We start from the raw sequence: 57671 nt of genomic DNA, 5'->3' as shown, positions 1-57671 counted from the left end.
TACCAACTGAGCTAATGTCGCATTCCTGAAGCACCTTCTAAGAAACAGTGTGTTCCCCAAAAGACGAGGTCGCATTATAGGGCTATTTTCTAATGACGCAAGCCTTTATTTCAAAGAAAGTGCTGTTTGGCTAAATTTTAAATACATTGGCGCGATAATAGACCAATTCAGCAATCGACTCCTGAATATCCTGCAATGCTTGGTGGGTATTTTGCTTTTTAAAGCCTTTTTGGATCTCAGGTTGCCAGCGGTTAACTAACTCTTTAATGGTACTGACATCAATATTGCGATAATGGAAGTAATCTTCTAACTCTGGCATGTATTTATTTAAAAAGCGACGATCTTGTCCAATACTGTTACCACACATCGGTGACTTGCCTGCTGGGACATATTGCTCTAGAAATTCAATGGTTTCTTTTATCGCTTGCGCCTCAGTATAAGTACTGGCTTTTACACGCTCTATTAATCCTGACTGACCATGATGGGTCTGATTCCACTCATCCATCGCATCAAGCACCTCATCACTTTGATGAATGGCAATCACTGGACCTTCGCCGATAATGTTGAGCTCTTTATCGGTAACCAAAGTCGCGATTTCGATAATGCGATCCGTTGCAGGCTCTAAACCTGTCATTTCAAGATCAATCCAAATTAAATTACTGTCATTTACCGACATTTATCCGCTCCAAGTGTTCTTTTGTTGCTGCCAACTAAAACAAACAACCAACGGCAGCGATAAAGGTGTATCATACTCATTTTTAACGCAACACAAAAACACCTTAGGTACGCAGTGAGTAAAAAGAAGCTCAGTAAAGGGCAATTACGTCGCATGCGCGCGAATCATCAAAAGCGCCTACAACGTAAAAATGAAGCACCTGAAGTTGAACTGGAAAACGACAGTTTAGGACCTGAACAAACGGGTCGTGTCATTTCGCGCTTCGGTCAACATGTGGATATCGAGATCGACTCTGGTGAAGTGATCCGTTGTAATATCCGTCGAACCATTCAGAGTTTGGTGACCGGTGACAACGTCATTGTTCGCATTGCACAAGAGCAAACCAGCACCATTGCAGGTGTTGTTGAAGCCGTTGAACCTAGAACCTCTAGCCTAACTCGTCCAGACTTATATGATGGCGTAAAAATTATTGCTGCCAACATCGATCAAATTTTGATTGTGACTTCTGTTGTGCCTGCATTCAGCACTCAGATCATTGACCGCTACTTAGTCGCCGCTGAAGACACTGGCATCAAGCCTGTCATCGTACTAAACAAAGTCGATTTACTAGACGAAGAAACCCGTGAATTATTAACCGAAGCCTTAGCCGTTTATCAGCAATTAGGCTATCAAGTGTTTGAAGTCAGTAGCCAAACGGCAGAAGGCGTTGACACGGTTAAACAACTACTCGATAACAAAACAAGCATATTTGTAGGGCAATCTGGAGTTGGTAAGTCCTCACTAATCAACGCATTAATGCCAGATGCGGACCTCCTCACTGGAGAAGTCTCTGAAAATTCTGGATTGGGTCAACACACCACCACTGCAGCGAAGCTATTGCACCTTAAAGGCAGTGGCGATTTAATTGATTCTCCCGGTGTACGCGAATTTGCCCTTTGGCATTTACCGCCTGAAAAGGTAGCATGGGGGTTTGTCGAATTTAGGGATTACCTCGGTACCTGTAAGTTCCGAGATTGTAAGCACTTAGACGATCCTGGCTGTGCCTTACAAGCCGCCTTTGAAGAAGGTAACATCGATGAAGAACGTTTCGAAAACTTTCATCGCATTATTGCCAGCCTTGATGAGCAACGACATGCTCGTCAATTTAGAAGTGGCTCAGACGAATAAACTTAACAACGAATAAGCCAAGATATACGCCAAGATATACGCCAAGCAGCAACAAGGAATTATAAACGTGGATAAAGTAAAGATTGCGATTCAGTATATGCTTCCAAAGCACTTTTTATCGCGTCTGGTGGGCAAGTTAGCCGCCGCTCAATTAGGAAAATTGACCACTTTCTTCATCAAGTGGTTTATCAAGCAATACAAAATCGACATGAGTGAGGCCAAAGACTCTAATCCTGAAGCTTACAAGACCTTTAACTTGTTCTTCACTCGTGAGCTTAAAGATGGTATTCGCCCAATTTGTGATGATGAGAAAATACTGGCACACCCAGTTGATGGTGCTGTAAGCCAACTTGGCCCCATTAAAGATGGTGAAATCTTCCAAGCCAAAGGTCATTCATATTCAACATTAGCGTTATTAGGTGACCAGCCACAAGATGCGGAGCGATTCAAAGACGGTGACTTTGCCACTATTTATCTGGCGCCAAAAGATTACCATCGTTTGCACATGCCGATCACAGGTACGCTGTCGAAAATGACTTATGTACCGGGCGAGCTGTTTTCTGTTAACCCATTAACCGCCGAAAACGTGCCGGGACTGTTTGCCCGTAACGAGCGTGTCGTGGCTATTTTCGAAACCGAAATTGGCCCTATCGCAATGGTGTTAGTTGGCGCGACGATTGTTGCTAGTATCGAAACCGTTTGGGCGGGTACAGTTACTCCGCCAGCGGGTAAGCAAGTGTTCACATGGGAATACCCTACTGAAGGTAAAGACGCCATTACTTTGCAAAAAGGTGAAGAAATGGGTCGTTTTAAACTCGGCAGTACGATTGTGATGTGTTTTGAGAAAGATGCGATTGAAAAGTTTGCCGATGGCGTAGAGCCCAAAGCGACCACTCGTATGGGTCAACCCTTTGCTCACATCAAGTAATAATTTTACTTACTCAATACTAAAAACGAGTCTTTATGACTCGTTTTTTTATGCTTACAAAAATCCAACTTTATCCAGTGCTCATTTATTAAACTTGCAACAAAAAAGTCATACCAAATCTTGCACTTATTCACTAAGATAAGGTGTACTTTTCTTAGTTTGAATCACTACCATGTGGCGTAACCTTAGTTTATTGATAATTATTAGCTTTTGTCTGAGTTCTTTCTCGAGTATTGCTAATAATCTGCTGCCTATTTCACCCAGAGCCTCGTTAACCCAAACGCAACAATCACAGGACTTGAAAGCACCTGAAGATATTCATCATCACATCCAATTGTTGGCGAAACAAACAGAAACCTACCAACAAGCTCTACTGGGTTATGAAAAAGAAAAGTTACAGATAAATCAGAAAATTATTCAGGAAAAAGAAAAGGTTTCAACGATTTCAGGCACAAATGTACCTGAACAAGCCATTTCTGCAAACTTACTAATGAGTCGCCTCAAAGAGCAAGAGAGTGTTCTTTCTCAAGATATCAATGAATTAATTACAAGACGAAACCATTTACCCAAAGAAATTAAGCAAGCACGTGAACGATTAAATCAACATAAAAAAATAACCAGCTCTCGCCTATCAAATAATAATACCTTCGCACAACTTCAGCGCCAGTTATACCAAAAGCAGATAGAAACGCTTGATTCTGAGCTTTCAAGTATTCCTAACCGGTTAAATTTGGCACAGCTACGTCTACAACTGCTGCAACTCAAGCAACACAACCAAGAGCAATTGATTGAATCACTTAATCAGTACATGATTTTGGCTAGGCAGAAACAAACAGCATTGACTATCGCCCAAAGTATTCAACAGCCAAATAACCATTCAAACCCGCTGTCATTAGAGCTCAATAAGCAAAACCAAAACCTTGCAAAGCAATTAGTCAGTTTGATTACTCAAATAAACCAAGTCGTCAAACAACAAGAACACGCTGAAAGCTTATATCAAAAGCAAGCTAAGCAAATCGCCGAAATTCAAGAACAATTGTCTTGGGGGAGACTCAACTCAGTGTTTGGTGAACATTTCATCCAAACGTTAGACAGTCTCCCTAAACCACCCGTTCTCAGCAAACTAGAGCAAACCATTGCCGATGTAAGACTCGAACATTATCAATTAGAGCAAAGGCTTAATGGCAACCAGCAGCGACTTGGGCAACAAAAACCTAGCTTAACAGTCATCAAGAATGGGATTTCAGCTCAACAATCCTTGCTCTCACAATTAGTCAAAGACTACGAACAATATTTACAAGAACTCGACAAACTCAGTGTCAGCTATCGTCAATTAGCAGAGCAACATACTCAATTAACCAATATGCTCAATGAGCAGCTATTTTGGCTACCCAATGCCAGTATTATCAACAAACAATGGTTAATTGATATCGGCCTGAGCATTCGGTGGTTAGTAGAACAAGATTATATTGGACAGCTGAGCCGAAACATCGAACATCAAAGCCAAGACTGGCTATGGTGGTTGATCGTTCTTACCGTTTGCTTGGCAGCACAGGATCTGATCCGCAATCGTTTTCGCAGTCTATTAAGGAAGAACTTAGGCAGCGTGGGTAATGTAACTCAAGACAGCTTTACCTATACCTTGCATACGCTTTTGATCACGGTGTTTTACAGCATGATCAAACCCACACCCATCATCTTAGCGGGCTACTTACTGCTGTCATCGTCCATCGCATTAATCCATGCAAGCGGTGCTGCCTTGCTGGCTATCGGGCTATTTTATTTGATTCATAGGATCATTTATGTCATCAGCTTACCGGAAGGACTATTAGTGGCTCACTTTAAACGTCCCGCCGAGATGGTCGCTCGTGGCTATGGATATTTCAAGCGCTTTTACTATCTCAATTTAGGCTTGATTGCCTGTATTGGTTTTAGCCAATACATACAACTCCCTTTGCTCAAAAACAGCATTGGCCGTGGCGCATTCATTCTTCTTTGCTTACAGCTTTTTTGTTTAGTACGTCACCAACACCGATTAATGGAGTATTACAAACAACAATCCGCAACCACCAATACCAGACTATTGCAACGCACTTTATGGCAACTCCTTAAATTATCGCCCTTAGCTGCGGCAGTACTCGCGTTTACTGGCTATTACTTTACCGCCTATGAAATGCTGTTCCAGTTGCTGTTTTCTGTGTTCATGGCACTGGGTGTTCTACTCGCTTATCAGTTGATCAAACGCTGGATGCTGATTGAACGACGCCGGATTGCCTTTGATCGCGCCAAAGCAAAACGGGCTGAAATTCTAGCTCAACGTGAACGAGGTGACACCTCACAAAACCCCGATAGTTCAGAATTTTACGAAGAGCCAGTCGTTGATTTAGAAACCATTTCTAGTCAGTCGCTTGGCTTAGTACGCTCCTTACTGATCCTTGGGTTATGTGCAGGCTTGATTGGCCTTTGGACTCAAACCCACTCTGCTTTATTTTCATTCTTTGATGGCATTACATTATGGCACTCTAACGTTGATGGACTGTCGGTGCCTGTGACCTTAAAAACCTTACTCTACGGCATCGTTGTGTTTGGCTTTTCAATGATGATTGCGGCTAATTTACCCGGCTTATTAGAGCTCACCATCCTTCAGCGGCTAGAGTTAACATCAGGTACAGGTTTTGCGATCACCACTGTCAGTCGTTATTTTGTATTACTGATTGGCATGCTGATTGGTTTTAATACGCTGGGTGTTGAATGGTCCAAACTGCAATGGCTGATAGCGGCCTTATCCGTTGGTTTAGGCTTTGGGTTACAAGAGATCTTTGCCAACTTTATCTCAGGCTTGATCATTTTGTTTGAAAAACCCGTGCGCATTGGTGATACCGTCACTATTCGAGACTTGACTGGCACCGTCAGTAAAATTCAAATCCGTGCTACCACCATTATCGATTGGGATCGCAAAGAGATCATTGTTCCCAATAAGGCCTTTATTACTGAGCAGTTAGTCAACTGGTCATTGTCCGATCCCATCACTCGTGTGACCATTAATGTTTCTACCGCAAGGGATTCCGATCCAGCTAAAGTGGAAGCAGCACTTTATCAAGCTGTACAAGAATGTAAGCATACTCTCAGCATACCCGAACCTGAAGTTTGGTTTGCTGGCTTTGGTGCTCATACCCAAGACTATGAGATCCGTGCGTTTGCCACCGATATGGCGAGCCGCTGGCCACTTCGCCATGAACTTCATAAACGTATCACTCAATCATTGAAAGATAACGATCTCGAGTTATCGTATCCACAATTGGAAATTCATTTGAACTCAATGAAAGAACCAGCGGGGATCATCAAATGACGTTAACTGTTTTTGCCCACAGAGGCGCCAGTGGCTATGAACCAGAAAACACCTTAAAGGCTTTTTCAAAAGCACTTGAACAAGGTGCCACTAGCTTTGAGTTAGACGTTTACAATGTCGAAGGGCACTTAATCGTATTCCACGATGAAAACTTAAAACGGCTCACCGGAATAGATAAAGCCATAGCTGATTGCAACTTAGATGAGTTAGCAGAGTTTGATATTCAAGGGGAACCCATCCCTACACTATTGGAAGTGTTACAGCTACTTAAACATTGTGAGATCAATATTGAGCTCAAAGGACCTAATACCGCTGAGCCCCTAATCGAAATGTACCCAACATTCCTCGATCTATTTGATCTCACTCCTTCACAATTATTGATTTCATCTTTTGATCATCAAGGGCTATTACAAGTTCGGCAAGCCTTGCCTAATGCTCGAATCGCACCGCTCTACCATGAATTTCCTGACACGTTTAATCAGGTGATTGAAACACTCCAACCAGATGCCATCCATGTTTCTTTAACTATGCTCAAACAAAACCCAAAAAAGCTTGAACAATTACAAGCGATTACCAAGGTCCATGTTTTCACCGTGAATGAAAAAGATGATATAAACACTGTCTTAGATCTTGGGTTAGCGGGGATTTTTTGTGATTACCCAGATAGGGCACTGAAATGGATAAGGGACTATGACAAATAAACTCCTATTACTAACTGTTGAAAACCAAGCTTATATAAATGAGCTCTCTCAATACGATCTCCCCGATCTTGAAGTTGTAGATGATGCGCCTCATCAAATCCGTCAGACCAATATTTGGGTCGCCGATCCACCGCTCGCCACTCCGCTAATTTCAGTCGCTAAACAATTACAGTGGCTGCAATCTACCTACGCTGGTGTTGATGCTTTAATACCAACATTCAATCGTTCTAACTACCAGTTAACCAATGTGCAAGGCACGTTTGGCCCTTTGATGAGCGAATATGTGTTTGGGTATTTATTATCGATATACCGTAATCATCAGCATTATACTGACAGTCAATCCAAGCAAATTTGGTCACCTGTTATTGATGATGGGATCGCAGGTAAACGCTTACTGATCATAGGTGCAGGAAGCATTGGTCAACATTTAGCTTCAACGGCTCAGCATTTTGGTATGAAGGTTATTGGCGTAAATCAATCAGGGCAAGATCGCCCTCACTTTGATAGCACCATACCATTAACAGAGTTAGAATCTGAATTAGTGCTAGCGGATGTCGTAGTAAGTGTTTTACCTAAAACTCCGCAAACCAAAAATCTACTCAATGAAACTCGATTGAGTTTACTTAAGTCCAACGCCATTTTATTTAATATCGGTCGCGGTGATGCCGTAGATATTGATGCTTTAGCCCAACAATTAATGGGGCAGCCTAAGCAAAAAGCCATTTTAGATGTATTTCCCCAAGAACCTCTATTAGCGTCACATCCGCTGTGGCAACTTGAAAACGCAATTATAACGCCGCACGTTGCAGCCCCAAGCTCCCCAAAAGACGTAATTAAGGTGTTTGCAGAAAATTACTTACGATGGATTGAGGGTAAACCACTTAACTACTCGATTGATTTTGAAAAGGGTTATTAAGTAAAAGTAACAAAAAAGGGGCATTAAGCCCCTTTTCGATTCGTAAAACTCACGAATGTTAAAAATCCACTTCTAAACCTAAAAACACACCTTTGGTTTTTAAGTTGGCATTAACACCAGAAAAACGACTCACATCGAAGTTATACTCGCGATAACCAAGGCGGAAACGGTAATCCAGCGCTAGTCCATCAATTTCATAACCAAGACCAACTTGCCCATCATAAACCTTAGATTCATCAATTCCGGCTTGTAAGTCTGCAAATGCAAAGAAATCGATACCCGGAAGGCTTACACTAGCACTACCATACCCCATCCATAGATGCTTATCTAAGTCGACTTTGCTCGTTGGTGAGAAACCAAATTCGCCATTAAATTTACGGAAAGTGATACCCGCATCTAAAGACACAATATCGTTATCCAATAATTCATAGTATGCCGTTGCATCAAGGCTACTCAAATCAGCGTCTATTGTATTGTTTCCTTGCTTACCGTCAGCTTTGATGCGATTGGCACTTAGCATTAGATTAGGAAGTAACGGAACTGGGTGCTCTAAAGCAGCCCAAATACGACCTTGAGTTTTATCATCAAATTTGTAATTGACTTCATTGCTATTTCTTGGAGCAACACTACCTGTGGTCTTTGCATTCCAGCCATCTACGCCAACTTTAGCGCCCAAAACCGTCGCTGCTTGGGCTGAAGTACAGGCCAATAATGTTGTAACTAACAATAACTTTTTCATAGCTATCCTTGTGATAAAAGATGTGTTAAATCAATAATTCCTGCATTGGCACGTGAAATGTAATTGGCCATCACTAATGAGTGATTGGCTAAAATTCCAAACCCACTACCATTTAAAATCATAGGGCTGTAAACCGTTTGTTGTGTGGCTTCCAACTCTCGAATAATTTGTCTTACACTTGCTTGAGCATTCTTTTTTGCCAATACATCAGCAAAATCCACTTCAATTGCACGCATAAAGTTTAGCAACGCCCAGCTACTACCGCGAGCTTCATAAAACACATCATCAATTTTCCACCAGCTGGTTTTGACGATTCGTGTTTCATGGGTAGGCGTGGTTTGAGTAGCCGCACTATCACCAGCAAGATCTGTATTTTCGCGTTCTGTTTCAACACTGGCCGATAGTCGTTGCGATAAACTGCCTAAGCGTTTTTGTACCTGTTTTAGCCACTCATTTAAATTATCCGCTCTGGCATAAAATTGAGCATCAGGGTTATTAGGATCACTGATTTTAGCTCGATACCACTCGATGTGTTTAACACCATCTTTATATTCAGTTTCAGGTCTTGGGATCAGCCAGCTAGTATGATCAATATTAAACTTGGCTTGTGCTTCGTTTAAGTCTTTATCTTCAATGGATTGGGACTGAGAGCGACTAAAATCGGTTCGTAAACTGCGCGCCAAATCGCGAATTTGCTCTAATGCGCCAAATTCAAATGCAGGCATATTATCCATAAATACCGACGGAGGTAGCGGATCGTTGGATATCCAACCTCCGGGCTTATCCAATAACGTATTTACAGTATCGATCAACGACGTTGTTGTAGCGTAGCCAACAATCAACTGCCCTGATGTTGTCTTTTTCACTTTGGGTTGAATTGGATCTGGCTCAACACTCCACCAAACACTCAGAATGACATTCAACAGTACAACTGCTGCTAACACCCAGCCGATTCGCTTAGCAAGTGTGCGATCCCAATTAATCGTCATTCAATTATCTCCAATTAATGGTGATGGTGGTGACTATGGTTCGAGTCTTCATCTGACACCTTCTGTACCGGTAAAGTTATGGTGTTAGAACTGCCATCACTAAAAGTTAATGTAAGTGGGACTTTATCCCCTATCGATAACGGTTTTTTTAAGCCTATGATCATAATATGATCACCCGAAGGCTTTAAAACGAGAGTCTGGTGAGTACCAATCTCATAATCGTTAACTTGACGCATTTTTACGACACCATTTTCAGTGAGCAGCGTGTGTAATTGCACTTCTTTAGCTACTGGAGTCGATGCTGAGACTAACTTTACTGCCTTGCCATGATTCATGATTTTTAAGTACGCCGCAGTATTAGGAACACTGGCTGGCATGGCTCTAATATGTCCTGATATTAAGTGAATATTTGCAGCCCAACTTGTACTAGAAATCCCAATGAACACGAGTGCTGTAACGGCTTGTTTTACAAATTTAATCAATGTATTACTCCGCTTTTCAATGTCTCAATTTAAGAGAACGATTTATCATTTCAATTTTTTCGAATTTTGTAACAGACAGAATACCTTATCCAAGGTAAATTCGACAATGATAATAGCGGTGATGATATAAGAAGTTCTTTAATCTAAAAAAGTGAGGAGTTACGAAAACAAACCCTTATTAAGCGCTTATTCGGCATAAGGCTATCCCGACCAGAATCAATAAAACAAAACCTAAGCCTATAGGGCTATACCCATAACCAAGGATTAACAATGTCAGCCCAATACTCACAATGATCATCGATTGCCAGAATTTAAGCCCTGATAACTCAAATAGCACCACAGCAAGGGCTAATGTCACTAACGAAAGTAAAATCCAAGGCGATAATCCAAACAATTGACTCGATTCAAGCGTAAACGTCCATTGCTCGATACTCATTTGCCAGTGTGCAAGATCTTGAGCATTGGGAAATATTAGCCAACCAAAAGCCAATACGAACGCAATGGTTCCACCAATTTCTGAAACACTATGGACTAAGAAAGGCCAAACTCGACGATTCATAAGGCTACCTTCGCTCCTTAGAAGGCAACCATACGGCAACAACTATGTATGACAGTAAAGCAAAAAACGGAGCAAATATTGCACACACTAACCATAACATTCGAGTCCACAGCACTGGCCAACAATAACGCTCAGATACTCTTGCGGCAGTACCAAAAATCAAGCGGTTGCTTTTTAAAAGCTCAATTATCTTATCTAACATTACTGCTGCCCTTTTAGATTTAAAGTATGTAATAGCAACATCACACTTGCGGCCAAGACAAAGCTCATTACAGGAGCCATCATTAATGTCGCTAAAGGAGAAGCAAATAATTCCATGATTATTGCTCCTCGAGATTCGCTACTTCAGTCTTGGTTTGCGTCGTTTCTTCAAAGTTGATGGAGGCCGTTTGCTTTTGTAACTCAGTCATCATCGCCGCCAGTTGTGCTTCAAACGACAACTGCATGTCTTGCTTGATGTTTTCAATCAGTTCAACTGTGTGCTTAGTAAAATCTATCTTCACTGATTTACTCAGTTCAGTAGAAAAATCATTAGCTTGTGCCGTTCCTAGCAAACCTAATGTCAAAACAGCTGCAGTAATTCCTTTTATCGTAACTGACGTTTTCATTGTGTATTCCCTTTAGATTGAATAAATGTAAAATTCACAATAGGAATAACAAATGTTGTGCCAACTTTTAAAAATTACGCATAACAAACTGATTTAAAACAAATTAAATAGATATTAGCAAAGAAGGTAGGAATGGATATTTTAATAGAAATGAAGGCAGTTAGTGAAAATAACCAGTCAATTTAGCTATTTTCACTAACAATAAAATTACAGCTCGATTTTAGACAATGCTTGCTCAACAACTTCAATACCTGAACCTGCTTTATGAGCGTTTTCACTTAAATGACGACGCCATTGACGTGAGCCTGGCAGCCCTTGAAATAAACCGATCATATGGCGAGTAATATGATTTAAACGCCCACCTTGCTTCACATGTGCTTCGATGTAAGGCAGCATCTGTTCTACTACTTGCTCGCGTGTCAGCACTTCATTAGTTTGGCCGCATAATTCGTTGTCGACACGGCTCAAAATATAAGGATTGTTATAAGCTTCACGACCCACCATCACCCCATCAAGATACTCAAGATGTTGCTGCATTTCATCTATCGTTAAAATGCCACCATTGATGCTTATGTGCAGATCAGGAAAGTCTTTTTTTAGTTGATAGACACGAGGATAATCCAAAGGAGGAATTTCTCGGTTTTCTTTTGGGCTTAATCCTTGAAGCCAAGCCTTACGAGCATGAATAATGAATTCTTCACAGCCTTTTGTTTTTACGGTTTCAACGAATGTGGTCAAAAACTCATAACTGTCTTGCTCATCAATACCAATACGCGTTTTCACCGTCACCGGAATATCCACCACTTGTTTCATGGCATCAACACAGTCAGCAACTAACTCTGGCTCAGCCATTAAGCAAGCACCAAAACGTCCATTTTGCACACGATCTGACGGACAACCTACATTTAGGTTAATTTCATCATAACCACGATCTTCAGCAATTTTGGCGCACTTTGCCAAATCAACAGGATTCGATCCACCAAGCTGTAATGCCAATGGATGCTCTTCATCGTTATAAGCTAAATAGTCACCCTTGCCGTGCAAAATTGCCCCTGTTGTTACCATTTCGGTATAGAGCAATGCCTGTTTAGACATAAGGCGTGCCATGTATCGGTAATGACGGTCGGTCCAATCCAGCATGGGCGCAATGCTGAATTTTCTATTGGTTGATGTTATTGAAGTTTTTGCCATTGAGCTTGTTCTATTAGAGCTAAGTGAGTCACTGAATTGGCCTATTTTCTCATACTTTAAGGTATTTTTGGTATTAAGCTCTTATATATTGATGCTCAGTTTCGTATTACAGCTTTAATTTTTTTAGAGCGTTTCTTTCTCTTCACCGACATACTCATCCATAAAAATAAAAGAAACTTTTTACACCAAGATCATTTTATTCCGAGTATTTAAAACACCCCATTTAAGAGCTTTTATTCTAAAAAATATAGGTTATTGATAGTAATAACAAATACTTGAGTATTTTAGTTGGTTATAACTTTTAGATCTTTATATATTCAAAAAACTTCTAAAAAAGCACGTAAATCTAACTGAGAACAGTTCGTATTAACACATTTAATTGTGATAACATCCGCGCAAATAATTTTACAAAATTTACATTCCTCTACGACACAAAGGTTTGATAAGCGCATGAAAAAGCAAAATCTAGCTCTAGCAGTATCCGCTGCATTAGTTCTATCGGCATGTGGCGGTAGTTCAAATAAAGACAAAAACACAGCACCGACTGACATTAGTGTTAGCGCAATGAAAGTTGACGAAAATATGCCGGGTGCAACCATTGGTACTTTGTCTGCAACCGATGCGAATTCAGGCGATTCTCATACCTTTAGTGTTGAAGGCGACATGTTTGTTGTTGAAGGCAACACACTAAAACTAGCGCCAAAGAAAAGCGCTAACTATGAAATGGCAAAAACGCTGAAAGTGAAAGTTACCGCTAAAGATAAAGCTGGTCTAAGCTTCAGCAAAGATTTAACCATTTCAGTGAATGACTTACTTGATACTTACACTTTTAAAAGTAAATTAGTTGAAGATAAATCAAGTGTTTCTTATTCAGGTCAAACGGCTCGTCATGTATTGATTGCAGAGCTCAATAAGTTCATTGGTACTGATTTAAAGCAGGCACTTAAAGATGGCGATCTTACAACCAAACAAGCAGTACTAGATCAGTTAAATAAGTTCTTCCGTACCACTGAAGAGCAGTACGACAACTTCCCGGTTACTTTCACTGACAAACCTCTTCAAGAAAACCTTGTTGCGATTTCAAGCAGCCACAAAAACCTTGTTGGCAAGTTAGCGGGCAATGATGCAACTGGTCAGCATAAAAATTGGAACAACGGCGACTTTGAAGGTTGGGGAGCTAAAGGGTCTAAAACACCTGAAACTCTAGTCGATATGTTCTTCGAGCAATTAGCAACCAATGCTGAGAAGCAAATTAAAGGTGAAGCTCGTGTTGCTAACGAAACTCAACAGCCAATTACTGAAATTTACATCAACGAAGACGGTACTGATCTTAAACAGTTGATCCAAAAATTCCTATTAATGGCAATCACCTACTCTCAAGCAACCGATGACTACTTAGGTCATGAGACCGATGGTAAAGGTCTAACTACAGATAACACTAAAGAGGCGAAAGCAGGTAAAGCTTACACTAACCTTGAGCACCAGTTTGACGAAGGCTTTGGTTACTTCGGTGCAGCTCGTGATTACCTTGAATACAACGATAACGAAATCGCTGGCAAAGTAAAAACTGCAGCTGATGGTCGTGCTGACTGGAACGGTAAACACGATACCAATAAAGACGGAAAAATCGATTTACTATCTGAAATCAACTATGGTCAATCGGTTAATGCGGCTAAACGTGACCGTGGCACAAAAGACAATGCCAAGCCTACTGATTTCACGAAAACCACAATGGAAGCTTTCCTTGCTGGACGTAAAATCATCAACGATAACGTGAAGTCAGCACTGACTACAGAGCAAATGACTAAGCTAAAAGCGCATCGTGATGTGGCTGTTGATGGCTGGGAAAGAGCAATTGCAGCAACGGTTGTTCACTACATCAATGACTCAATTGCGGATCTAGACAAGTTAGGCACTGATGATTTCAAGCACGCTGATTTAGCTAAGCACTGGTCAGAAATGAAAGGATTCGCATTAGGTCTACAGTTCAACCCATATTCGAAGATTAGCGATGAGCAATTTGCCATGATCCACGAGAAAATGGGCACTAAACCGGTTCTCACTGTAGCTGAAAGAGACGCTTACAAAGCTAAGCTTCTTGAAGCACGTAACATTATTCAGCAAGCACTAACGTTTGATGCTGACAATGTTAAAAACTGGTAATAAAAACAAAAATACTTAATAAAACAAAAGCTTGGCTATATGCCAAGCTTTGCTGTTTTTAAACGCTACAAAAGGTTACTCCAATGAATCGCAAACCTCTGTTATCCAAACTGATGCTCGCACTTGCAGCGACAACGCTCATTGGCTGTGGTGAAAGTACTTCTAGTTCTTCAGGAAAAGACTTTAATAAGCCTCCTACCAATAACACTGATTTCAACGAAAAAGCGTTAATTGCCAATTTAGTGGATAAAGTGATCACACCGACGTTCACTCAATTTAACGAGAAAGCCAAAGCACACTCTACAGATGTCGCGCAATTTTGTACTCAACAAAAAGCCCTGATTGCAGGCAGTATTGAGCAACCCGCTTTTGATAGTGCAAAACAAGCAGCTCAAAACAGTTGGGGAGCTGCCATGGGGGTATGGCAACAAGCAGAGTTAATGCAAATCGGTCCGATACTGGATAACGACAAGTTATTACGAGATCGCATCTATTCATGGCCTAATATCAATAGCTGTGCGGTAGATTATGATGTCACCTTCTTCCGCTCTGGAACCGTTAATGGCGCCCCTTACGATATCACTCGTCGATTACCATCAAGAAAGGGCTTAGGCGCACTCGAATATTTGCTGTTCAACGATAACCTCAATCACTCTTGTAAAACTGGCTCGCCGGATGGTTGGGCTAACTTAACCGACAATCAAAAGAAAATCGCCCGTTGTGAGTTTGCCACTGAGGTCGCTAAAGATCTGGCAAATAATGCCAGTAACTTAGTAACGGTATGGAATAATTACGTCCCCACCTTGAAAGAAGCAGGCTCGACGGGCAATCCGTTTAAAAACGAACATGAAGCAGTAAACCGCTTAAGTGATGCCATGTTTTACCTAGATAAAGCCACCAAAGATGGCAAGCTTGGCAAGCCCCTTGGGTTACAAGTCAATGCCTGTGGAGCTGAAGCTTGCCCAGAAGACGTTGAATCTAAGTTTGCTGAAAAATCATTGGCTCACATCATTAATAACTTGCGTGGTTTTGACCGCTTATTACAAGGTGAGTCAGGTATTGGTTTTACTGCTTATTTGAAAGACGTTGGTGCTAAAGATACCGCTGACGCCATGGTGGCGGATGTACAAAAAGCCATTGTTAATGCAGAAGCTTATCAAGTCAGCTTAAAGAAAGCATTACAAGACAATTCCGATCAAGTCACCGAAACTCATGGCAAAGTAAAAAACGTCACCGACAAACTTAAAACCGACTTTATTAATCGCTTGGCATTGGAATTACCAAAAACATCTGCTGGAGATAACGACTAATGAAACCTACTTTTAAACTTGGTTTAGTCGCTGCTGCCATTGCGACCTCTATCAGTCACAGTGCTTTCGCTGAAGATAAAGCCAAAAGTGATAAATACATTGAGCGTGTTCAAATCTTAGGTCACACCGATAAACTTAGAACCGAATCTGGCGCCGCCACACTCATTGGTGAAGAAGAACTAGAGAAATTTAAATTTGATGACATCAACCGCATTCTTTACAGCGTACCTGGCGTTAATATTCGTGAAGAAGACGGTTTTGGTCTGCGTCCGAATATTGGTTTTCGTGGTGTTACACCTGAGCGCAGCAAAAAAATCAACATCATGGAAGATGGGGTATTGATTGGTCCAGCTCCCTATTCGGCGCCAGCGGCTTATTATTTCCCAATGATGAACAAAATCAATGCAGTAGAAGTGTTCAAAGGTCCTGCTGCTATTAAATACGGCCCTAATACCGTAGCCGGCGCACTTAACCTGACTACTCGTCATGTTCCTGATGCGAAAGAAGGCTTAGTCGACGTTGCCCTTGGCAGTAATGGTTATAAAAAAGCGCACGGTTATTTTGGTGATACTCAAGGTAAGCTAGGCTATTTAGTTGAAGGAGTTCACCTTCAATCTGACGGCTTTAAAAAACTGGATGGCGGTGGTGATACTGGCTTTAAAAAGAATGACATTCAAGCCAAATTTAAATACGACTTATCATCAAAATCCTACACCCAACTTGTCGAATTGAAGCTCGATTATGCTGATGAAGTCTCCAATGAAACCTATTTAGGGTTAACCGATGCAGACTTCGCCAAAAGTCCTAATCGTCGATATCGTGCTAGCCAAAAAGATAAGATGGACTGGACGCATAAACAATTTATGTTAAGCCACTTTATCGGCAATGATGATTTTGATGTCACGACTCGAGTTTATCGCAATGACTTTGAGCGTTCATGGTTTAAAGTCAATGGTTTTGGTGGTGGTATAAAGCCAGATAGAGTGCTGGCAGACCCTACTGGGAATGATACCAATCAACGTTTATATCAAGTCCTTACAGGTGACAAAGACACTCAGGATTCATCCGAAGTAATTATTTTGGGTGATAATGCTCGTACCTTCTTCTCTCAAGGTGTTCAATCTGAACTCTACTGGTATACCGAGTTATTTGGATTAGATCACACCTTCAATGTTGGTGCTCGCTTTCATCAAGATCAAATTAAACGCCGCCATACTGAAGATGGCTTTTTAATGAAATCGGGGAATTTGGTTTCTGATGGTAACGAAACAAAAGCGACAACCTCCAATTTAGAAAAAACGGATGCGATTTCGGTCTTCTTTGTCGACACCGTAAAATACAATGACTTGTCATTAACCTTTGGTGTGCGTGGTGAATTTATTGATTCACTCTACCAAAACCAAGCACCAAATAAACAAGGCGATTGGCAGAAAAAAAGCACTCGAATTTGGCTACCAAGCTTTAGTGGCTTTTATGAGTTATCTAAACAGTCCGGTATTTTATTCGGTATTCATGAAGGGTTTGTGCCTACCAGTCCACGTCAAGAGCCAAACATTAAACCCGAAAGTAGTCTTAACTACGAGTTAGGCTACCGCTTTAATAATGGCAAAGTCGAAATCGAAGCGGTTGCTTTTTATCATGACTTCAAGCGTTTAATTGAAACCTGCAGCTTTTCTGCCTGTGGAAACGATTCGAATATCCAATTCAATAGTAGCAATGCTGAAGTTCGTGGTTTAGAACTACAAGGTAAATATACCTTAGCCATGACCGATAGCATCGACTTCCCTGTATCTGTAACTTATACCTATACCCATGGTGAATTTACCCAAGGTTTTGACTCAGCCTTTAACCAATGGGGTAACATCAAAAAGGGCGACCCATTGCCTTACCTACCCGAGAATCAACTCACGTTGAATTTAGGATTAGTGGCTAATGACTGGCAAGCCAATTTGATCACTCGCTATGTAGGCAAAATGCACGAAGCTTCAGGTACAGGAGTGACTCTGTCCGGCGTTGAAACGAAAGCACTAACTGTGGCAGACTTCTCAGCCAGTTACCAATTACATGAAAACGGCTCAGTGTACCTGAAAGTGGATAATGTATTTGGTAAGCAAGAGATTGTTAGTCGCCGTCCATACGGTGCAAGACCAAGTAAACCTCGTCAAGGGTTTGTGGGCTATCAATATCAGTTTTGATAAATAGAGTGGAGTACAGTGATGGAATTTCTAACCAGTAATTTTAAGGAACTATCACTGTACTTGTTTGACCCCAATAAGCGTATTTATTGGGGTTATATTGTTTCAGCCATCCTACTCGCGCTGCCCGTTTTCTTTTTCACACTAAAGCAAACAGCAGAAAAGGCATCTATTTTTGGTTTTTTACGTTTTCTGTTTCCAAAACACATCTATTTAGCCACGTCAGCCAAGCATGATTATGCCCTTCTGGTATTAAATAAACTACTTAAAGCGGCATTGTTTCCTGCCATTGTACTGACCATGGTGCCTGTGGCGCTTGGCGTATCTGACACTCTTGAATGGGTATTGGGTACGCATGAGCCACTAATGACTTCTGAAGTCGGTATTATGGTTGTCTTTACCTTGCTGCTGTTTATCTTCGACGACTTTACTCGATTTTATTTGCATTACTTGCTGCACCGAATTCCCTTTTTGTGGGAGTTTCATAAAGTACATCACTCGGCAAAAGTGCTGACGCCATTTACCATCTATCGCTCACATCCTGTCGAAAGCTACTTGTATGCGTGCCGTATGGCGCTGACTCAAGGCTTTGTAGTGGGTTTGTGTTATTACCTCTTTGGACCATCACTCAAAATGTATGACATTGTCGGTGCCAACATATTTGTATTTGCGTTTAACATCATGGGTAGTAACTTGAGGCACAGCCATATCTGGCTCAGTTGGGGAGACAAAGTAGAAAACTGGTTTATTAGCCCCGCTCAGCACCAAGTACATCACAGTGCCAATCCAAAGCATTTTGATACCAATTTAGGCTCAGCATTATCGATTTGGGACAGACTAAATCGAAGCTTGATCAAAGCCTCTGAGATCACTTCACCATTGAAGTTAGGTATTGGAAAGCAATACCAGCAACACGAAACCTTGTGGGGGATTTATATCAATCCGTTTATTCAAGCGGGGTTGAAATTAAAAAGCTTATTACCGTCACGCGTGAAAAATTAACCCATTTCAAGCGTACACACACCGAAGATCCCTTTTACTTCAAGCTGCGGCGGCTTACCTAGATACATTCTCATACAGTCAAATTGGTTTTCGGTAAGTTCGGCTTGTTGAATAAAATGAAAGCCAGCGGGATTCCCTTCAGGAATATCAATATAGAGTATGCTTTCTGCTGGCACTTGTACTGCTAAACCATGTAATAATTCTTTAGCTTCATCCACACTCTCGGCATAAATGGGGCCTACCCGATAACCATTTACTGCTTTTCTTAAACAAGCAAAGCCTGAAAGCTCCCGATAACTATCATGGATACAAGCAAATTTCTTTGATGGATCGTTAACTGCCCACGTTTGCCAAAATGGTAATCTTGGTTCAGGAACAAACTTGCTTTCAAATGCAGCTAAAATAGCAATGTCAGGACAAGATAAACTGACACTTTCTTCTACCGTTTCATTCCCTTGCACTTGATAGTAAAACTGTCGATGAAGATAAGCATCAATCAACCCTTTTTTGGCATAGTTGTCACATTGCGCCACAACACCATCGACGCCAATCAGCGATACACCTAAATTTTTCAGCTTATCATGCAGATGATTCACTATTGCTAAACCAAAGCCTTTCCCTCTTTGCTTGGGATCTGGAACTAAGTAACATCCGACAAATGCGTAATGCTGCTGATAGATAATATAAGAAATAAAAGAAACGGGCTGATTTTGGTGTAATGCGACAAGAAAATGCGTGCTTTCACAATCTGGATAGGTGTGGATATCGTGGATCCCTGGATTCCAGCCCTCAGAGATAATGCCATCAAACAACTGTGATATTTCATCTTGGCTAGCTTCTCGAAAAACCAGATCTTCCCTCATTGCCTATCTCCACAACAATTCCCTCTTGAAAGTGTAGACAAGGAGTGAAGCTTTTTCAGTTTATGTCTGTAGGAGCTTAGAGGCTGTTTATCTTTCGAGATGATTTTTGCAGCGATAAATTGGTTATTTTATGCAAGGCGGAACTTGTGAAGTGTGGTTGCACCACATAAACAAGCGATAACGCAGAAGAAATGACCAATTTACGCTGTCTTCGATGCTTATGAGTGCTACCTGTTCTGTGTTGTGAGCAATTTACTTAGAATGCTAAGCTTCATTGCTCACGCCTTGAACAGAAAAGCACTCATATAGCACAAAATTTCATCTTTAAAGATAAACAGCCCCTAGTAGAAATCATTCCAAACATACCGCTACTCTTGGCGTTAACTTGGTCATCAGCTCATACGCAATGGTGCCAATATGCTCAGCCACTTCTTCTACAGGTAAGTCTTTTCCCCATAGTGTCGCTTCGTCACCTACCTTATCTTGGGCATTCACGCCTAAATCAACCGTTAACATATCCATCGACACCCGTCCTACAATCGGCACGCGACGACCGTTGACCCATACCGGTGTACCTTCCGGGGCATTGCGTGGGTAACCATCACCATAACCAATTGCCACAACACCTAATGTAGTTTGCTGTTGAGCTTGCCAATAAGCACCATAACCAACACTTTCATTGGCTTTTACCGATTTCACAGAAATCAATTGTGACTTGAGCTCCATTGCTGGCGTGAGTTGATGGTTTGTACCTAAATCCCCCATCACCGGTGACACCCCATAAAGTGCAATTCCCGGACGAACCCAATCACCATGGGCTTGTGACCAATACAAAGTGGCAGCAGAATTAGATAAAGTGCGCTCGCCTTCTAGATGTTGAGTTAACGATTCAAACAGCTGTAATTGCTCTTGAGTCATGTTATTTTCCGGTTCATCAGCACAGGCAAAATGCGTCATCAAATGGATCGGCTTTTCTACGTTTGGGCAATCAACTAAACGCTGATAAATAGCCGAAAACTCTTCAGCGGTAACACCCAACCGATTCATACCAGAATCAAGCTTTAACCACACTCGAATTGGTCTTGGCAGGGTTGCTTGCTCCAGCATCTCCACTTGGGATTCATGATGCACTACCGTTTCGATATTGTGATCCACCAGCTTGTGCAAGTCGAGTTCATGAAAGAAACCTTCAAGCAGCAATAACTTTTGTTGGATCCCCGCATCTCTTAGCATCAAGGCTTCTTTTAAACGCGCCAACCCAAAGCCGTCAGCTTCATCCAAACATTTGGCGACATTAATGAGCCCATGCCCATAACCATTGGCTTTAACCACTGCCATCACTTTGCTGTTTGGCGCAATGATTTTCAGTTGCTGAAGGTTTTGCTTGAGCGCGCGACAACTCACCTCTGCGCGGGGGAAAGGTTTCAAAAAATTATCCTGCTTAGAACTGTGAATTGTCAAAGGCTACCTATTACTCGTGATACCTTAATCTTCTTCGAATTGAGGGCCAGCAAAGTTATCAAAACGCGACCACTGACCTTGGAAGGTTAAACGTACACGTCCAATCGGGCCGTTACGTTGCTTACCAATGATGATCTCCGCCGTGCCTTTGTCTTCCGAGTTGTCGTTATACACTTCGTCACGGTAGATGAACATGATCAAATCCGCATCCTGCTCAATAGAGCCTGATTCACGCAAATCTGAGTTTACTGGGCGCTTATCGGCACGTTGCTCCAACGAGCGGTTAAGCTGTGATAACGCAATTACGGGGATTTCTAATTCTTTTGCTAACGCTTTAAGCGAGCGAGAAATCTCGGCAATTTCCAAAGTACGGTTATCTGACAATGCTGGCACTTGCATCAGCTGTAAGTAGTCCACCATGATCATCGACAGACCACCGTATTCACGGGCGATACGACGCGCACGAGAACGTACTTCGGTTGGCGTTAGGCCTGACGAGTCATCAATGTACATCTTGCCTTGCTCAAGCATAATGCCCATTGTTGAAGATACACGCGCCCAATCGTCATCGTCCAAACGTCCAGTACGAATTTTGGTTTGGTCAACTCGGCCTAAGGATGCCAGCATACGCATCATGATCTGCTCTGAAGGCATCTCCAAGCTGAAAATCAAAACAGGCTTGTCTTCATGGAGTGCAGCTTGTTCACAAAGGTTCATCGCAAAGGTGGTTTTACCCATAGAAGGACGAGCCGCCACAATGATCAAGTCACCTGATTGGAAACCTGCGGTCATGTTATCGAGATCGGAAAAACCAGACGATACACCTGTTACACCATTGTGAGGGTTATTGTATAACTCCTCGATTTTATCAACGGTTTTTTCAAGAATACTTTTAATGCCTTCAGGGCCTTCATTGGCATCAGCACGCTGCTCTGCAATTTTAAAAACTTTACTCTCAGCAAGGTCAAGTAATTCACTGGAACCCCGACCTTCAGGATTATAACCAGCATCAGCAATGTCATGAGCTACACGGATCATTTCACGCACAACCGCACGCTCACGTACGATGTCAGCGTAAGATAAAATGTTGCCCGCACTTGGCGTATTTTTGGTGATTTCAGAAATATAAGCAAAGCCACCAGCATCATCGAGCTGATTTTCAAGCTCAAGCTGCTCGGTTACCGTCACCAAATCCAGCGGTTGACCACTTTCCACCAGCTTTGACATGGATTCAAAGATCAAACGATGTGAGCGAGAGTAAAAATCCTCTCTGACTACGGCTTCTGATACTTTATCCCACGCTTCGGCATCCAGCATGAGCCCACCTAAAATAGATTGCTCAGCCTCCAGTGAATGTGGCGGCATTTTAATGCCTTCGACTTGGGCATCTTTCGCCTTAAATTGTGTTTTTGCTGCCCCTTGCTGTGCCATTAAAGCTCCTGTGTAAAGCAATCTAACAATATTGAGTTTTTGTGTATTCTATGCGCGAAATATTCTATAGATACTACCGAGCAATAGTACGAACGCCAACAGAAACGTACGTCCATGTACTGACAACCGTTACATCCTGTAACGGACGGTTGTCTTATCGCACTATTGCTCTCATGAAATCATTTAAACTTTATCTATTTACACACAGAGTTTTATAACAAAACCATCAATAGATTGGGTAAATATGGTATAAATCCAAATCCTAAGTTTCCATTCTAGTGGACTTCGAAAGATAAATTAAGGAATAACTATGCGTAAGGCACTCATTGTCGCCTTGGCTCTTTCATCTGGCTCATTGCTGATCAATCATGCAGCCATCGCAGATGAAGGACAATGGCAACCTCACCAACTTCCCTCTATTGCAGATAAACTCAAGCAGCGCGGCATTGAAATCCCAGCAAAACAACTGGCTGATCTCACCAAATACCCGATGAATGCTGTAGTAAGTTTAGGCTACTGTACTGCCAGTTTTGTATCGCCAAAAGGGTTAGTCGTTACCAATCATCATTGTGCTTATGGTGCCATTCAACACAATAGTAATAAAGCCCATAATTATCTCAATGACGGCTTTTTAGCAAAATCAATGGACGAAGAGCTATCAGCAGGCGCTAACGAACGTCTTTACATCACTGAAGATGTAAAGAACGTCACCGATACAGTGACCGCTGATTTAGGCAAAGACCCACTGACTCGCTATGAAACCATCGCTCAACGTCGTAAAGACTTAGTTAAACAATGTGAGTCAGATGCCAACTACCGCTGCTCGGTGCGTAGCTTCCATAATGGTTTGGAATACTATTTGATCAAACAATTGATCATTCGCGATGTTCGTTTAGTCTATGCACCATCTGAACATGCCGCTTCTTTTGGTGGCGCGATTGATAACTATGAATATCCTCGCCACAGCGCTGACTTTACCTTCTTACGCGCTTATGTAGGCAAAGACGGTAAACCCGCACAGTACAGCAAAGACAACGTGCCTTACGTGCCAAAAGGGTTCGTTAAAATCAATGAGAACGGAGTAAAAGCGGGTGATGCGGTATTTGCAGCAGGTTACCCTGGGCGCACCAGTCGTTATCGCCTTACTTCGGAGCTTAAGTTTGCCAATGATTGGCAATACCCACATATGGCTGAACGCTATCAACGCCGTATTGATACCATTGAGCAAATGGGCGCTGAAAATAAAGACATCAAGATTCAATACGCCAGCACGCTAGCATCAACCGCGAACCGCATGAAAAAGTTGAACGGCTTATTAGATGGTTTCCGCGCTACTGATATCGTAGGTATCAAGCAGCACAAAGAAAATGAATTCAAAGCTTGGCTGACTAAGCAACAACCCAACAGTGACATCGTGTCAAACCTTGAAACACTGTTGAAAAAGCAGCAAGCCAATTACAAGCAAAGTTTCTATTTCGATAATGCTCAATCAAGTGCCTTACTAGAAGCCGCAAAACGCTTATATCGTTTAGCTCACGAAAGACAAAAGCCTGACGCTAAACGTGAAGCGGGTTATCAAGAGCGCGATATGAAACTGTTTGCCGCGCGCCTAAAACGTTTAGATACTCGCTTTGATGCTCGTGTTGATAAAGTATTATGGCTACAAGATTTGATGGCTTATGAAAATCAATCAAACCGCGTGAAAGCCCTAGATGCTTGGCTTGCTCAAGATAAAGCACCATTAAAGCAACGTGTTGCAGATATGTACGCGCAATCACAACTGACTAAACACGACAAACGTTTAGCGTGGATGAAAGCTTCTGTTGCAGACTTCAAAAGCAGCCAAGATCCATTCATTCAGTTAGCGGTAACTTTATACGACACCAACATGCGCAATGAAAAAGCCGCGAAGACCTTAGCGGGTAAGCTGTCTATTGCTCGTCCTGCTTATATGGGTGCCATCATTGCTTATAACAAATCACTAGACTTACCTGTTTATCCAGATGCAAACGGTACCTTGCGTGTCACTTACGGCGTTGTTGACGGCTATCAAGCTCAAGATGGTATGTACAAACAGCCATTTACTAAGCTTGAAGGATTAGTGGCGAAAAACACCGGAGTTGAGCCATTTAACGCTCCAGCTAAACTTATCAAAGCCATCAAAGATAAAGACTATGGCAGCCATGAAGTTGAGTCCGTTTACCCAGACCCTCGAAGCATGCTTTGCCGTCTATTCTCATGTGAAGCCAACCCTGCCAAGTTTGAATCTGTGCCGGTTAACTTCTTATCAAGCGTAGACACAACAGGTGGTAACTCTGGTTCGCCAGTATTTAACGCCAAAGGTGAGTTGGTCGGTCTAAACTTCGACTCTACTTATGAAGCTATCACTAAAGATTGGTTCTTCAACCCAGTTATCACTCGCGCTGTTCACGTGGATATTCGTTACATCCTATGGATGATGGATAAAGTAGATCACGCCGATAATTTGTTGAAAGAGTTGGATATTGAAAAGTAATTAATTCTGAACACTAAAAAGCCTAGGAACTTCCTAGGCTTTTTTATTTGATAATAAGAACAAAAATTAAGAATGATACTGATGCAGTACTTCTAATAATTCATCTTCATAACCAAAGCGGTTTTCGATTGAGCTGCCTAAACGAGATAAATCATCATCTAATTCTAATAAAACATTGTCATTGGTGGCTTGGGTATATTTATCACTAAAATCGAGGACAATATCGGTACTGGAGCTGATTTTTGGAAGGAGTTGTCTTGCAAGTTCTTGGCTGTTTGGACCGTGTTTTTCACAAGCCGAAACCACTTGATCATACACTTCGAAATGTCCTTCTGAGACATAATCGACCAATGCGTTACAAAACTCTTTTACATTATCGGATGATGGTAAGGACTGCTCTTGGGTTTCGTATGGCGGTAATCCCGCAAGTTTAAAATAATGGATCAATAGATTACGGCGATTACTGAGCCATTGGTCAATCAGTTGGTTAGCTCCACCCCACCGTTGTTCGGCTTGTTCTAGTTTGCTTAGCATCCTGTTTCCCAATTGTTTATTTTCCCTACACTCTAATGTAAGAAAGAATCGACTGTTTGATCAACCTTTTTCGAATAAAAATCGTTTACTTTTTTATCATTGTCGGTCGAGTTTGATCTCAATCACATTGAATGCGTTTATCTTTAGTAAAGGTATTGATTTAGCACATCTTGCCCTAAATAACGCTAACTTTGATCACAGTTCTCAGGTACACTACGCGCAATTATTTTGACTCGAAGTTTAGGAACCAGCCTGATGACTGAATTAAAAAATGATCGCTATTTGCGGGCGCTACTGAAACAACCTGTGGATCGCACACCGATTTGGATGATGCGCCAAGCTGGGCGTTATTTACCAGAGTATCGTGCGACTCGTGCTCAAGCTGGCGACTTTATGTCTTTGTGTAAAAATGCAGAACTAGCCTGTGAAGTAACACTCCAGCCCTTACGTCGTTATGACTTAGACGCGGCGATTTTGTTCTCTGATATTCTCACCATTCCTGACGCGATGGGATTGGGATTGTACTTCGAAACAGGCGAAGGTCCTAAATTCGAACGTAAAGCTGATAGCATGGCAGCCATTGAAAAGCTAGCGATCCCTGATCCTGAAGATGAGCTTGGCTATGTGATGAATGCGGTTAGCACTATTCGTCGTGAACTAAAAGGTGAAGTGCCATTAATTGGTTTCTCTGGTTCACCTTGGACACTAGCCACCTACATGGTCGAAGGCGGCTCAAGTAAAACTTTTGAGAAAATCAAAAAGATGGCGTACTCAGAGCCAAAAGCCTTGCATTTACTATTAGACAAATTAGCTGACTCAGTGACCTTGTATTTGAATGCACAAGTCGCAAACGGCGCTCAATCGCTGATGATTTTTGACTCTTGGGGCGGCGCTTTATCTCATCAAGCCTACCGTGAATTTTCTCTGCCATACATGCAAAAAATCGTAGATGGTTTGACTCGCCACGCAGACGGTCGCCAAGTACCTGTTACTTTATTTACCAAAGGTGGCGGGTTATGGCTAGAAGCCATGGCTGAAACAGGCTGTGATGCACTTGGCTTAGATTGGACGGTAGATATCGGTGATGCTCGTCGTCGTGTGGGTGAGAAAGTCGCTCTACAAGGCAACATGGATCCGTCTGTACTTTATGGAACACCTGAACGTATTGAACAAGAAGTGAAGTCGATTCTAGCCAGCTACGGCAATGGCTCAGGTCATGTATTCAACCTTGGTCATGGTATCCATCAACATGTGGATCCTAAGCATGCAAAAGCCTTTATTGATTCCGTAGTGAAGCATTCTGGGCAATATCATAAATAATACCCTTAATTACCGATTCGCTTCGCCTTAAATCTAATTAGCCCTCTCAATAATTAAATTCGATAGGGCTAAATCCAGAGCCGTAACTATTAGCGATTTTGCGGCTGACCTTTATAATACAATGGAATATGAGCTCCATCTGCCGCTCTTAACAATGCCCAACCTCCTCTTGGTTGGAAGGTATCATTATTAACCACTCCTTTTCCTGGAATGCCATCATGAGCAAATACTTGGCTAAGCCATACATCTCCATGCGCTAGTTCAGGCTGAGTTTCTCTTAATAATTCACAACCAATATCTAGATACATGTGAATCAATGGACCTGTTTCTTTATTTAAAGCCGCTAGTTTTTCTATAAATCCTTCGTCTTGATATATTCCTCCTCCACCTCTGACGGCGCTTAGAAGAGTACATAAGAATGATAATGATGCTAATTGCTGATGCACAGGATTAGCAGCATCAAATACCTTATATTGTGTTGCTTTAATTTCGAGGAATTCATTTCCTCTGCCTTTCCCAGGTCCTTTGGTTATAGCTTCAGTTTTATCATTTCTTGCAAGCGTTTTTATGTATTGGAAGAAATTACCCTCGGCGGCCAATAATAGTTCTTCATCTACATCAGTACCAAAAATAGCCAAACCATTATCGTGTGGAACTGTCAAATAATCACAGTCTTTATCTTGAGTTCGCTGACAAGCTTTTTTAATATTCTCATACGCCATAAGTGGGGATTGATAGCCTAGAACTTTAGTTGGCTCTGCGGGATCATAAACTTCTGTTCCTCTAAGTAATACCTGACAACCACTGAACAAGGCTGAAAGCCAACTTTGCTGAAGCTCCTTCTCTTCTACTTGTTCAGCCCCCTCTGTCTCTTCTGCTCTTTGTGCTTTTTGCGCAAGCATTTGTGCTTTTTGCGCAAGCATTTGTGCTCTTTGCTCAAAACGCTCTGAGTCTAGCGTTGTGAGAATTACTGTAAATGCCTCTGGATCTTCTTTCGCTATTTCGACCATCACCGCTTTTTTGTATGGTTGTTCGAAGGAAACTAAATCGGATTTTAATCGCTCAAGACTACATTGATCTTGCGTAATCACGCCTGCTCGTTTGGCGGCTTCAGCAATCACATGTTTATGATGCTCAGGAAGATCAATACTTTGATTGATCATGTGGTCTCTAAAGTTGGCTCTTCTTTCATCCGACATTTCTTTAAAGCAAGGGTAATCTAGTACCACTGCTCCTCGGTTTTTATAAAGGGTTTCTAAATAAATATTTTCATAGCGGTGATTTATTTCCGCAACTTTAGCAAGGTAAAAAGCATCCCCTTTGGTTGCGAGAATTTCATCAGTGATATTTGGATCATCTTTTTTTAGCTTCTTTTTATAAGTTTCCGTTGCTCTTTTCGCAGTGTAAGCAATATCCTTTTGTTTTGATGCTAAAACCAATGCAGGGTCTTTAAACTTAGCCCTATTTTTAGCGCGTTGTGTTCTTTGAATAACGACTGGCAATTGCCTCTGGAGTGCAAGTTCCCTTAATTTCAGACCTTCGACATAAACATGACGCGCTAAAATATCTACATCCCAAGCATCTGAATTTTCAATCTTTTCTTGTATTTCCCTTATCTCTTTTTCCAGTTCTTCAATCGCAGCATCAGATGATTTAATCCTTTGTTCCAACCTCTCAATTTCATGCCTATAATCTTCTTTCGTTTTCTGTCCAGTTTGATCTGTGTCTATCTCAGCCGCTGAATTAGATAAGACTCTCACGCCTGCTAGTTCACGTTTAAGCGCCGTATTTACTTTTTCTGCACCCTTTAAATCCTGTTTCTTCACTCTGATAGAGAATTTTTCAAAATTCATTGTGTCTCGAAAAAACTTGGTTCCCCAACTGACTTCATCCATATCAGCAACTAATGTTAATCCTTGAGTTTTACCAGCCTCTTCCATTTGCTGTTTCACTTCTTTACTAACAAACCTAACCTTATCCCTTTTTGCTAACTCACTTACCGCTTGCTTAATATAATTGTTAATTATACTTGTTTCATCGCCATTACCTTCGCCTTTAGCAAGCGTCATCGATACCCCACGATAGTTAGCAATGGCTGCTACATTAGTGGCAACCGTTAACTTACCACCTTTCCGCTTCATTCCATCTTCCTGCAATAAATTATCAGCGCTTAATGTGTATAGATAAAACATTCTAGTTAATAGCATCTGATACCCATATCGAATCCATCTTCGCTCAACAGGGGATAGTGTGCGCTTATCACTGAATTCTCGCACAGCCACTAGATAATCAACCTGCTTAGTGTTCACTAATTCGTTAAAATCTGTACAAGCCATCCCCGCTTCAAGCGCTTCTTGTACCTCTTCAGGTATTTCTAGATGCTGAGTTTTGACCAATGTTTCAAGCCTTTCTAACATTACTTCATCGTATTCAGCAGTGCCAACCGCTAGCTCTAGAGGTAATTCATCAGGCTGTTCAAGAGATGGTGAGTTTGCCGCTCTTAAAGAATGAAGACTTTTTTCAGGATCATTCTGAACCCACTTTTGTGCCGCTTTTTCTGTGGCTGCACGTACATGCCTAATACTGGCTTGAACGGGATCTTGCTGTGCCTGTGTAGGTAAGCTACTAAAAGGTAAGCTTATCGTTGGGTCTGGATAATGTTCGCCCATCCATTGATTGGCTACCTCGTCCTCGTCCTCGTAATCAGTGTCGTAATCTGAATCTTCATATTCTTCGACCGTCATCGACCTTTCCCTAGCTAAAAAGCCTCGAATCAAAGACTGATGCTCAAAGTCTTCTACCGACTCCCATTCATCAACAACCGAATCATCTTCAGTCACCTCTTCGTTTGGTTCTTCAGGCTCTGTTTCCGTATGTGAGACTTGTTGCCTTAACGATACAGGTGTCCCAACCAGAGGAAAACTTGAAGCTTCATCTTCAGATTCTACGAACAACTGGTGAGGAACAGGTGTTGCCGCAGGTGATACGCGGAACCCTTCCAATGGATTTGGTTGTGTGGACGAGGCCTGGCTATAGTCTTTACGTCTTGGAGGTAGACTGTTTACTTTACGGGTGTCTATTCCAATCTCATCTTCTTCATATTCAGCTTCGACCTGCAGAGAACCACTTCGAGAACGAGTAACTGCACTCTCTTGATGTTCTCGACTGTCTAGAGCTGGAGGAGGAGTGGCTTGCTCTTGTGGTTTTGGTGGTACTTCCTCAGCTAAATGCCTTTCGTATACTTCGACTACCGTTACTTTTTCTGGAGGCTGTTCTTCTGTCAATTCCTCTTCTAGATGCCTAGCGCCTTCTTCTAATGGCCTTTGTTGTGTTGATAGACTAGGAGGCACGTAATTATCGTCTAAGCTAAGCAACACTGTTTCGTATACATCGCTCTCTTCAGATTTTTCGAAAAGAGTCACTTTTTGGGGCACTCTTCTTTCATCTATTGAATCATCAACGCCATCTCCAGTTGAGGGAGAAAATGCAAAGTTGACAATATCTTTATGCTGTTGCATTTCAGCAATTTTAACGGTTACATCTTCAGCCGCATGGATGTTAACTTGTCCAGTTTCCATCACACTACGCATAACTCGTCGGTCAGTTACACTTAAACCTGAAAATAAGTTAGGGGCATGGGCTAACACTGCATCAAGCTCTTGCTTACTCAATAAGTTAATCAATACTGGCTTTTCATAATTAGGCAGCCGGTTAAAAATGGCTACAAATCGCTCTGTTGATATATGATTAAATACGAGTTTTACAGCTGTAGATTCTTGGTAAATGGGCAAGGTATCGAACCCGTCAAATAAGTCTAGTGCCCCATAGCCATTGCTGGCAACAGGGTAAAACTGACACCCATTTCTAAACAGCTGGATCAGTTGCTCATCATTACATTCACTAATCACAGTGTCTATCACTGGTTCATTGGGGACGGGAGCAGCTCTAGTCGCTCTTTGTTGTGTTCTTGATTGACTAAAATGGTCTACTGCATCGTTAAGTTCTGGTGCAGTACATTTCAACAATTCTTCTACAACCTGTTTTGGTGCTTGCGGTGTAATCGCTTTTAGATAATCAACATAAGTCGAAAAAGAAATAAGTTTGAGCGTCGATGCCAATGTAACTTCAAGCGCATCATCGAACAGAGGAGCTTGAGCATCCAAAGCCACTGCTTCACCCTGAACTCGAGGTGATACTTCAATTTCTTCTTCGCTATCCGACTGTCCTTGAACTGGAGCGGCTGCTGCGACGGGCTCTTGAGTCTCTGGTGGAAGTTGTGGTTGCTCAAGATCCACCGCTTGTGTTGCTGCTGGTACTGGTTGTTGCTCTCGCTGTTGCTGTGATTCTATTACTTGCACCTGCTGAACAATGGCTTCAAACCTTTCAGGATTTACCCTACGGATTTCATGCAAAATACGGGCACCATTCACAGGGTGTTTTAAAACCGTTTTGGCAACGACCTCAACCGGTAATCGACCCGCCAGTAACACAGAGTGTAATAGTTTTTGCTCAGTACAATTTTTAAGACTGGCATCACCTAAACTTATTTGGTGAGTGAGCTTTTTATTTTTGAGAAAACCTGTAACCCTACCTGATAAAATTTCACCCTCAGGTGTAATTGCAAAGCAGTATTCTCGGCCAAAACCCAATGAATTTTGATGCTCAAAAGGAATAAGCTGGTAACCTTCTGCATTTGTGACTTTTTGTCGATCTGCAGCCCTCATTACCCCAGGATTACGTTGCTTCCCTGCATAGCGTATACCTTGGTCATTAGCCAATTTTTCTTGACAATTCGCATCAACTAGCTTTAGTTCGAGCATAAAAGAACTCCTAGGGACTGCATAAATTTCAGCAGTTTTGAACATTCATATAAAAAATTTGTCTATGCCAAAAATAGTCACAATTAGGATAATTCGCAATTAATCCTAAACTTGAGTTCATCTTCTTAAGATAAGTTAATTTGAGGTTAATCGGTTGTGGAGAAGGGGCGGCTACCCGCATAGAGCAGCCGTATAAGATGATAATTTATAAGTTTATGGGTGGCTCAATAAAGCCTTGATACCCAGTGAGGCTGAAACCAGATAACCCTTCCAATTCAGACTCTTGCTGGATTCCAGTAATAATAATCTTTATGTCTAAACCTTTCGCAACATTAATTAATGCAGCCATAACATTTTTGTTATCTGTTTGCTCAATATCAGAAGCAATGCCTTGATCCAATTTTACATAATCTGGATTAAGTGCTTGTAAGTACGACATAGAACCTAATTGACGTCCGTAATGGTCAATGCCTACCTGACAACCTCTGGCCTTTAATATCTGACATAAGCTTTCACAAGCCTCAACATCTGAATGAATAACGGCTTCAGGGATTTCAAAGCAAAGTTTATCAACCATATTGCAGCCAGCCAAAAAGTCATCTAACCAAGTTTGAAAACTACGATCCTGAATACTTTGCTTCGTTAAATTGATTGCCAATTTACCTTTATGCGCTTGAATAATGGTATTCGAATTAATCGAACTTAATAAACATTTATCCAACACACTTCCAAATGAAAATAGGTCAATGTATGGCATAAACTTTGCCGCAGTAATGACTTTATTTTGTATTTCCAGTTGGCAATATAACTCTCGGTGTAACTCAGATTGTCCTGACATAGACAGCACTGGTTGCCAACGAAAATGAAACTGCTTTGCTTCCATTGCCGCGGTTAAGCTTTCTCGCCACTGGTTACGGTCAAGACTTTGTGGCTCATTTGTTTCTAGCCATACAAACACTTTTTCTTGCTGAATCGCTTTTTGTAAAGCATTATCCGCCTGTGACAATATCTTAGAAGCATCCATGTCCTCTAACCGTTCAGCGACACCTAGTACAATCCCTTGATTAGCGGTTCCTCCGGAGCGAGTGATTTCTTGATTACAAGTACGAATAAGTGTGTATAAGTATTTACTGAGGCTTTCATGTTCTACATCTGGGATCATAAAAGCAAATTCAAAGGCCGAGATGCGAGCAATGACTGATGACGAGATCTCGTCGAGTTCTTGGTGTAATGCTTTTGATAGGATACGTATCGTTTCGTCTCTGACTTCGTATCCATAACGATTATGCACTTGTTCTAGCCAATCAAACTTAGCCAGAATCAAGGCACCACTGCTAGGCTCGGCCGTCCAACTTTCTAGTCTCGACGTCATATATTGGCGGTTCGGCAATCCTGATACATGATCGACTAAGTTTTTATTTCGCAATTGAGTGAGTTCATTATCTAACGATGCAAATACATTAGATAATTTTGCCGACATGCTGTTAAACGCTGATACCACTGGCTGCAACTCTTTTACTTTAGGGGTATTAAGCTGTTGTCCAAATTGCTGTTGCTCAAGTTTTTTGGCATGTTCCGCCAGCCCATTTAAGGGCTTAAGTAAAAACGTTAACCCAAATCGAGCCGATATAATGGCAACCAAAAATAGCAATGCAAAAATGATAATGGCATTAGTAAACACTCGCCATAATTCATAATACCCAAACGCTGGATGCGCCGTAATTTCGAGTTTCGCCAACTGCAACCAACCAGAGGTTACTGTGCTTTCCTTAGTAATGACAGGAAACAGACCTATGTCCAAAAACCATTGAGGTACGTCTTGTATTTGAAGAGGGTTTTGCCATACCTGCTCTTTACCATCCACAAGCCAAGTCAGCTTAACTTGTTTGTAAAATCCACCTTCAAAAATAACATTAACCAAAGTTTCTGCTTGCGCCATATCACCGGCTTCCAGTGCAGGAACTAACATCAACCCTAATGAGTGGCTGGCGTTGTTAATGTCTGAGCTCATTTGTTTTTGCAGGAAACTGCGAGTTTCCGTAAATTGCAAATAGCCTAAGCTCAATACAACGAGTAAAAATAATCCGAACAGTAGCGCATAAATTTGTCGGAACAGGGTCATGTTTTGCTACTCCAAATTCAGTTTAGGCAAGCGCAAACGACTTAAGCCTAAGCGTTGGTTGAGGTCGTTCCATTTTTTAAGACGCGTTGATTTACCTGCTAACACGCCCCGACCTTTCTCTTTATTTAGCCATAATTGCTTACCGTTGAAGCTGTACACAGGTAAAAGATCGGTACGCTCATTAGCGGGTTTGATCTGTTTATCTAAGTTATCCAAAATCAACGGAATGGAACCTGGTGTTTCGTAATAAGCCAATACCATATGATACTGATTTAATTGTTGCGCCTTTACCATGGTAATACGCATTTTTTCTTCGGGTATACCCAGCTGTAGTAAGGTGAAATACTTGGCGATAGAAAAGTCTTCGCAATCACCACCATTAACCCCGATAAACTCCATAGGTGTCGCCCAGTAATTCGACTCGCCCCAGAGTTTGATGTCATCCACAAACTGGAAATAATTAAAAAAGCGATTCACCTGTTTTAGCTGTTGCTGCTCGCTCTTCCCTTGGTCTTGCTCAATGATGTCGAACCAAGCATTGGCACGGAGTGCTGCACGCTCACCGTAGCGTTGCTCAAGGGTAGATACCGCCTTGCCACGATTTAGAACGGGTTGCTTCGCAATGACTCCCACCCCACAAATTAATATGAGTATAAGGAGCCATCGTTTATTTCTATAATGAACCGAAAGCAAACTGGTTCGAGAGAACATGTCGTATACCAATCCTTATTGAGGTGCGAATAACTCAGAGCTATGCCAATAGTGCAAGTACAACCAAAATTGATGAAGGCATAGCCATTCTACGTCAAAGCAATTTTGGGCAGTAATTGTGCTATTGGCAAGCTCCCAAAGGGCAAGAATAAAATCTTCTATAGCTATGTTGATCGTTTTCATATTATCCCAATAGTACTTCAACCCTACACCTTGCTCTGCAACCCTTTTTTCTTGCTGAGTAGGCGCACCTCAATGTGGATTGGCATTAATACTTTTCCTTTTTATCAACGGTATAAATGTCCCATTTATAATCGGCAGCACTGTTTTCACCTGTCACTTCGGCCATCACGCGACGATTACGACTATGGGCGTATGAGTCATGGGAATCATCCACAGGGCGATCATAACTATAGCCTTTTGCGGTCAATCTTGACGGCTCAATGCTGAATTGTTTGGTCAACACACTCACTACAGCTTCTGCACGACTTTGTGAAAGCTCAAGATTATGCTGATAATCTCCAACTTTACTGCAATGGCCTTCAATAACGACTTTTGTATCTGGGTACTTATTCAAAAACGCCGCGAGAGTCTCAATCTGACTGTAATATTTAGGTGCCAAATATGATGAGTCATTGGCAAATTGGATCTTCAATTCTCGACGCTCTTGAAACTTCTTAATGGTTCCGCAACCATAGTTATCAATTTCAGCATCAGAAACGGTTCCCATGCAACGTTCTCTGGCTAGCACGACGCCATCCCCATCGGGATCATTAAGGTTATTCAGCTGAGCCGTATTTCCTGTCATCGGCTGTGTATCACGCATCGAACACCCAGTCACTACCACTAAACTGAGCAACATCATCCATAGTTTCATGCTCTGGTTCTCCAAATTAATCGTTTTTATTAATCCACTCTGGTGGACGGGTTACACGCAGTGAATCCAATAAACGCCCTGTTGAGTTAAGTACTCGGTATTTCGCAATCAGTTCATCTAACTCAGTTTGTAGATAACTCTTACGAGACTCAAACAGTTCATTTTCTGTATCTAACAAATCTAATAAACTGCGCTGCCCTAAACTGAATTGCTGAACATAAGCAATTTGGGTTTGCTTAGCCGCTTCAACATGTTGACGAATATATCCTTTTTGAGGGGCAAGTAACTCCAGTGCATTCCACGCCAAATGTACGCCTTCAACGACTTCACGATGCGCTCTTTCTCGTAGTGATTTTGCCTCACTGATCTTGTAAGCACTTTCCTTCTCACGGGCGAGATCTTTACCGCCAGCATAAAGGTTGTAGCGCATTTTGATCATCGCCGAGTAATTCTTATTATGGCCACCGATATCGCGCTTAAAAACAGCACGACCAGTGATGCCATCTTCACCATTCAGATCGTTATTAAGGTTACCTGCCAGTTCGAGTTCAAACTTTGGGTAATAGTTCGATTGCGTCGCATCACGCTCATATTCAGCGGCATTGATGTCATTCAAAGCCGCTTTGAGTATTGGGTGATTTTGAGTCGCAGCGTTTAAACTCTCAGGCAGCGTTTTTGGGATCATATCCATATCAGCCACTGGCAACACTAAATTTTCTGGCTGCTGTTTGACGACACGGATAAACTGAGCTTTAGCGTCAAGCAAATTGTTTTTAGCGGCAATTAAGTTGGCATTGGCACGCGCTAAGCGACCTGTGATTTGAGATAAATCGGCCACCGAACCTAAGCCTGATTTAGTACGCTGTTGGATCTGATCAAAGATCTCTTTATGAGTCTCAAGATTTTTCTCAGACAGCTCCACTACACTTTTTGCGTGAATGTAACCAATGTAGACCTTAGTCACATCAAGTGCGGTATTTTCAGCAGTAGCGAATAAACTCCACTGCTCAGCGTTCATTTCATGAATGGTACGCTTTACATCACTGCTGGAATAAAAACCATCGAATAACATCTGACGAATGGTAATTCCTGCTTCGCCCCGATATAAGCCTTCTCTATCTCCATCAACAGAGGCATCACGTCTTGTAGAAGGTGAGTTGGTACTTTCGTAACCATAACCCGCCGTTAATTCTACGTTAGGTAAAAAACCACTCCAGCTTTGATCCTTTTGCTCTTCACGTACTTTAAAACGATTGTAAGCAATTCGAATATCAGGATTAGTATCTAAGGTATGCGCCACTGCTTGCTCTAAGGATTGGCCTTGGGCAAAAAGCGGAACAAGTCCCGCAACGACGCCAACTAACATCCTTGTATGCATTTTTCGCTGCTTGTTTTTCATTATTTTCTCCATGATTTATCTTTCCCGTAGCGCGCTGTCTCTGGCTCTTAGAATTGGGTTTAGAATGTATTCTAAGATACTGCGCTGGCCAGTGATCACATCGACTGATGTCAGCATCCCGGGGATGATCGGCATTAAGGTGCCATCCTGTTTAGTTAAATTGGAATCTTTAGTACGCACTCGAATGACATAAAAGCTGTTGCCTTCTTCGTCTTGAGTGGTATCGGCACTGATGTGCTCAACCGTGCCATTTAAGCCGCCGTAACGAGCAAAGTCATAAGCAGTGACTTTCACGACCGCAGGCAATCCTGGGTGAATAAACGCAATATCTTTTGGACTCACTTTGGCTTCGATCAGCAGTTGATCTTCTGAAGGCACAATTTCGATAATATCGACGCCCGGCTGCACAACGCCACCAAGGGTATTGATGTGTACGGTTTTAATGGTGCCGTTTACAGGTGAAGTGATCACCGCTTTACTGACCTTATCTTTAGCGCCCACTTGAGCTTCGGTAATGCGTGAAAGTTTAGTTTGCCACTCGTTTATCTTAGAGCGATTCTCTGCCGCAAAGACAAATACCGCTTCTCGACGTTTCAGGATCGCTTCATCTAATGCCGCTTTGATTTTAGGCCGTAAAATTCTTAGACCTGCGAGCTCACCTTGCATATCATTCACGCCACGCTCTAATTTAAGTAACTCAACTTCAGGCACAATCCCTTTTTCAGCTAACGGTTTAGTGAGCTCTAATTCTCTGGTTAATAATTGATAGCTAGTAGAAAGCGTTTTGATCTTAGAGCTTAACTCTTGCATTTCTTGCTGACGCTGCTGGATCTGTCTTGCCAGAATTTCTACCTGATTTTTCAGATTTTTAAGCCTTCCCGTGTATTCTTCTTGCTGACGAGCCACTAATTCTGGTTCTTTTTGAGTTAGATCTTCAGTAAACACCATTGGCTTTAGCATAATGTTCACCTGCTTACGCCAATCGGTATCTAAATTGGAAACTTGTAAGCTATCTAGTTCGGCTTGTAATCGGATCAGGTTGGCTTTTAACCCTAATTCTTCTTGCTCTTGCTGAGCGAAGTCAGAACGAAAACGGGTATCATCAATGCGGGCAAGCGCTTGGCCTTTGGTCACTAACATGCCTTCTCTGACATGCATTTCTTGTAATATCCCACCATCCAAGCTTTGAATGATCTGCACTTGTGAAGACGGGATCACTTTACCTACCCCAGTCGTCACTTGATCTAATTCAGAAAAATAAGACCAAACAAGGAAACAAAACATCATCGCCGCGAGTGACCAAATAATCAGTCGATGCACTGTCGGCGCATCTGTCATCATGGCACCATAAACGTCATCAACCATATCGAGTTCTTCACTGGTAAGCTTTCGACTCATGCGCTTGCCCTCCCAGCAATAGGACCACTGTTTAACTGCTCTAGCACCACTTTTTTAGGGCCATCAGCCACAATATGACCTTGATCCATCACAATCACTCGGTCCACTAATGACAATAAATGCATTTTATGAGTGATCAAAACCAGAGTGCGATCTTGGCTGACTTGCTTCATCGCTCGCATAAATTGTTTTTCAGATCCAGCATCTAAACTGGCCGTTGGCTCATCCATAAGAAGAATGGAGGGATCGCTCAAGCAAGCTCTGGCAAGCGCAACACATTGACGCTGGCCTCGGCTTAATGCCAAGCCACCTTCACCAACTTGTTTATCTAAGCCTTCGCTATCAAAGTTAGTAAACTGGCTAACTCCAGAAAGCTGAATGGCACGTATCAGTTGATGCTCAGATACTTGCCTTGTTCCGAATAAAATATTGTCTCTAATGGTGCCATGAAAGAGGGTGACATCTTGCGGTAAGTAGCCAAAGTTACGCCTTACATCACTAGGGTGTATTTGTGCGCTATCCATGCCGTCGTAACGCAATCGACCTTCTGTTGGTTGATATAAACCCATCAATAGTTTTGCTAAGGTACTTTTGCCCGAACCATTTCGGCCAATAATCGCTACTCGTTCACCGGGCTTTATCATCAAAGAAAGATTGCGTACCACAGGCTTTTCTTCCTCTGAATATTGGAAGCCTGCACGGTGTAGCTCTATGTTGCCTTTAAGTCTTTGTTGACTGACTAAGTTACCTCTGTCTTCAAATTCATCTTGCTGCTGCATGATCTGATCAAGCTGTTTCAATGCACTTAAAGTCGAGTTTGATCGATTCATGAGCCCCGCTAACTGTGACATAGGGCCAATGGCTCGACTTGATAACATCACAGCAGCAATGATCCCCCCCATGGTGATGGCATTATCAGAGACTCGATATACTCCTAAGACCACGACCGACACCGTCGTCATTTGCACCACAAAATTCGCTAAGTTAGACACCGAATTAGACAGCTTTTTCGATTTAAGCTGCCATGTGGCCGTATGACCAATCATTTGCTGCCAGCTTTTTTGCAACACACCTTCTGCACCATTCGCTTTAACGGATTCAAGCGCAGACAAGCTTTCAATAAGATGCCCATGCTTTAAACTGGCAAACTTATTTCCTTCGTCAATGGCTTGTTTCAGCTTGGGTTGAATATATAGGGTAAAGCCGATGATGATCACGCTGCCCACTAACGGCACTAACGCTAAATCACCGGCGACTATCGCAATAATGACGATAAAGAAAATCGAAAACGGAATATCCACTAAGGTAGTGATAGTCACCGAAGTGAGAAAGTCTCGAATATGATCAAATTCACCCAGTTGTTTTGCCATACCGCCGACACTGGGAGCCTTTTTCGATAAGGGCAAGCCCATGGCTTTGGCGAATAATTGCGAAGACACAATGATATCGATTTTCTTACCGGCAATATCGGTAAGATATGTACGAAGCTGACGCATGATCAAGTCAAAGATGTACGCAATACCCGCACCAATAGCGAGTACCCATAACGAATCAAACGCCAAATTGGGAACGACTTTGTCATACACATTCATGACAAACAGCGGTGAAATGAGCGCAAAGATATTAACTAATACCGAGGCAATGAGTACATCTCGATAAATAGGAAACGCACCACGGACAGTATCCCATAACCAATGACCTGAAGTGTTATGCTCATGCATATCAAAGCGATGATCACCTCGATACTGCTGTTTGACTAAGAATAAATAGCCAACATACATGGCTTCAAGTTCTTCAATAGATAATCGGTGTTCTCCACCTGACTCGGCAAGTTGGATCACAGCTTGATCATTTTCAACATCTAACTCTCTAAGAATACATGCCTTTTGATCACGAAGTAACAAGATGCACGGAAACATCACCGCTGAAAGGTTATCCAAATTTCGGCGAGTCAATTTAGCCGACAACCCTGCCCTGGCGGCCGTTTGTGGCAGCAAATCAGGCGTTAACGCCGCTCCTTCGAGTGGCATGCCCGCAACCAAAGATTCGGCCGAGCAAGGATTACCAAAATGCTCGGTAAGTAATACTAAACAATCAAGCAAAGGATCGGCATACACTCGCTGTGACGCCGATATTGTCCATTGTTGTTTTTTCTCTTCCGTTGTTTCTGACAACCTGTCTATTTCCCTAAAACAATATGTATATCAAGTAAATTAAGTGGCTCAAAACATGACTGAGCCACATTTAGCGCATTATGGTTGTATTTTATGAGCCCAATCCTGCTCCGATATTGCCGATTCAGCACTCACATCCTGCGCATGACTACCCGCTTCTGTTTCAGCCAAACGCAATTGCTGATCAGTATCATTGCCCATGCCAGCATGCATTCCATGCTCAGGAGCAGAATCGTTACCAATATTGATTTCTCGGCCATGACTATCAAGCTCAATCAGTTGTGGGTTGTTTAAATCAACAGCTAGAGTCATTTCTTCATTCTCAGAATTTGCGCTATCAATGAGTGAGCCTTGGAGTAAGTCTGATAAACTCAATTCTGAAGTTGGTAAGTCAGATTGAGCTTCACTACTTTGAAGTGCTCCTACAGATTTCTGGTTATTGATAGCAAACTGAGGAATTAGGTTACTTTGAACATCTGACTCGTTGTCTGAGTTAACTGTATCGTCACTTTGATTAAATGAGTTTGATGATGCTGGAATGTTATAGTTAAAAGTAAAGTTTGCAGTATCTTCATTACTTTCTGCGATCACCTCACCTCGACCTGATACACCTTTACTGTCTAGCAGCTGAACCTTTAGAGATAATGGAGTATTAGTTCTAATGGAAGCACCACTAAAAATGGAATATAAATTGAGGTCATCTAACTTCCAACCAAGAACATTCCCAAGCTTAATTGCCGTCGTATAAATTTCTACAGGGGCACTATCACCAATTTTCAAAATGACTCTAACAGTGTCACCTTCTTCGGCACCTGCTCCATTAACTACCCCGCTTAAATCTAATACTGAAGCTTCACTGTAATTGATGGTATCTGAACTACCGCCAAGAGTATGGATATTCGACGTAATAAACTGTTTAGTTGTATGAACATTGATACTCATTGGTGAGGATTCATTTCCAGCTGAATCAATAGCTGTAATCGACAAGGTAAAATCGTCATCGATATTAAGTGATATACCACTCTTAAGCTTAACTATGTATTTACCATTGCCGTCAGGATGAGCTTCAACTACAAAGCGATTATCTATAGAACCATTAACTTTGAGAACAAAGCTTGATGCTTCTGACAAAGTTAGCTCACCGATAACTGCGCCATTCTGCCCAGCAAGAACACCGACTTCACCAACATCTGAATCATCCGTAGCAGTAGTCCATTTGACATTGTCGACAAGGGTTCCTCCATATCCATTAAGCCCGCCAACTTCTTTGAGTGTTAACTTGTTTTCACCGCCCTTAGCAGTTAAGTTGATTGAATAGGTATACCAACCAGATTCATTAGGAACAGGGGATACCGTAAATTTAAAGTCATTAGGATTTATATTAGCTGCATAAGTAATACCGCCAGCACCATTAAGTGGATTGATTGTTGCAATTAACTCTCCATTCCATATGACCTGTACAATACTCTCTGTTGGAGTACTGTTAGTACCACGGCTTTTCAAATCCAAACTGAGCGTATATTGGTTACCCTGAATTAAATTAGTCAGAACTTGAGTCGCTGCACCATTATTAACGCCAGCAAGATCCATATGATGTCCAACTTCGTTATTACCTGTATTCTGTCCATAACCGTTATGTCGATCTTCATGGATATCAACACCCACTAAATCCCAACCTTCAAGAAGATCTTTATTTGGATTAGCAAGCGTTCCATTTGAACTCACCCATCTATCACCCGCACCATCGCGATACCCCCCATTAGGACTTCCCTTTGATTTATCAAAATGTTCAAAGTTTTCGAAAGCGATAAGATTGCTTTTTGGGGTGAATGACATTGTTGGCGGAGTATCGTCAACGTTCCGCTCATTGAGCACCACTGTGACGCTGTCGGTGCGACTGCCGTCGCTGGCTTCCACCACTAAGGTGTGTACGTTGTTCAGCACTTCGTAGTCGTTGGCCGCCGCCGCTGCGCCCGCCGCCGTTAGGGTGATTTGACCGCTGCTGTTGATGGCGAACCAGCCGTTGTCGTTGCCGCTGGTGATGCGATAGCTGACGCTGTCTTTGTCGGCGTCGGTGGCCGTGACCGTGCCGATGATGTGACCGGCACTGCTGTTTTCATCGTAGCCAAAGCTGTACTGGTCACCATCATTGGGCTGGAAGATCGGATCGTTGTCGTTCACGTTCCGCTCATTGAGCACCACTGTGACGCTGTCGATGCGACTGCCGTCGCTGGCTTCCACCACTAAGGTGTGTACGTTGTTCAGCACTTCGTAGTCGTTGGCCGCCGCCGCTGCGCCCGCCGCCGTTAGGGTGATTTGACCGCTGCTGTTGATGGCGAACCAGCCGTTGTCGTTGCCGCTGGTGATGCGATAGCTGACGCTGTCTTTGTCGGCGTCGGTGGCCGTGACCGTGCCGATGATGTGACCGGCACTGCTGTTTTCATCGTAGCCAAAGCTGTACTGGTCACCATCATTGGGCTGGAAGATCGGATCGTTGTCGTTCACGTTCCGCTCATTGAGCACCACTGTGACGCTGTCGGTGCGACTGCCGTCGCTGGCTTCCACCACTAAGGTGTGTACATTGTTCAGCACTTCGTAGTCGTTGGCCGCCGCCGCTGCGCCCGCCGCCGTTAGGGTGATTTGACCGCTGCTGTTGATGGCGAACCAGCCGTTGTCGTTGCCGCTGGTGATGCGATAGCTGACGCTGTCTTTGTCGGCGTCGGTGGCCGTGACCGTGCCGATGATGTGACCGGCACTGCTGTTTTCATCGTAGCCAAAGCTGTACTGGTCACCATCATTGGGCTGGAAGATCGGATCGTTGTCGTTCACGTTCCGCTCATTGAGCACCACTGTGACGCTGTCGGTGCGACTGCCGTCGCTGGCTTCCACCACTAAGGTGTGTACGTTGTTCAGCACTTCGTAGTCGTTGGCCGCCGCCGCTGCGCCCGCCGCCGTTAGGGTGATTTGACCGCTGCTGTTGATGGCGAACCAGCCGTTGTCGTTGCCGCTGGTGATGCGATAGCTGACGCTGTCTTTGTCGGCGTCGGTGGCCGTGACCGTGCCGATGATGTGACCGGCACTGCTGTTTTCATCGTAGCCAAAGCTGTACTGGTCACCATCATTGGGCTGGAAGATCGGATCGTTGTCGTTCACGTTCCGCTCATTGAGCACCACTGTGACGCTGTCGGTACGACTGCCGTCGCTGGCTTCCACCACTAAGGTGTGTACGTTGTTCAGCACTTCGTAGTCGTTGGCCGCCGCCGCTGCGCCCGCCGCCGTTAGGGTGATTTGACCGCTGCTGTTGATGGCGAACCAGCCGTTGTCGTTGCCGCTGGTGATGCGATAGCTGACGCTGTCTTTGTCGGCGTCGGTGGCCGTGACCGTGCCGATGATGTGACCGGCACTGCTGTTTTCATCGTAGCCAAAGCTGTACTGGTCACCATCATTGGGCTGGAAGATCGGATCGTTGTCGTTCACGTTCCGCTCATTGAGCACCACTGTGACGCTGTCGGTGCGACTGCCGTCGCTGGCTTCCACCACTAAGGTGTGTACGTTGTTCAGCACTTCGTAGTCGTTGGCCGCCGCCGCTGCGCCCGCCGCCGTTAGGGTGATTTGACCGCTGCTGTTGATGGCGAACCAGCCGTTGTCGTTGCCGCTGGTGATGCGATAGCTGACGCTGTCTTTGTCGGCGTCGGTGGCCGTGACCGTGCCGATGATGTGACCGGCACTGCTGTTTTCATCGTAGCCAAAGCTGTACTGGTCACCATCATTGGGCTGGAAGATCGGATCGTTGTCGTTCACGTTCCGCTCATTGAGCACCACTGTGACGCTGTCGGTGCGACTGCCGTCGCTGGCTTCCACCACTAAGGTGTGTACGTTGTTCAGCACTTCGTAGTCGTTGGCCGCCGCCGCTGCGCCCGCCGCCGTTAGGGTGATTTGACCGCTGCTGTTGATGGCGAACCAGCCGTTGTCGTTGCCGCTGGTGATGCGATAGCTGACGCTGTCTTTGTCGGCGTCGGTGGCCGTGACCGTGCCGATGATGTGACCGGCACTGCTGTTTTCATCGTAGCCAAAGCTGTACTGGTCACCATCATTGGGCTGGAAGATCGGATCGTTGTCGTTCACGTTCCGCTCATTGAGCACCACTGTGACGCTGTCGGTGCGACTGCCGTCGCTGGCTTCCACCACTAAGGTGTGTACGTTGTTCAGCACTTCGTAGTCGTTGGCCGCCGCCGCTGCGCCCGCCGCCGTTAGGGTGATTTGACCGCTGCTGTTGATGGCGAACCAGCCGTTGTCGTTGCCGCTGGTGATGCGATAGCTGACGCTGTCTTTGTCGGCGTCGGTGGCCGTGACCGTGCCGATGATGTGACCGGCACTGCTGTTTTCATCGTAGCCAAAGCTGTACTGGTCACCATCATTGGGCTGGAAGATCGGATCGTTGTCGTTCACGTTCCGCTCATTGAGCACCACTGTGACGCTGTCGGTGCGACTGCCGTCGCTGGCTTCCACCACTAAGGTGTGTACGTTGTTCAGCACTTCGTAGTCGTTGGCCGCCGCCGCTGCGCCCGCCGCCGTTAGGGTGATTTGACCGCTGCTGTTGATGGCGAACCAGCCGTTGTCGTTGCCGCTGGTGATGCGATAGCTGACGCTGTCTTTGTCGGCGTCGGTGGCCGTGACCGTGCCGATGATGTGACCGGCACTGCTGTTTTCATCGTAGCCAAAGCTGTACTGGTCACCATCATTGGGCTGGAAGATCGGATCGTTGTCGTTCACGTTCCGCTCATTGAGCACCACTGTGACGCTGTCGGTACGACTGCCGTCGCTGGCTTCCACCACTAAGGTGTGTACGTTGTTCAGCACTTCGTAGTCGTTGGCCGCCGCCGCTGCGCCCGCCGCCGTTAGGGTGATTTGACCGCTGCTGTTGATGGCGAACCAGCCGTTGTCGTTGCCGCTGGTGATGCGATAGCTGACGCTGTCTTTGTCGGCGTCGGTGGCCGTGACCGTGCCGATGATGTGACCGGCACTGCTGTTTTCATCGTAGCCAAAGCTGTACTGGTCACCATCATTGGGCTGGAAGATCGGATCGTTGTCGTTCACGTTCCGCTCATTGAGCACCACTGTGACGCTGTCGGTGCGACTGCCGTCGCTGGCTTCCACCACTAAGGTGTGTACGTTGTTCAGCACTTCGTAGTCGTTGGCCGCCGCCGCTGCGCCCGCCGCCGTTAGGGTGATTTGACCGCTGCTGTTGATGGCGAACCAGCCGTTGTCGTTGCCGCTGGTGATGCGATAGCTGACGCTGTCTTTGTCGGCGTCGGTGGCCGTGACCGTGCCGATGATGTGACCGGCACTGCTGTTTTCATCGTAGCCAAAGCTGTACTGGTCACCATCATTGGGCTGGAAGATCGGATCGTTGTCGTTCACGTTCCGCTCATTGAGCACCACTGTGACGCTGTCGATGCGACTGCCGTCGCTGGCTTCCACCACTAAGGTGTGTACGTTGTTCAGCACTTCGTAGTCGTTGGCCGCCGCCGCTGCGCCCGCCGCCGTTAGGGTGATTTGACCGCTGCTGTTGATGGCGAACCAGCCGTTGTCGTTGCCGCTGGTGATGCGATAGCTGACGCTGTCTTTGTCGGCGTCGGTGGCCGTGACCGTGCCGATGATGTGACCGGCACTGCTGTTTTCATCGTAGCCAAAGCTGTACTGGTCACCATCATTGGGCTGGAAGATCGGATCGTTGTCGTTCACGTTCCGCTCATTGAGCACCACTGTGACGCTGTCGGTGCGACTGCCGTCGCTGGCTTCCACCACTAAGGTGTGTACGTTGTTCAGCACTTCGTAGTCGTTGGCCGCCGCCGCTGCGCCCGCCGCCGTTAGGGTGATTTGACCGCTGCTGTTGATGGCGAACCAGCCGTTGTCGTTGCCGCTGGTGATGCGATAGCTGACGCTGTCTTTGTCGGCGTCGGTGGCCGTGACCGTGCCGATGATGTGACCGGCACTGCTGTTTTCATCGTAGCCAAAGCTGTACTGGTCACCATCATTGGGCTGGAAGATCGGATCGTTGTCGTTCACGTTCCGCTCATTGAGCACCACTGTGACGCTGTCGGTACGACTGCCGTCGCTGGCTTCCACCACTAAGGTGTGTACGTTGTTCAGCACTTCGTAGTCGTTGGCCGCCGCCGCTGCGCCCGCCGCCGTTAGGGTGATTTGACCGCTGCTGTTGATGGCGAACCAGCCGTTGTCGTTGCCGCTGGTGATGCGATAGCTGACGCTGTCTTTGTCGGCGTCGGTGGCCGTGACCGTGCCGATGATGTGACCGGCACTGCTGTTTTCATCGTAGCCAAAGCTGTACTGGTCACCATCATTGGGCTGGAAGATCGGATCGTTGTCGTTCACGTTCCGCTCATTGAGCACCACTGTGACGCTGTCGGTGCGACTGCCGTCGCTGGCTTCCACCACTAAGGTGTGTACGTTGTTCAGCACTTCGTAGTCGTTGGCCGCCGCCGCTGCGCCCGCCGCCGTTAGGGTGATTTGACCGCTGCTGTTGATGGCGAACCAGCCGTTGTCGTTGCCGCTGGTGATGCGATAGCTGACGCTGTCTTTGTCGGCGTCGGTGGCCGTGACCGTGCCGATGATGTGACCGGCACTGCTGTTTTCATCGTAGCCAAAGCTGTACTGGTCACCATCATTGGGCTGGAAGATCGGATCGTTGTCGTTCACGTTCCGCTCATTGAGCACCACTGTGACGCTGTCGGTGCGACTGCCGTCGCTGGCTTCCACCACTAAGGTGTGCACGTTGCTCAGCACTTCATAGTCGTTGGCCGCTGCGGCGGCGCCCACCGCCGTTAGGGTGATTTGACCGCTGCTGTTGATGGCGAACCAGCCGTTGTCGTTGCCACTGGTGATGCGATAGGTCACGCTGTCTTTGTCTGCGTCCGTCGCCACCACGGTGCCGATGACATGACCCGCACTGCTGTTTTCATCGTAGCCAAAGCTGTACTGGTCACCATCATTGGGCTGGAAGATCGGATCGTTGTCGTTCACGTTCCGCTCATTGAGCACCACTGTGACGCTGTCGGTGCGACTGCCGTCGCTGGCTTCCACCACTAAGGTGTGTACGTTGTTCAGCACTTCGTAGTCGTTGGCCGCCGCCGCTGCGCCCGCCGCCGTTAGGGTGATTTGACCGCTGCTGTTGATGGCGAACCAGCCGTTGTCGTTGCCGCTGGTGATGCGATAGCTGACGCTGTCTTTGTCGGCGTCGGTGGCCGTGACCGTGCCGATGATGTGACCGGCACTGCTGTTTTCATCGTAGCCAAAGCTGTACTGGTCACCATCATTGGGCTGGAAGATCGGATCGTTGTCGTTCACGTTCCGCTCATTGAGCACCACTGTGACGCTGTCGGTACGACTGCCGTCGCTGGCTTCCACCACTAAGGTGTGTACGTTATTCAGCACTTCGTAGTCGTTGGCCGCCGCCGCTGCGCCCGCCGCCGTTAGGGTGATTTGACCGCTGCTGTTGATGGCGAACCAGCCGTTGTCGTTGCCGCTGGTGATGCGATAGCTGACGCTGTCTTTGTCGGCGTCGGTGGCCGTGACCGTGCCGATGATGTGACCGGCACTGCTGTTTTCATCGTAGCCAAAGCTGTACTGGTCACCATCATTGGGCTGGAAGATCGGATCGTTGTCGTTCACGTTCCGCTCATTGAGCACCACTGTGACGCTGTCGATGCGACTGCCGTCGCTGGCTTCCACCACTAAGGTGTGTACGTTGTTCAGCACTTCGTAGTCGTTGGCCGCCGCCGCGGCGCCCGCCGCCGTCAGGGTGATTTGACCGCTGCTGTTGATGGCGAACCAGCCGTTGTCGTTGCCGCTGGTGATGCGATAGCTGACGCTGTCTTTGTCGGCGTCGGTGGCCGTGACCGTGCCGATGATGTGACCGGCACTGCTGTTTTCATCGTAGCCAAAGCTGTACTGGTCACCATCATTGGGCTGGAAGATCGGATCGTTGTCGTTCACGTTCCGCTCATTGAGCACCACTGTGACGCTGTCGGTGCGACTGCCGTCGCTGGCTTCCACCACTAAGGTGTGCACGTTGCTCAGCACTTCATAGTCGTTGGCCGCTGCGGCGGCGCCCACCGCCGTTAGGGTGATTTGACCGCTGCTGTTGATGGCGAACCAGCCGTTGTCGTTGCCACTGGTGATGCGATAGGTCACGCTGTCTTTGTCTGCGTCCGTCGCCACCACGGTGCCGATGACATGACCCGCACTGCTGTTTTCATCGTAGCCAAAGCTGTACTGGTCACCATCATTGGGCTGGAAGATCGGATCGTTGTCGTTCACGTTCCGCTCATTGAGCACCACTGTGACGCTGTCGGTACGACTGCCGTCGCTGGCTTCCACCACTAAGGTGTGTACATTGTTCAGCACTTCGTAGTCGTTGGCCGCCGCCGCTGCGCCCGCCGCCGTCAGGGTGATTTGACCGCTGCTGTTGATGGCGAACCAGCCGTTGTCGTTGCCGCTGGTGATGCGATAGCTGACGCTGTCTTTGTCGGCGTCGGTGGCCGTGACCGTGCCGATGATGTGACCGGCACTGCTGTTTTCATCGTAGCCAAAGCTGTACTGGTCACCATCATTGGGCTGGAAGATCGGATCGTTGTCGTTCACGTTCCGCTCATTGAGCACCACTGTGACGCTGTCGGTGCGACTGCCGTCGCTGGCTTCCACCACTAAGGTGTGTACGTTGTTCAGCACTTCGTAGTCGTTGGCCGCCGCCGCTGCGCCCGCCGCCGTTAGGGTGATTTGACCGCTGCTGTTGATGGCGAACCAGCCGTTGTCGTTGCCGCTGGTGATGCGATAGCTGACGCTGTCTTTGTCGGCGTCGGTGGCCGTGACCGTGCCGATGATGTGACCGGCACTGCTGTTTTCATCGTAGCCAAAGCTGTACTGGTCACCATCATTGGGCTGGAAGATCGGATCGTTGTCGTTCACGTTCCGCTCATTGAGCACCACTGTGACGCTGTCGATGCGACTGCCGTCGCTGGCTTCCACCACTAAGGTGTGTACGTTGTTCAGCACTTCGTAGTCGTTGGCCGCCGCCGCTGCGCCCGCCGCCGTTAGGGTGATTTGACCGCTGCTGTTGATGGCGAACCAGCCGTTGTCGTTGCCGCTGGTGATGCGATAGCTGACGCTGTCTTTGTCGGCGTCGGTGGCCGTGACCGTGCCGATGATGTGACCGGCACTGCTGTTTTCATCGTAGCCAAAGCTGTACTGGTCACCATCATTGGGCTGGAAGATCGGATCGTTGTCGTTCACGTTCCGCTCATTGAGCACCACTGTGACGCTGTCGGTGCGACTGCCGTCGCTGGCTTCCACCACTAAGGTGTGTACGTTGTTCAGCACTTCGTAGTCGTTGGCCGCCGCCGCTGCGCCCGCCGCCGTTAGGGTGATTTGACCGCTGCTGTTGATGGCGAACCAGCCGTTGTCGTTGCCGCTGGTGATGCGATAGCTGACGCTGTCTTTGTCGGCGTCGGTGGCCGTGACCGTGCCGATGATGTGACCGGCACTGCTGTTTTCATCGTAGCCAAAGCTGTACTGGTCACCATCATTGGGCTGGAAGATCGGATCGTTGTCGTTCACGTTCCGCTCATTGAGCACCACTGTGACGCTGTCGGTGCGACTGCCGTCGCTGGCTTCCACCACTAAGGTGTGTACGTTGTTCAGCACTTCGTAGTCGTTGGCCGCCGCCGCTGCGCCCGCCGCCGTTAGGGTGATTTGACCGCTGCTGTTGATGGCGAACCAGCCGTTGTCGTTGCCGCTGGTGATGCGATAGCTGACGCTGTCTTTGTCGGCGTCGGTGGCCGTGACCGTGCCGATGATGTGACCGGCACTGCTGTTTTCATCGTAGCCAAAGCTGTACTGGTCACCATCATTGGGCTGGAAGATCGGATCGTTGTCGTTCACGTTCCGCTCATTGAGCACCACTGTGACGCTGTCGGTGCGACTGCCGTCGCTGGCTTCCACCACTAAGGTGTGTACGTTGTTCAGCACTTCGTAGTCGTTGGCCGCCGCCGCTGCGCCCGCCGCCGTTAGGGTGATTTGACCGCTGCTGTTGATGGCGAACCAGCCGTTGTCGTTGCCGCTGGTGATGCGATAGCTGACGCTGTCTTTGTCGGCGTCGGTGGCCGTGACCGTGCCGATGATGTGACCGGCACTGCTGTTTTCATCGTAGCCAAAGCTGTACTGGTCACCATCATTGGGCTGGAAGATCGGATCGTTGTCGTTCACGTTCCGCTCATTGAGCACCACTGTGACGCTGTCGGTACGACTGCCGTCGCTGGCTTCCACCACTAAGGTGTGTACGTTGTTCAGCACTTCGTAGTCGTTGGCCGCCGCCGCTGCGCCCGCCGCCGTTAGGGTGATTTGACCGCTGCTGTTGATGGCGAACCAGCCGTTGTCGTTGCCGCTGGTGATGCGATAGCTGACGCTGTCTTTGTCGGCGTCGGTGGCCGTGACCGTGCCGATGATGTGACCGGCACTGCTGTTTTCATCGTAGCCAAAGCTGTACTGGTCACCATCATTGGGCTGGAAGATCGGATCGTTGTCGTTCACGTTCCGCTCATTGAGCACCACTGTGACGCTGTCGGTGCGACTGCCGTCGCTGGCTTCCACCACTAAGGTGTGTACGTTGTTCAGCACTTCGTAGTCGTTGGCCGCCGCCGCTGCGCCCGCCGCCGTTAGGGTGATTTGACCGCTGCTGTTGATGGCGAACCAGCCGTTGTCGTTGCCGCTGGTGATGCGATAGCTGACGCTGTCTTTGTCGGCGTCGGTGGCCGTGACCGTGCCGATGATGTGACCGGCACTGCTGTTTTCATCGTAGCCAAAGCTGTACTGGTCACCATCATTGGGCTGGAAGATCGGATCGTTGTCGTTCACGTTCCGCTCATTGAGCACCACTGTGACGCTGTCGGTGCGACTGCCGTCGCTGGCTTCCACCACTAAGGTGTGTACGTTGTTCAGCACTTCGTAGTCGTTGGCCGCCGCCGCTGCGCCCGCCGCCGTTAGGGTGATTTGACCGCTGCTGTTGATGGCGAACCAGCCGTTGTCGTTGCCGCTGGTGATGCGATAGCTGACGCTGTCTTTGTCGGCGTCGGTGGCCGTGACCGTGCCGATGATGTGACCGGCACTGCTGTTTTCATCGTAGCCAAAGCTGTACTGGTCACCATCATTGGGCTGGAAGATCGGATCGTTGTCGTTCACGTTCCGCTCATTGAGCACCACTGTGACGCTGTCGGTGCGACTGCCGTCGCTGGCTTCCACCACTAAGGTGTGTACGTTGTTCAGCACTTCGTAGTCGTTGGCCGCCGCCGCTGCGCCCGCCGCCGTTAGGGTGATTTGACCGCTGCTGTTGATGGCGAACCAGCCGTTGTCGTTGCCGCTGGTGATGCGATAGCTGACGCTGTCTTTGTCGGCGTCGGTGGCCGTGACCGTGCCGATGATGTGACCGGCACTGCTGTTTTCATCGTAGCCAAAGCTGTACTGGTCACCATCATTGGGCTGGAAGATCGGATCGTTGTCGTTCACGTTCCGCTCATTGAGCACCACTGTGACGCTGTCGGTGCGACTGCCGTCGCTGGCTTCCACCACTAAGGTGTGTACGTTGTTCAGCACTTCGTAGTCGTTGGCCGCCGCCGCTGCGCCCGCCGCCGTTAGGGTGATTTGACCGCTGCTGTTGATGGCGAACCAGCCGTTGTCGTTGCCGCTGGTGATGCGATAGCTGACGCTGTCTTTGTCGGCGTCGGTGGCCGTGACCGTGCCGATGATGTGACCGGCACTGCTGTTTTCATCGTAGCCAAAGCTGTACTGGTCACCATCATTGGGCTGGAAGATCGGATCGTTGTCGTTCACGTTCCGCTCATTGAGCACCACTGTGACGCTGTCGGTACGACTGCCGTCGCTGGCTTCCACCACTAAGGTGTGTACGTTGTTCAGCACTTCGTAGTCGTTGGCCGCCGCCGCTGCGCCCGCCGCCGTTAGGGTGATTTGACCGCTGCTGTTGATGGCGAACCAGCCGTTGTCGTTGCCGCTGGTGATGCGATAGCTGACGCTGTCTTTGTCGGCGTCGGTGGCCGTGACCGTGCCGATGATGTGACCGGCACTGCTGTTTTCATCGTAGCCAAAGCTGTACTGGTCACCATCATTGGGCTGGAAGATCGGATCGTTGTCGTTCACGTTCCGCTCATTGAGCACCACTGTGACGCTGTCGGTGCGACTGCCGTCGCTGGCTTCCACCACTAAGGTGTGTACGTTGTTCAGCACTTCGTAGTCGTTGGCCGCCGCCGCTGCGCCCGCCGCCGTTAGGGTGATTTGACCGCTGCTGTTGATGGCGAACCAGCCGTTGTCGTTGCCGCTGGTGATGCGATAGCTGACGCTGTCTTTGTCGGCGTCGGTGGCCGTGACCGTGCCGATGATGTGACCGGCACTGCTGTTTTCATCGTAGCCAAAGCTGTACTGGTCACCATCATTGGGCTGGAAGATCGGATCGTTGTCGTTCACGTTCCGCTCATTGAGCACCACTGTGACGCTGTCGATGCGACTGCCGTCGCTGGCTTCCACCACTAAGGTGTGTACGTTGTTCAGCACTTCGTAGTCGTTGGCCGCCGCCGCTGCGCCCGCCGCCGTTAGGGTGATTTGACCGCTGCTGTTGATGGCGAACCAGCCGTTGTCGTTGCCGCTGGTGATGCGATAGCTGACGCTGTCTTTGTCGGCGTCGGTGGCCGTGACCGTGCCGATGATGTGACCGGCACTGCTGTTTTCATCGTAGCCAAAGCTGTACTGGTCACCATCATTGGGCTGGAAGATCGGATCGTTGTCGTTCACGTTCCGCTCATTGAGCACCACTGTGACGCTGTCGGTACGACTGCCGTCGCTGGCTTCCACCACTAAGGTGTGTACGTTGTTCAGCACTTCGTAGTCGTTGGCCGCCGCCGCTGCGCCCGCCGCCGTTAGGGTGATTTGACCGCTGCTGTTGATGGCGAACCAGCCGTTGTCGTTGCCGCTGGTGATGCGATAGCTGACGCTGTCTTTGTCGGCGTCGGTGGCCGTGACCGTGCCGATGATGTGACCGGCACTGCTGTTTTCATCGTAGCCAAAGCTGTACTGGTCACCATCATTGGGCTGGAAGATCGGATCGTTGTCGTTCACGTTCCGCTCATTGAGCACCACTGTGACGCTGTCGATGCGACTGCCGTCGCTGGCTTCCACCACTAAGGTGTGTACGTTGTTCAGCACTTCGTAGTCGTTGGCCGCCGCCGCTGCGCCCGCCGCCGTTAGGGTGATTTGACCGCTGCTGTTGATGGCGAACCAGCCGTTGTCGTTGCCGCTGGTGATGCGATAGCTGACGCTGTCTTTGTCGGCGTCGGTGGCCGTGACCGTGCCGATGATGTGACCGGCACTGCTGTTTTCATCGTAGCCAAAGCTGTACTGGTCACCATCATTGGGCTGGAAGATCGGATCGTTGTCGTTCACGTTCCGCTCATTGAGCACCACTGTGACGCTGTCGGTGCGACTGCCGTCGCTGGCTTCCACCACTAAGGTGTGTACGTTGTTCAGCACTTCGTAGTCGTTGGCCGCCGCCGCTGCGCCCGCCGCCGTTAGGGTGATTTGACCGCTGCTGTTGATGGCGAACCAGCCGTTGTCGTTGCCGCTGGTGATGCGATAGCTGACGCTGTCTTTGTCGGCGTCGGTGGCCGTGACCGTGCCGATGATGTGACCGGCACTGCTGTTTTCATCGTAGCCAAAGCTGTACTGGTCACCATCATTGGGCTGGAAGATCGGATCGTTGTCGTTCACGTTCCGCTCATTGAGCACCACTGTGACGCTGTCGGTGCGACTGCCGTCGCTGGCTTCCACCACTAAGGTGTGTACGTTGTTCAGCACTTCGTAGTCGTTGGCCGCCGCCGCTGCGCCCGCCGCCGTTAGGGTGATTTGACCGCTGCTGTTGATGGCGAACCAGCCGTTGTCGTTGCCGCTGGTGATGCGATAGCTGACGCTGTCTTTGTCGGCGTCGGTGGCCGTGACCGTGCCGATGATGTGACCGGCACTGCTGTTTTCATCGTAGCCAAAGCTGTACTGGTCACCATCATTGGGCTGGAAGATCGGATCGTTGTCGTTCACGTTCCGCTCATTGAGCACCACTGTGACGCTGTCGGTACGACTGCCGTCGCTGGCTTCCACCACTAAGGTGTGTACGTTGTTCAGCACTTCGTAGTCGTTGGCCGCCGCCGCTGCGCCCGCCGCCGTTAGGGTGATTTGACCGCTGCTGTTGATGGCGAACCAGCCGTTGTCGTTGCCGCTGGTGATGCGATAGCTGACGCTGTCTTTGTCGGCGTCGGTGGCCGTGACCGTGCCGATGATGTGACCGGCACTGCTGTTTTCATCGTAGCCAAAGCTGTACTGGTCACCATCATTGGGCTGGAAGATCGGATCGTTGTCGTTCACGTTCCGCTCATTGAGCACCACTGTGACGCTGTCGATGCGACTGCCGTCGCTGGCTTCCACCACTAAGGTGTGTACGTTGTTCAGCACTTCGTAGTCGTTGGCCGCCGCCGCTGCGCCCGCCGCCGTTAGGGTGATTTGACCGCTGCTGTTGATGGCGAACCAGCCGTTGTCGTTGCCGCTGGTGATGCGATAGCTGACGCTGTCTTTGTCGGCGTCGGTGGCCGTGACCGTGCCGATGATGTGACCGGCACTGCTGTTTTCATCGTAGCCAAAGCTGTACTGGTCACCATCATTGGGCTGGAAGATCGGATCGTTGTCGTTCACGTTCCGCTCATTGAGCACCACTGTGACGCTGTCGGTGCGACTGCCGTCGCTGGCTTCCACCACTAAGGTGTGTACATTGTTCAGCACTTCGTAGTCGTTGGCCGCCGCCGCTGCGCCCGCCGCCGTTAGGGTGATTTGACCGCTGCTGTTGATGGCGAACCAGCCGTTGTCGTTGCCGCTGGTGATGCGATAGCTGACGCTGTCTTTGTCGGCGTCGGTGGCCGTGACCGTGCCGATGATGTGACCGGCACTGCTGTTTTCATCGTAGCCAAAGCTGTACTGGTCACCATCATTGGGCTGGAAGATCGGATCGTTGTCGTTCACGTTCCGCTCATTGAGCACCACTGTGACGCTGTCGGTACGACTGCCGTCGCTGGCTTCCACCACTAAGGTGTGTACGTTGTTCAGCACTTCGTAGTCGTTGGCCGCCGCCGCTGCGCCCGCCGCCGTTAGGGTGATTTGACCGCTGCTGTTGATGGCGAACCAGCCGTTGTCGTTGCCGCTGGTGATGCGATAGCTGACGCTGTCTTTGTCGGCGTCGGTGGCCGTGACCGTGCCGATGATGTGACCGGCACTGCTGTTTTCATCGTAGCCAAAGCTGTACTGGTCACCATCATTGGGCTGGAAGATTGGGGCATCGTTAATAGGATTAACATTCACCGTAACGGTTGCTGTATCAGTTCCACCATTGCCATCGCTGATGGTGTAGGTGATGGTAGCGGTGCCGTTGAAATTCTCGGCTGGATTGAATACCAGTTGGCCATCGACGATTTGAACTGTGCCTTGCGTCACATCTACCGTAGCACCTGTAATGGTAAGCGCATCTCCATCGATATCTGAATCGTTATCTAGTACATCGATGGTGACAGGTGTATCTTCATCGGTACTGATTTCATCGTTATTGGCAATAGGCGCATCATCGACTGGATTAACGGTTAGATTTAATGAAGCACTTGAACCAGTATTGGTGAAGTAATTAATGCTTGGTAGGGTACCGTTCCAATTTTGCGCAGGAAGGAATGTGTAGTTACCATTAGCAAACAAAGTAAAAGTGCCACCGGCAATTGTAATGGAGTTGCCAGCGGTTATGGTTTGGCCGTTAACTTGGTAATTGACTATGGTTAGCAGGCTATCTGGGTCGCTGTCATTATTTAGAACATTACCAAAAAGTCTTGTATCTTCATTGCCAGTATTTAAATCGTTTACTAATTGGCTAGGTTGATCATCACGAACAAAAACATCAGGTTGAGTTTGCTGTAAATCGGCAGCAGGAATGAAACCCGTATCAAATCCAGCACTCGCGATGGTTTCTGCACCATCACGGCTAACACTTACAAAGCCATCATCGCCTTGACGGCCTGAGTTTCCCCCAGCTGCGGTTTCAGGTAATGATTCGATTGGGTCCTCACCTTCGGCAATAAGCTGCTGAATGGCTTCGATTTCATCGAGAGGTTCTGTTCCGAGTGCAGGTTGTGATTGAGATTGTTGGACTAGTTGTGAGCCATCTTGAAATTCGATATTAAAAATTGTGTCATTTTCATAATCGATAATACTACCCGTAGGAAGTAGTAGTCCCATGCTTGGTGTGACTTTTACTCCATTAATTTCAATTGATAGTCTTCCTTGAAATGAAACCAATGAACCCGTTTGAGTAGTAATAACTCTTTTCATAGCGACTCCCTGCAACAGAAAAAAACAATCTACGTTATGTTCGTAATTTTATGATCTTAGCGATTAGAGCCCTTATTCTATCTAGCCTCTTTAGGCTGGTCAAACTTTTGACACTTTTTTATAACGCCATATTTTAATTGAACATTTTATGTAACAAATTTGTATCAAAGTAATTAAAGATTTTTATGAAGAAGAAAGGAAATTAATGAGATCTGATGTAAGATTTGGAGTAAACAACCGTTCACTCCAATGCATGCACTATTTAAGAATGTAACGCGTGGCGATAACAGTTAAGTGCCTCGGTTTGTTCACCAAGCTGTTCGTGAAGTTTACCTAATGCTGTCCAGCTGGATACGCAAGGCTGTAATTGATTCACTCGCAGCCAGTGTCGCTTAGCTTCAGGAAAATCATTAGTTTGCTGATTTAGGATCGCTAAACAACGATGATAACTGGCATTGTTATCCTGTGACGATTCTAATCCAGCTAATAACTTGCGTATATCACTATCCTCAGCGTTAATCACATCTGGAAGTAAATCAAATAGCTCATTAACAGGTTGTGACTTTATGGCTTTATGAACCAA

At 46.0% G+C, this 57671-nt stretch carries 32 protein-coding genes and 1 tRNA gene (2 of these 33 running past the window's edge); 11 read left to right on the top strand and 22 right to left on the bottom strand.

Annotation, left to right across the window (positions count from 1 at the left end; all coding sequences use genetic code 11):
- Both E2H97_RS01730 and orn read right to left on the bottom strand, forming a co-directional pair.
- Positions 1 to 21: transfer RNA gene (locus E2H97_RS01730), tRNA-Gly, on the bottom strand; it reaches 55 nt to the left of the window's first position.
- 109 nt (positions 22 to 130) lie between these two features.
- Positions 131 to 676, bottom strand: a complete 546-nt coding sequence (orn, locus tag E2H97_RS01725; protein WP_133405526.1) for an oligoribonuclease — start codon at positions 674 to 676, stop codon at positions 131 to 133.
- Between the two features lie 114 nt (positions 677 to 790).
- On the opposite strand from orn, the gene rsgA reads away from it, so the two are divergent.
- The 5 genes from rsgA (at position 791) to E2H97_RS01700 (ending at position 7737) form a co-directional block, all read left to right on the top strand.
- Entirely contained in the window at positions 791 to 1843 is a 1053-nt protein-coding gene (rsgA, locus tag E2H97_RS01720; RefSeq protein WP_133405525.1) for a small ribosomal subunit biogenesis GTPase RsgA, read from the top strand.
- Between the two features lie 67 nt (positions 1844 to 1910).
- Complete coding sequence (gene asd, locus E2H97_RS01715) at positions 1911 to 2771, top strand: archaetidylserine decarboxylase (protein WP_133405524.1); 861 nt, start codon at positions 1911 to 1913, stop codon at positions 2769 to 2771.
- 172 nt (positions 2772 to 2943) lie between these two features.
- Positions 2944 to 6120 carry a mechanosensitive ion channel domain-containing protein gene (locus tag E2H97_RS01710; protein WP_133405523.1) on the top strand — a complete coding sequence of 1059 codons (3177 nt, stop codon included), beginning with the start codon at positions 2944 to 2946 and terminating at the stop codon, positions 6118 to 6120.
- Positions 6117 to 6821, top strand: coding sequence for a glycerophosphodiester phosphodiesterase (locus E2H97_RS01705; protein WP_133405522.1), 705 nt, complete (start codon positions 6117 to 6119; stop codon positions 6819 to 6821). The genes E2H97_RS01710 and E2H97_RS01705 overlap by 4 nt, the downstream gene beginning before the upstream one ends.
- Complete coding sequence (locus E2H97_RS01700; protein WP_133405521.1) at positions 6811 to 7737, top strand: D-2-hydroxyacid dehydrogenase; 927 nt, start codon at positions 6811 to 6813, stop codon at positions 7735 to 7737. Before E2H97_RS01705 ends, E2H97_RS01700 begins: the two co-directional genes overlap by 11 nt.
- A 58-nt stretch (positions 7738 to 7795) precedes the next feature.
- Here the strand turns inward: E2H97_RS01700 and E2H97_RS01695 are convergent, their stop codons facing one another.
- The 7 genes from E2H97_RS01695 to dusA all read right to left on the bottom strand — a co-directional run bounded on the left by E2H97_RS01695 (position 7796) and on the right by dusA (position 12305).
- Positions 7796 to 8476, bottom strand: a complete 681-nt coding sequence (locus tag E2H97_RS01695; protein WP_133405520.1) for a TIGR04219 family outer membrane beta-barrel protein — start codon at positions 8474 to 8476, stop codon at positions 7796 to 7798.
- A gap of 2 nt (positions 8477 to 8478) precedes the next feature.
- Entirely contained in the window at positions 8479 to 9465 is a 987-nt protein-coding gene (locus E2H97_RS01690) for a DUF2333 family protein (RefSeq protein WP_133405519.1), read from the bottom strand.
- Between the two features lie 14 nt (positions 9466 to 9479).
- Complete coding sequence (locus E2H97_RS01685; protein ID WP_246029039.1) at positions 9480 to 9947, bottom strand: copper chaperone PCu(A)C; 468 nt, start codon at positions 9945 to 9947, stop codon at positions 9480 to 9482.
- A gap of 178 nt (positions 9948 to 10125) precedes the next feature.
- Complete coding sequence (locus tag E2H97_RS01680; RefSeq protein WP_133405518.1) at positions 10126 to 10506, bottom strand: hypothetical protein; 381 nt, start codon at positions 10504 to 10506, stop codon at positions 10126 to 10128.
- 4 nt (positions 10507 to 10510) lie between these two features.
- Positions 10511 to 10708, bottom strand: a complete 198-nt coding sequence (locus tag E2H97_RS01675) for a PspC domain-containing protein (RefSeq protein WP_133405517.1) — start codon at positions 10706 to 10708, stop codon at positions 10511 to 10513.
- Between the two features lie 118 nt (positions 10709 to 10826).
- On the bottom strand, positions 10827 to 11114 hold the full coding sequence (locus E2H97_RS01670; RefSeq protein ID WP_133405516.1) for a hypothetical protein: 288 nt from the start codon (positions 11112 to 11114) through the stop codon (positions 10827 to 10829).
- 207 nt (positions 11115 to 11321) lie between these two features.
- Positions 11322 to 12305: a tRNA dihydrouridine(20/20a) synthase DusA gene (gene dusA / locus E2H97_RS01665; RefSeq protein WP_133405515.1), complete on the bottom strand. Its 984-nt coding sequence runs from the start codon at positions 12303 to 12305 to the stop codon at positions 11322 to 11324.
- 450 nt (positions 12306 to 12755) lie between these two features.
- Here dusA and E2H97_RS01660 point away from each other — a divergent pair, with 450 nt between their 5' ends.
- From E2H97_RS01660 to E2H97_RS01645, 4 genes are all read left to right on the top strand, one after another.
- Entirely contained in the window at positions 12756 to 14468 is a 1713-nt protein-coding gene (locus tag E2H97_RS01660; RefSeq protein WP_133405514.1) for a DUF4856 domain-containing protein, read from the top strand.
- 83 nt (positions 14469 to 14551) lie between these two features.
- Positions 14552 to 15778 carry an imelysin family protein gene (locus E2H97_RS01655; RefSeq protein ID WP_133405513.1) on the top strand — a complete coding sequence of 409 codons (1227 nt, stop codon included), beginning with the start codon at positions 14552 to 14554 and terminating at the stop codon, positions 15776 to 15778.
- Positions 15778 to 17973 (top strand): TonB-dependent receptor family protein, encoded by a 2196-nt coding sequence (locus tag E2H97_RS01650; RefSeq protein ID WP_133405512.1) that lies wholly within the window; start codon positions 15778 to 15780, stop codon positions 17971 to 17973. The genes E2H97_RS01655 and E2H97_RS01650 overlap by 1 nt, the downstream gene beginning before the upstream one ends.
- An 18-nt stretch (positions 17974 to 17991) precedes the next feature.
- Positions 17992 to 18975, top strand: a complete 984-nt coding sequence (locus E2H97_RS01645; RefSeq protein ID WP_133405511.1) for a sterol desaturase family protein — start codon at positions 17992 to 17994, stop codon at positions 18973 to 18975.
- Here E2H97_RS01645 and E2H97_RS01640 read toward each other — a convergent pair.
- The 3 genes from E2H97_RS01640 to dnaB all read right to left on the bottom strand — a co-directional run bounded on the left by E2H97_RS01640 (position 18972) and on the right by dnaB (position 22730).
- A complete protein-coding gene (locus E2H97_RS01640) occupies positions 18972 to 19838 on the bottom strand; it encodes a GNAT family N-acetyltransferase (protein ID WP_133405510.1) in 867 nt (288 codons plus the stop codon). The two genes, E2H97_RS01645 and E2H97_RS01640, sit on opposite strands and share 4 nt — an antisense overlap.
- Before the next feature lie 351 nt (positions 19839 to 20189).
- Positions 20190 to 21266 (bottom strand): alanine racemase, encoded by a 1077-nt coding sequence (gene alr, locus E2H97_RS01635; protein ID WP_133405509.1) that lies wholly within the window; start codon positions 21264 to 21266, stop codon positions 20190 to 20192.
- A gap of 57 nt (positions 21267 to 21323) precedes the next feature.
- Entirely contained in the window at positions 21324 to 22730 is a 1407-nt protein-coding gene (gene dnaB / locus E2H97_RS01630; RefSeq protein WP_133405508.1) for a replicative DNA helicase, read from the bottom strand.
- A 310-nt stretch (positions 22731 to 23040) separates the two neighbouring features.
- On the opposite strand from dnaB, the gene E2H97_RS01625 reads away from it, so the two are divergent.
- Complete coding sequence (locus E2H97_RS01625) at positions 23041 to 25245, top strand: S46 family peptidase (protein WP_133405507.1); 2205 nt, start codon at positions 23041 to 23043, stop codon at positions 25243 to 25245.
- A gap of 66 nt (positions 25246 to 25311) precedes the next feature.
- On the opposite strand, the gene rsd is transcribed toward E2H97_RS01625, so the two are convergent.
- Entirely contained in the window at positions 25312 to 25779 is a 468-nt protein-coding gene (gene rsd, locus E2H97_RS01620; RefSeq protein WP_133405506.1) for a sigma D regulator, read from the bottom strand.
- Positions 25780 to 26034: 255 nt separating this feature from the next.
- Here rsd and hemE point away from each other — a divergent pair, with 255 nt between their 5' ends.
- On the top strand, positions 26035 to 27099 hold the full coding sequence (gene hemE / locus E2H97_RS01615) for a uroporphyrinogen decarboxylase (protein WP_133405505.1): 1065 nt from the start codon (positions 26035 to 26037) through the stop codon (positions 27097 to 27099).
- 89 nt (positions 27100 to 27188) lie between these two features.
- On the opposite strand, the gene E2H97_RS01610 is transcribed toward hemE, so the two are convergent.
- From E2H97_RS01610 to E2H97_RS01570, 9 genes are all read right to left on the bottom strand, one after another.
- On the bottom strand, positions 27189 to 31919 hold the full coding sequence (locus tag E2H97_RS01610; protein WP_133405504.1) for a hypothetical protein: 4731 nt from the start codon (positions 31917 to 31919) through the stop codon (positions 27189 to 27191).
- A gap of 205 nt (positions 31920 to 32124) precedes the next feature.
- On the bottom strand, positions 32125 to 34041 hold the full coding sequence (locus tag E2H97_RS01605) for a bifunctional diguanylate cyclase/phosphodiesterase (RefSeq protein WP_133405503.1): 1917 nt from the start codon (positions 34039 to 34041) through the stop codon (positions 32125 to 32127).
- Between the two features lie 6 nt (positions 34042 to 34047).
- Positions 34048 to 34752, bottom strand: coding sequence for a transglutaminase-like cysteine peptidase (locus E2H97_RS01600; protein WP_133405502.1), 705 nt, complete (start codon positions 34750 to 34752; stop codon positions 34048 to 34050).
- Between the two features lie 268 nt (positions 34753 to 35020).
- Complete coding sequence (locus E2H97_RS01595; protein WP_133405501.1) at positions 35021 to 35629, bottom strand: OmpA family protein; 609 nt, start codon at positions 35627 to 35629, stop codon at positions 35021 to 35023.
- A gap of 16 nt (positions 35630 to 35645) precedes the next feature.
- Complete coding sequence (locus tag E2H97_RS01590; protein WP_246029037.1) at positions 35646 to 37028, bottom strand: TolC family outer membrane protein; 1383 nt, start codon at positions 37026 to 37028, stop codon at positions 35646 to 35648.
- Between the two features lie 15 nt (positions 37029 to 37043).
- Positions 37044 to 38426 (bottom strand): HlyD family type I secretion periplasmic adaptor subunit, encoded by a 1383-nt coding sequence (locus E2H97_RS01585; protein ID WP_133405500.1) that lies wholly within the window; start codon positions 38424 to 38426, stop codon positions 37044 to 37046.
- Positions 38423 to 40600, bottom strand: coding sequence for a type I secretion system permease/ATPase (locus tag E2H97_RS01580; RefSeq protein WP_133405499.1), 2178 nt, complete (start codon positions 40598 to 40600; stop codon positions 38423 to 38425). Before E2H97_RS01580 ends, E2H97_RS01585 begins: the two co-directional genes overlap by 4 nt.
- Before the next feature lie 78 nt (positions 40601 to 40678).
- A complete protein-coding gene (locus tag E2H97_RS01575) occupies positions 40679 to 57088 on the bottom strand; it encodes a retention module-containing protein (protein ID WP_133405498.1) in 16410 nt (5469 codons plus the stop codon).
- 262 nt (positions 57089 to 57350) lie between these two features.
- On the bottom strand, positions 57351 to 57671 hold the end of the coding sequence (locus tag E2H97_RS01570) for a heme biosynthesis HemY N-terminal domain-containing protein (protein WP_133405497.1). 840 nt of this gene lie beyond the right edge of the window; 321 of the gene's 1161 nt are visible here — the last part of the coding sequence; its start codon lies beyond the right edge, outside the window; it ends in the stop codon at positions 57351 to 57353.

This window comes from Parashewanella tropica (assembly GCF_004358445.1).
Classification (GTDB): Bacteria; Pseudomonadota; Gammaproteobacteria; order Enterobacterales; family Shewanellaceae; genus Parashewanella; species Parashewanella tropica.
This window is presented reverse-complemented; position numbering and strand designations above follow the sequence as displayed.

Coding starts and splice junctions, on each gene's coding strand:
- E2H97_RS01650 (WP_133405512.1), top strand. CDS start 15,778: ATGAAACCTACTTTTAAACTTGGTTTAGTCGCTGCTGCCATTGCGACC.
- E2H97_RS01710 (WP_133405523.1), top strand. CDS start 2,944: ATGTGGCGTAACCTTAGTTTATTGATAATTATTAGCTTTTGTCTGAGT.
- E2H97_RS01600 (WP_133405502.1), bottom strand. CDS start 34,752: ATGTTCTCTCGAACCAGTTTGCTTTCGGTTCATTATAGAAATAAACGA.
- E2H97_RS01575 (WP_133405498.1), bottom strand. CDS start 57,088: ATGAAAAGAGTTATTACTACTCAAACGGGTTCATTGGTTTCATTTCAA.
- E2H97_RS01655 (WP_133405513.1), top strand. CDS start 14,552: ATGAATCGCAAACCTCTGTTATCCAAACTGATGCTCGCACTTGCAGCG.
- E2H97_RS01610 (WP_133405504.1), bottom strand. CDS start 31,919: ATGCTCGAACTAAAGCTAGTTGATGCGAATTGTCAAGAAAAATTGGCT.
- rsd (WP_133405506.1), bottom strand. CDS start 25,779: ATGCTAAGCAAACTAGAACAAGCCGAACAACGGTGGGGTGGAGCTAAC.
- E2H97_RS01680 (WP_133405518.1), bottom strand. CDS start 10,506: ATGAATCGTCGAGTTTGGCCTTTCTTAGTCCATAGTGTTTCAGAAATT.
- E2H97_RS01670 (WP_133405516.1), bottom strand. CDS start 11,114: ATGAAAACGTCAGTTACGATAAAAGGAATTACTGCAGCTGTTTTGACA.
- E2H97_RS01640 (WP_133405510.1), bottom strand. CDS start 19,838: ATGAGGGAAGATCTGGTTTTTCGAGAAGCTAGCCAAGATGAAATATCA.
- E2H97_RS01590 (WP_246029037.1), bottom strand. CDS start 37,028: ATGAAAAACAAGCAGCGAAAAATGCATACAAGGATGTTAGTTGGCGTC.
- E2H97_RS01690 (WP_133405519.1), bottom strand. CDS start 9,465: ATGACGATTAATTGGGATCGCACACTTGCTAAGCGAATCGGCTGGGTG.
- dnaB (WP_133405508.1), bottom strand. CDS start 22,730: ATGGCACAGCAAGGGGCAGCAAAAACACAATTTAAGGCGAAAGATGCC.
- E2H97_RS01675 (WP_133405517.1), bottom strand. CDS start 10,708: ATGTTAGATAAGATAATTGAGCTTTTAAAAAGCAACCGCTTGATTTTT.
- E2H97_RS01605 (WP_133405503.1), bottom strand. CDS start 34,041: ATGACCCTGTTCCGACAAATTTATGCGCTACTGTTCGGATTATTTTTA.
- E2H97_RS01705 (WP_133405522.1), top strand. CDS start 6,117: ATGACGTTAACTGTTTTTGCCCACAGAGGCGCCAGTGGCTATGAACCA.
- E2H97_RS01585 (WP_133405500.1), bottom strand. CDS start 38,426: ATGAGTCGAAAGCTTACCAGTGAAGAACTCGATATGGTTGATGACGTT.
- E2H97_RS01700 (WP_133405521.1), top strand. CDS start 6,811: ATGACAAATAAACTCCTATTACTAACTGTTGAAAACCAAGCTTATATA.
- E2H97_RS01660 (WP_133405514.1), top strand. CDS start 12,756: ATGAAAAAGCAAAATCTAGCTCTAGCAGTATCCGCTGCATTAGTTCTA.
- orn (WP_133405526.1), bottom strand. CDS start 676: ATGTCGGTAAATGACAGTAATTTAATTTGGATTGATCTTGAAATGACA.
- E2H97_RS01595 (WP_133405501.1), bottom strand. CDS start 35,629: ATGAAACTATGGATGATGTTGCTCAGTTTAGTGGTAGTGACTGGGTGT.
- E2H97_RS01625 (WP_133405507.1), top strand. CDS start 23,041: ATGCGTAAGGCACTCATTGTCGCCTTGGCTCTTTCATCTGGCTCATTG.
- E2H97_RS01695 (WP_133405520.1), bottom strand. CDS start 8,476: ATGAAAAAGTTATTGTTAGTTACAACATTATTGGCCTGTACTTCAGCC.
- dusA (WP_133405515.1), bottom strand. CDS start 12,305: ATGGCAAAAACTTCAATAACATCAACCAATAGAAAATTCAGCATTGCG.
- hemE (WP_133405505.1), top strand. CDS start 26,035: ATGACTGAATTAAAAAATGATCGCTATTTGCGGGCGCTACTGAAACAA.